Genomic DNA, 44320 nt, shown 5'->3' with positions numbered 1-44320 from the left:
CTGTTACCGTTCGACTTGCATGTGTTAAGCCTGCCGCCAGCGTTCAATCTGAGCCATGATCAAACTCTTCAATTTAAAGTTTAATTTGTAGCTTGCGCTACGACTCAATATAACTGACTAAAACTAATTACTCTTCATTTTAATACCTAAGTATAAAAACAATGAATAACTTATTATTCTGAATAAATAAATTTATTCGTGTGTCACTTTTATTGATGAGTAATCTATTCACGAAGTGAAAAGTTACTGCCTTGTGCTATATAAATAACAAAAGGACTTTGATTTTTTTGAAATCACATCAACAATAAGTGTCCACACAGATTGTTTGATTAAATTGTTAAAGAGCGTGCCTTTCGGCGAGGTGCGTATATTACGCCACCTGCAAACGATGTCAATGGTTGTTTTTAATTTTTTCAATCAACGTGATACGTCATTAAAAACTCAACCTCTTTCGTTCTGAGCAACCGGACTGACTTGCGTATTTCCCGTTTCCGTGGATGCGCATTATAGAGATTTTGTGAACCTTGGCAAGGGTTTTATAAGCAAAAACGGCAACTAATCAAAACCTTTATATTTGCGCTCACAAAACCAACAAAAACTACTTTTATTTGATATTACATTGTCATTCACACCAGCGTTTACCAATGTTATGCGCTATTTTCAAATGATCTAATACTCTCGCGACCATAAATTCCTGTAAATCAGAAATAGTTTTGGGCTGATGGTAAAAACCTGGCGCTAATGGCATGACTGTTACACCCAGTTCAGACAATGTCAGCATGTTTCGTAAATGAATAGTGGAAAAAGGTGTTTCTCTTGGCATGATGATCAATTCTCCGCGTTCTTTTAAAATAACATCGGCGGAACGTTCGATTAAATTATTAGATAGACCATGGGCAATAGAGGCCAATGTTCCACAACTGCAGGGACAAACAATCATTTTACTCGGCGCTGATGAGCCGGAGGCGACGGGTGAAAACCAATCTTTTGCAGCCAGCACCACTATTTGCTGTTGTTTACTCTGGTATTTATCCTGTAAAAAAATATTAAGCTCCGTGATATCTGCAGGCCAATCTTCATTTTCTTCTGTTTTTAAGACAATTTTAGCCGCATCGGACAGTAATAAATATATTTGTGTATCGGTATCAACCAATGCCTGTAATAACCTTAAGAAGTAACCGCTACCCGATGCGCCTGTTACTGCTAAGGTAATTCTATCTTTAAACAAATTTTTCTTAGACATTATTAAACCTTCTTTTTTAGGGCGAGTTGTTCCAATAATTTTTGGTGAATATTGCCAAAACCACCATTACTCATGATCAGTACATGATCATTAGGCTCTGCTATTGAGACTAACTTACTACACAACTCATCAATATCATGGGATATATTGACCTCTTTTCCCTGTGCATCAAACAATTCTTGAATGGACCAACTGATATCATCACTTGCAAAAAAATAGACGCTGTCGGCTGCCGACAATGCATCCACTAAGGTCTCTTTATGGACACCTAATTTCATGGTATTTGAACGCGGCTCCAGCACAGCAATAATTTTTTCATTGCCTACTTTTGCACGTAACCCCGCTAAGGTTGTTTTAATTGCAGTGGGATGATGCGCAAAATCATCATAAACAGTGATACTGTTAACTTTGCCTTTAACTTCCATTCGCCGTTTGATATTTTTAAATTCAGCCAGTGCTTCAATGGCGACCGCCGGGGTAACACCAACGTGGCGGGCAGCCGCTATTGCAGCAAGTGCATTATTAGCATTATGATCGCCAATCAATGACCAATCCACCTGCCCCTGCTTTTGCTGATCCAGATAGACTTCAAAAAGTGATGCATCTTCTTTTATTTTTTTGCAGGACCAGTTTTTACCAAGGTATTCAACCTCACTCCAGCAGCCCATGCGCTCAACATCCATCAAGGCAGGATCTTGATCAGGTATAAAAATACGTCCGCTGCCGGGAACGGTACGCAGCAGATGATGAAATTGTTTTTTAATGGCATTCAGATCTTCAAAAATATCCGCATGGTCAAACTCTAAGTTATTTAAAACCAGCGTTCTGGGGTGGTAATGCACAAATTTGGAACGTTTATCAAAAAAAGCACTGTCGTACTCATCGGCCTCGATCACAAAAAACGGGGTTTCACCTAACCTTGCCGACAGACCAAAGTTTTCAGGTACGCCGCCAATTAAAAAACCAGGCTGCATATGTGCGTATTCTAAAATCCAAGCCAACATACTGGCGGTGGACGTTTTACCGTGAGTTCCGGCAACAGCTAATACCCAGCGGTCTTTTAGAACATGCTCTAATAGCCACTGCGGGCCTGAAGTATAAGGAATTTGCTTATCAAGCACGGCTTCTACGCAGGGATTTCCGCGACTCATCGCATTACCAATGACCACAAGATCAGGATTTGAATCTAATTGGCTTGGATCAAAACCTTGAATTAATTCTATGCCCTGCTCTTCTAATTGGGTGCTCATCGGCGGATAAACGTTATTATCTGATCCGGTGACTTTATAGCCCAAAGATTTGGCGAGAATTGCAAGGCCTCCCATAAATGTACCGCAGATGCCAAGAATATGAATATGCATAAAACCTCAATAGGAAAGATAAAAAAGATAAGAAAGTGTATTTTATTGTTAACCCTAAATTACCTGAACACGAAAGATAAGAAAGTGTCGTTAATTGTTATACCCAAATTACCTGAATCTTCAATCATTGCCAATAAAAAAGGTGAGTACCTTTATATGTTTGTCTTTATAGCATTCAAATTGTTATATAAAAAAAGTTTTCAGTTAGGCTTCGAAGGTTTTCTACAGGAATAGAATAATTTTTTACTTTGTGGTTTAAGTTATTCATTTGATAAATAGACTGTTATAAAAAAAGGAAGCCGCAGCTTCCTTTTTTTGAGTGAATGACCGCAGTCATTACTTTATTTATTACCCATCAAGGTATTATTCAGCCGTTGTTTTTTCAGCAGCTTCTTTGATGCTTAAGCGCACACGGCCCTGGCGATCAACTTCTAATACTTTAACTTTCACTTCCTGACCTTCTTTAAGGTGATCAGATACTTTCTGTACACGCTCTTCACAAATTTGCGAAATATGTACCAGACCATCTTTACCCGGAAGGATGTTAACAAACGCACCGAAATCGGCTAAACGTACCACTTTACCTGAGTAGATAGTACCTACTTCAACTTCAGCAGTCAGTGCTTTAATGCGGTTAATTGCATCTTCTGCTTGTTCACCAGAAGTCGCTGCAATTTTAACAGTACCGTCATCTTCGATTTCAATCGTAGTACCCGTTTCTTCACATAGAGCACGGATAACAGCGCCGCCTTTACCAATAACATCACGGATTTTATCTGTGTTGATTTTGATAGTATGAATACGTGGAGCAAATTGAGAAATATCGGCACGACCTTGTGGAAGTGCTTTATCCATTACGGTTAAAATGTGTAAACGTGCAGCTTTTGCCTGATTTAAAGCAATCTGCATGATTTCACGAGTGATACCTTCAATTTTGATATCCATCTGTAATGCAGTAATACCTTCAGTAGTACCGGCAACTTTAAAGTCCATATCACCAAGATGATCTTCATCACCTAGAATATCAGAAAGAACAACGAACTCTTCGCCTTCTTTAACAAGACCCATCGCGATTCCCGCAACAGAAGCTTTAAGAGGAACACCTGCGTCCATTAGTGCAAGCGATGCACCACAAACAGAAGCCATTGAAGATGAACCGTTAGATTCAGTAATTTCTGATACAACACGAACTGTGTACGGGAATTCTTCAAGTGTTGGCATAACGGCTAAAACACCACGTTTAGCAAGACGGCCATGACCAATCTCACGACGCTTAGGTGAACCAACAAAACCGGTTTCGCCTACACAGTATGGAGGGAAGTTATAATGTAATAAGAAGTAATCTTTCTTCTCGCCCATCAGGCTGTCGATGATTTGCGCATCACGTTGTGTGCCAAGCGTAGCAGTCACTAACGCCTGAGTTTCACCACGGGTAAACAATGCACTACCGTGAGTACGCGGTAAGACACCGGTACGGACATCTAAGGCACGAATGCTTTCAGGATCACGTCCATCGATACGCGGCTCACCTTTAATGATGCGCGTACGTACGACTGTTTTTTCTAAATCGTGTAGGTATTCGCCTACTTGCTTAGCTGCTAATGTTTCGTCAGCCGCTAATAACTTAGCTTTAACTTCAGAAGTGATCGCTTTGATTGCATCGTAACGAACACCTTTATCGCTGATTTGGTAAGCTTGTTCAAAACGCGCTTGCGCTTCAGTAGCAATTGCAGCATCTAATGCTTCGTTACGAGCTGGAGCAGCCCAGTTCCATGCTGGACGAGCAACGTCGCTTGCGAATTCTTTGATCGCTTCAATAACAATTTGTTGCTGATCGTGACCAAATACAACCGCGCCTAACATGACGTCTTCGCTTAAGATAGCAGCTTCAGATTCAACCATTAATACTGCGTTGTCTGTACCAGATACAACAAGGTTAAGATCACTTGTTTCTAATTCAGTTTTAGTCGGGTTAAGAAGGTATTGACCGTCTGCATAACCAACACGAGCACAACCGATAGGACCGTTAAAAGGCATACCAGAGATAGAAAGTGCCGCAGATGTTGCAATCATAGCAACGATATCTGGGTTAACTTCTGGGTTGATTGAAACAACAGTTGCAATCACTTGTACTTCGTTTTTAAAGCCAGCAGGGAAAAGAGGACGAATTGGACGGTCAATAAGACGACAAATTAACGTTTCTTCTTCAGATGGACGGCCTTCACGTTTGAAGAAACCACCTGGAATTTTACCAGCTGCGTATGTTTTTTCTTGGTAGTTAACAGTAAGAGGGAAGAAATCACGCTCTTGATCATCTGCATTTTTACCAACAACAGAAACGAATACACAGGTATCGTCCATACTACACATTACAGCGGCAGTTGCTTGACGAGCCATTACGCCCGTTTCTAGCGTGACAGTATGTTCGCCATACTGAAAACTTTTAACAATAGGAGTCATTTTTTTTCCTTTAATAAATTTATATTCTTGTGCTTTTTATCGCGGGGACAGTATACGTCAACCTCTCATTTTTAAAACATTTTTAGTCTGGTTTTTAAAAAAATTTTAAAACATTTTTAAAACATCTAACATTTGTATTTAGCGCATACCTACCCGGTCCATAAAATTTAAAATCACCGGGAAGATTATATTTTATTTTTTGCTAAAAGAGAGCGTCCTACCCAAACTACTTGAAAATATAGATTCATGTAGTTTGGGTATATACTCTTTTGCGTTAAGAACAGTGACTGCCTACACAATTAAATTTCTCGCATTAATAGATGAACAAATGACTGAAGCACATAATACTCTGCCTATTCTTTATTCCCTGCGCCATTGCCCCTATGCGATGCGTGCGCGTATGGCAATTTTCAGTTCCACCCAACCAGTATTATTACGCGCGATTAAATTGTCCAACAAACCACCGGAAATGCTTGAATTATCAAGCAAAGGCACGGTGCCTATGTTAGTGATATCAGCCGAGGAAGTGCTTGAAGAAAGCTTGGATATTATGCTAAAAATCTTATCGGCACAGGATCCTCATGATTTACTCCACCAACAACAGCCGCAAACACTGCCAGATATGTTGATATTAATTCGGCGTTTTGATGTTCAGTTTAAAGCCGCGTTAAATAACTACAAATGCGCAAAACGGTACCGGGAGAGCAACCTTACGGAGTGCCGGCAAGCTTGTGAAGTTTATATTCAGGAATTAGAGCTGCAATTAAACAAACATCAATTTTTAATGTCAGAGAAGGAAAGTCTGGTTGATATCGCGTTACTGCCCTTCATTCGCCAGTTTTCCAAGGTAGAAAGACAATGGTATCAACAATCGCCTTACCCTTTACTCAGAGCTTGGCTGACCAAATACGTTCAAAGCCCCATGTTTACTAAAGTAATGGCACCACACCCGCTCTGGGTTGAATGCCGTCAAAGCATTATTTTTGGCGATCTCTAGTCGCCGAATATCAAGCGCTGAAAATATAACAAAAAAATCACGTTCAATTAACAATAAAGTCACATAGAATCATTGCGCTAATCTGTATTTAACCTTATATTCAAAACATTTATTTACTAATATACGAGAGCCTTAAATGACCGTTTATGCAACTCTATGTTTTCTAGCCGCAGCGGCGATGTTAATTACATTCTTAAACAGTAAAATAGGTAATATGCAAAGCACCATTGCAATTACCGCAGGCTCCTTAATCTTATCTTTACTTATTCTTATTGCCGGTAAAAATGGCTTTTCTCCATTGCAGGAGATTGCCTCGGATCAACTTGCTAAAATTGATTTTCACAGTTTTTTGCTCAATGGGATTTTGGGTTTTTTATTATTTGCAGGCGGCTTAGGCATTAAGCTTGGGAATATCAAAGATCAAAAATGGGAAATCGCGGTACTCGCATTAGGGGCGACTTTATTTTCGACCTTTTTTATCGGTTATGTGCTGTTTTATATCTGTCAATATTTAGACTTTCAATTCAACCTTGTTTACTGCCTGTTATTTGGTGCTCTCATCTCCCCCACCGACCCTATTGCAGTACTCGCAATTGTTAAAAAGCTTGATGCTCCCAAACGTATTTCGACCCAAATCGAAGGCGAGTCATTATTCAATGATGGTTTCGGCTTAGTTATTTTTGTGACGCTTTACAGCATCGCATTTTCAGGTACCCAACCGACCGCTTTAAGCATTACCGAGTTATTTTTACATGAAGCCATTGGCGGGATTATATACGGGCTTTTATTAGGTTTAATGTTCCATTATTTAATCAGCGCAACCGATGATCATTCCATGGAATTATTACTCACTATCGGTATCCCCAGCGCAGGTTATGTTTTTGCTGCTATTATCGGCGTTTCGGGTCCGCTTGCGATGGTTGTCTCTGGCATCATCATTGGCAACTGGACGCGTATTAATGGTTTTTCCAAAGAGAGTATAAAACTGCTCGATCATTTTTGGGAACTGATTGATGAGTTTTTAAACGGCATTCTTTTTCTACTGATAGGTTTAAGCATGTTGGGATACAGCTTCCATCAGGAAGATTGGATTTTAATGGTGATTGCTATTCCATTAACATTAATAGCCCGCTACCTGAGCGTTCAATTATCTTATTTGGCTTTCAACCGATTTCGTGAATATAACCCCTACTCAGTGGCGGTATTAACCTGGGGAGGTTTGCGTGGAGGATTGGCCTTAGCAATGGCGATGGCGATCCCCGCCGGTGTTATGATTATTCCGAGTAAACAGATAGATGTGCGCGAAATCATTCTAGTGATGACCTACTCTGCGGTATTCTTCTCAATTTTAGTGCAGGGATCAACCATTACTCCATTGATTAATAAAGCGAAAGCATGGCAGGAAAAACAAAAATAGAAATCAATAAGCAGCAGGGTCTTTGATTTGATCATATTAGGGTCTGTGGGCTTTTGAAAAAGAGTAACGGTGACTTTAAAAAGGTGAAATTGTTTAGATATTTAGTTATTTAGCTGATTGTTATAACAGAAAATGTGCTATCAACTTTATGACTAATATAAATTATGACAGATACAAAAAAAGAGCCATAGGGCTCTTTTTTTTAAATTATGTTTAAGTCGAAATTAACGACGTAGACCTAATTCAGCGATTAATGCTGTGTAAGCAGCAACATCTTTACGCTTTAAGTAGTCAAGTAATTTACGACGTTGACTTACCATGCGCAATAGACCACGACGGCTGTGGTGATCATGGATGTGCTCTTTAAAGTGGCCTTGAAGGTGGTTGATTTGTACTGTGTATAAAGCAACTTGTACTTCTGAAGAACCAGTATCGCCTTCTGAACGACCAAATTTAGCTACAATCTCAGCTTTCTGTTCTGCACTTAGTGACATAACATACTCCGATATTTTATGGTTATGTATATAACCGATTTAAATTAGTACCGCCAATCACTAATTCAGCGATACAGTGAACGGCGGATTTTACGGAGGATCGCCCCATTAAGCAATACTTATTGCGTGTAAATTTAATTAAAAATGATTATGCGCCTAACAACAACTTATCGTCGTCTAACTCTTCACCATCGGTGCGTGCTTTAGCAAATAGATCAAGCAGATCTTTAACTTGATATTTAGCCCGCTCAGCACCCTCTAAATCAAAAATAATCTTACCTTCATGAAGCATAATGGTGCGTGAGCCATGGTCTAACGCCTGGCGCATGGAATGGGTCACCATCATCACGGTTAATTTTTTTTCTTTAATAATTTGTGATGAGATATCCATAATTAATGCCGCTGTTTTTGGATCTAGCGCAGCGGTATGTTCATCCAATAACAAAATACTACTTGGCTGCAGTGCCGACATCAGTAAGCTTACCGATTGGCGTTGCCCGCCCGACAAAAGCCCCATTTCACTGTCCAGACGATCTTCCAAGCCCAGATTTAGTCGACTTAACTGCTCGCGAAACACCTTGCGTAATTTATTGTTTAGGGCAAACGCCAGCGTGCCGCGCTTTCCGCGACCATAGGCAAGTGACATATTCTCTTCAACGGTTAGATTGCCACAGGTTCCCGCTAGAGGATCCTGAAAGACTCGGGCAATATCCTTAGTACGGCCGGTGGCAGGCAACTTGGTGACATCCCGCTCGCCAAAGTAAATTTTACCTTGAGTTGATTTGATATCACCGGCGATGGTATTGAGTAAGGTAGATTTACCCGCGCCATTAGAGCCAATCACGGTAACAAATTCACCCGAGGGGATGGTCAGTTCAATCCCGCATAAAGCCAGCTTTTCTGTCGGCAACCCGTGATTAAAGGTCACGTGTAAGTTTTCACAGCGGATCATATTTGCTCCTTGATGGCGCGTTTCGCTTTCCATTCATTACGTAATTTAGGAAATACTAATGCAAGAGCCACCAGTACCGCGGTAATCAAGTTTAAATCTGATGCTTGGAAACCCAGAAAATCGGCATTTAAAGCCATTGATACGGCAAAACGATATAAAACAGACCCCACAATACAACTCATTACAATCACCAGCATCGAACGACTCGACAACAGAGATTCACCGATAATAACAGCCGCTAAGCCAACCACTATAGTCCCGATTCCCATGGTTGAATCGGCAAAACCATTGGTTTGTGCAAACAGCGCGCCGGCAAGTCCGACCAAACCGTTAGAAAGCGCTAAACCAACATAAACTTTTTCAGTGACAACGATCCCGTTAGCTTGCGCCATGCGTTTATTAGAACCGACTGCACGCGTCGCCAAACCATATTCGGTATGCAGGAACCAGGCGACCAATAATCCGCCAACAACAGCGCAGACGCCCACAAAGATAACCTTCATATACATGTCCGGCAAACCTAAGCCCTCAAAAGGAGAAAGGACAGTGGGTTCCATGATTAAGGCAACATTAGGTTTACCCATCACCCGCAAATTGATGGTATACAGAGCTGTCATGGTCAGAATACTGGCTAGCAAATGGAGAATATTAAAGCGCAGATTTAACCATGCGGTAACCAAACCCGCACAGGCCGCCGCGAGCGTCCCGAGCAAGGTTGCTAAATACGGGTTTTGGCCGGCAACGATTAAGGTTGCCGTAACAGCAGCACCAAGGGTGAAGCTGCCATCAACGGTAAGGTCTGGAAAGTCTAAAATCCGAAAAGTAAGATAGACCCCGATAGCAACTAAGCCATAGATAAGGCCTATTTCTAATGTGCCTAAAAAAGCATAAAGTGACATATTAATAACTACTCATTATTTAATTATTTGGGTTGCTCGTTTAAGCACATCAGCAGGTACTGCTACACCCATGTTAGCGGCCATAGTGGTATTAACAAAAAGGCTGGTACCCTCGGCCATTTTGACATCAATCGAGCCGGGTTTTTCACCTTTTAGAATACGTACAACGATGTCGCCCGTTTGACGGCCAAGATCGCCATAATCATAACCAACGGCCGCGACAGCACCACGTTCGACCGAACCTGTATCAGCGGCAAAGACCGGCACTTGAGCATCGATACCAACTTTTACAACCGCTTCAAAAGCGCTAATAATAGTATTATCTGTCGGGCAGTAAATAGCATCGACTTTCCCTATCAGTTGCTTGCTGGCAATCATTACATCGGATGATTTGGGCGCAGCGGATTCAACAATCGTAATCCCCATCTCTGAAGCGGCTTCTTTTAAAGCATTAACGATGGCTACCGAGTTAGCTTCACCGGGATTATACGGCACGCCAACTGTTTTTAAGTTGGGAATAAATTCTTTAATTAAAGCAAGATGCTGTCTCACGTTAACCATATCTGACAAGCCGGTGACATTTCCACCAGGTTGAATTAAGCGCGGCACAAGCTTGGCACCGACTGGATCAGTTACAGCAGAAAACACCACCGGAATACCACGACTGGCGCTTACCGCAGCCTGAGCAGAAGGCGTCGCAATAGCAACAATAACATCGGGTGCATCACCGACCATTTTACGCGCAATTTGAGCCGCGATAGCAGGTTGCCCTTGCGCGCTCTCGTAGGTAAATTTCAGTTGATCGCCTGTGTAGCCATTTTCATTGAGTACCTCTTTAATACCATCACGAACAGCATCAAGTGCAGGGTGCTCGACAATGGCAGTAGTAGCAACATAAACGGTTTTAGCCTGCAGGCTAGTACACAAAACTACGGTTGATAAGGCGATTGCTTTTAATACCGAATTTAGATTCATTTTATGATCCTTTTTAATGAATTTATCATTGTTATTATTTTCATAGTGCAACGATTTGCGGGTGCTGAGACGGTCTATAGTGGGTACTAAAACAGTCTATCTTAGATAATACTTAACTTTATCAGCTAAATCGAATAATGTAAAAACACTATTTCTAAAATGTATTACCGACAACTTGTTGCCGGCAAAGCATATTTTGCGTGGTGATTATCGGTGTTTTATAGGGGAGTGACGGCTTGCAGTAACTATTAATAATTGTCATTTTATTTTTTGTATTCAGACGTTAGACATGGTTTACAGAGCCGCTTTTTAATTTTAGTTGTGTATCCAAATCAGTTAAAAACAGAGGAATCAGTCATTTTTTTCAATATTTTCAAATGTCGATTAGATCTCTAATTCCAGTGCTATATTTGTACAACCTTTTTCACAACTAAGGCCACTTGTATTTAATGCCGAAACACTTAATTTAAGAGGCAGCCGGCAGGTCGAGCAAAGCACCGTTCCGCCTTTGCCTATTTTTTTGATAACATTGCGCTGCTCATTGAATGAGTTGGCTGCATTTTTATTTATCTGAGAAAAGTCTAATTTAGTCATGATGTCCATCATTGGCTGTTTACATGTAGATCCGGTTAGGTAAAAAACCTTAATCACTTAAGGTATAGGATCATAAAACTTAAAGGTTATAAATTAGCTAAACGGGTTGGGGCAATTAAACCTGCATCGTTCATTTTACCAACACCAATAAAGGTATGTGCCTCACCAACGGTGATCCTCAGGATAGTATTATCGGGAGCACCAAAAACCTGTACAGGTTGACCGTGCAGTACATAATCACCCATCTCTTCTGAGACATTAACTTCCGGGTATTTTTTTACCGCACTGTCCATATCAAGCAACAGCGGATCTAATAAGTCATAGGGGCTGACATCAGACTCTTTCGCCTGCTCAATCAATGACTCTAATTGGTCGATAGTGACCATTTTATCGTATGGATAATCGGCGACCTGCGTACGGCGTAATACAGACACGTGGGCACCACAGCCCAATAGTTCACCAAGGTCATCAACTATAGTACGGATATAAGTCCCTTTACTAACGTGAATATCTAAATCCACTTCATTACCTTCAAAACGTAATTGGTTAATTTCATAAACGCTAATGGGTCGCGCTTCACGCTCAATAGTAATACCTTCGCGCGCATATTTATAAAGAGGCTGGCCTTTATGTTTTAAGGCAGAAAACATCGACGGCACCTGCATAATATCACCGCGGAAAGTGTCTAATGCATCATCAAGCTGCGCCTGAGTAACGTTAACCGGACGCTCGCTAACGACATCACCCTGAGAGTCACTGGTGGTGGTGCGCACACCTAAGGTAGCGGTGACAATATAACGTTTATCGGAATCGAGTAAAAACTGAGAAAATTTGGTTGCTTCACCTAAACAAACGGGCAGCATTCCCGTAGCAAGTGGATCTAACGCGCCCGTATGTCCCGCTTTATTAGCAAAGAAAATACGCTTAACACGTTGTAATGCATGGTTTGAGCTGATGTCTGTGGGTTTATCCAATAAAATAATACCATTTATCGAACGCCCTTTTCCCCGTCTTGCCATTATTCGTCGTCCTCTTCCGTTCTATCTGACGCAGCTAATTTAGTCTGATCAATTTTTACTGCACCACTGACTAACTCTGAAATACGTAAACCTTCGGTCAGTGTACTGTCAAAGGTAAAGCGAACTTCAGGCACGATACGTAAACGCATGGCTTTGCCTAATAAGCGGCGAATATATCCCGCTGCGGCGTTCAGGCCTTCAAGAGACTCATCATTGGTTTGGTCACCAATGGTTAAAAAGGTCACAAATACTGTTGCGTAGGCAAGGTCACGAGTGACATCTACACCGGAGATGGTAACCATTCCAATGCGTGGATCCTTAACTTCCTGCTGTAATATACGCGCAAGTTCTTTTTGAACCTGTTGAGATACTCGTGAAGTTCGGCTGTATTCTTTTGGCATTTTTTACTCCTTCATCAGCACGCTGATGATTATTCTTTTTAAATAAGAATGGAGGCCTTAAGCCTCCATTCTTTACGTTAAGGCAACTTTAAACTTATAAAGTTCTTTTAATTTCTATGGTTTCAAATACTTCTATTTGATCGCCTACACGTACATCATTATAGTTCTTAACACCGATACCACATTCCATGCCATTACGCACTTCGCTGAGGTCATCTTTGAAACGGCGTAGGGACTCAAGTACACCTTCGTAAATTACGATATTTTCACGTAAAACACGGATTGGATTATTACGTTTGATAGTACCTTCGGTCACCATACAACCGGCGATTGCGCCAATTTTAGGAGATTTAAAGACTTCACGAACGTCTGCAATACCGGTGATCTGTTGTCTAAATTCAGGTGCTAATAAACCGCTCATTGCGGCACGTACTTCATCGATCAGACCGTAAATGATGCTGTAGTAATGAAGATCAACGCCCTCATTCTCGATAAGTTTACGGGCAGATGCATCAGCACGTACGTTAAAGCCGATAACAATGGCACCGGAAGCAGAAGCTAAAGAAGCATCTGTTTCAGTAATACCACCAACACCACGACCGATGATATTAACTTTAACTTCATCGGTAGATAGTTTGTTTAATGACTCACAGATAGCTTCAAGTGAACCTTGAACATCCGCTTTAAGCACGATATTAAGTTCAGAAACTTCGCCGGCTTCCATATTGGCAAACATGTTATCAAGTTTCGCTTTTTGTTGACGAGCAAGTTTGATATCACGGAATTTACCTTGACGATATAACGCAACTTCACGCGCTTTTTTCTCATCTTTAACAACAGTCGCTTCATCACCTGCCATTGGCACGCCCGATAGACCTAATACTTCAACAGGAATAGAAGGACCCGCTGTTTCAATCGCTTTACCGTTCTCATCGCGCATCGCACGAACACGGCCGTATTCAAGACCACAAAGGACGATATCACCGAGCTTCAATTCACCCTGCTGAACAAGGATAGAAGCAACCGGACCACGACCTTTATCAAGACGAGATTCGATCACGACACCCGCTGCAGGACCGCTTGCGACTGCTGATAAATCTAACATTTCAGCTTGTAGAAGAATACTGTCTAGCAGACCATCAACACCGGTACCCACTTTTGCTGAAACGTAAGCGAAGATATTCTCACCGCCCCATTCTTCAGAAATAATATTATGCTGAGAAAGTTCACTTTTAACCCGCTCAAAATCGGCACCTTCTTTGTCGATTTTATTGATCGCAACAATCAGCGGAACTTTAGCCGCTTTAGCATGTTGAATTGCTTCAATCGTTTGTGGCATAACACCATCATCGGCAGCAACCACTAAGATAACGATATCTGTCGACTTAGCACCACGAGAACGCATTGACGTAAAGGCCGCATGTCCTGGTGTGTCTAAAAATGAGATAATACCTTTCTCAGTTTCTACATGGTAAGCACCGATATGCTGGGTAATACCACCCGCTTCTCCGTCAGCAACTTTTGCACGACGAATGTAATCCAGCAGTGATGTTTTACCGTGGTCAACGTGACCCATGATAGTTACAACAGGTGCGCGAGAAGTTCTTACGCCGCCTTGTTGCGCCTCAGCCATTACCGATTCTTCTAACTCATTTTCTTTGGTTAGAATAACTTTATGACCCATCTCTTCAGCAACAATGGTTGCTGTTTCCTGGTCAATGACTTGGTTAATGGTGGCCATAGCCCCCATTTTCATCATCACCTTGATAACTTCAGTGGCTTTAACCGCCATTTTATTAGCAAGTTCTGCAACCGTAATGGTTTCACCAATTTTTACATCACGCTCAACAGGAGCAGCTGGTTTTTCAAATGCCTGTTGTAAAGCTGAAGGTGTTGATGGACGTTGTTTTTTACCACGACGTGAACGACGACCTTGAGATTTCTCTTCTACGGGTGCTTTTTTCTTCTTCTTGCGACGAGAAGGTCCCTCAGCTTTAGAGTCCAGTGCATCTTCCGCTGCCTGTGCCTCTTTTGATGAGGTTATATGATAATTTCCACCTTCAGCTGCTTTTTTACGTGCAACTTCTTCTTCAGCCCAGCGTGCGGAGTTTTCTTCAACGAGTTTTTTCGCTTCTTCAGCTTGACGTGCAGCTTCAAGCTCTGCTTTAGCCGATGCTTCTTGATCTGCTTTTTTCAATAATGCTGCAGCTTCTTTTTCTAACGCTATTTGCTCTGCTGTTTTTTCAGATTTAGCGGCAGTTTGTTTTTCTTTATTAGCAGCTGCTGCCTTTTTAGCTTTTTCATCAGCTTCTTTTTTAGCAGCCAGTTTTTCTGCTTGTGCTTTTTCTACAAGTAACTTTTTAACTTCAATTTCTGCTTGTAGTTTAGCATTTTCAGCTTGTTGCTCTGCTAATTCTGCTGTTTGAGTTTCTTGAATTTCGCTTTCGCTCCGTTTCACGTAAGTACGTTTTTTACGCACTTCAACCTGGACGGCTTTAGCCTGTCCCGTAGAACCTTTCACATTTAAGGTACTTTTTGTCTTACGTTGTAAGGTCATTTTTATTTTTGATTCACCACCATGCTGCTTTTGCAGAAAAGTAGTTAACGTTTGTTTTTCTTCCAGGCTCACCTTATCTGACGCTGATTTTTTGATACCGGCATCTGCGAACTGTTTAACTAAAACTTCTTCTGATTTGTTTAAATCTTTAGCAAGCTCTTTAAGTAACATATCTGACATTATTATTTCTCCTATCTGATGCTTATTCAGCGTCGTCACTGAACCAACAGATGTTACGAGCAGCCATGATCAGCTCCCCTGCTTTTGCTTCGTTTAGTTCTTCAATTTCAAGCAAATCATCAACAGCTTGCTCGGCAAGATTTTCAAGAGTAATAATACCTTTGCTTGCCATCACATATGCTAAATGACCCTCTAAACCCTCAAGCGCTAAAAGATCATCTGCTGGTTTAGCATCTTCTAGGCCTTCTTCTTCTGCTAGTGCTTTAGTGGCTAAATAGTCTTTCGCACGAGAGCGTAACTCTTCAATAAGCGCTTCATCTAAGCCGTCAATCTCTAACAATTCATTGATTGGTACATAAGCGATTTCTTCTAATGAACTGAAACCCTCTTCTACCAGAACAGCAGCGAAATCTTCATCAATCTCAAGTGCTTCAGTGAATACACCGATCACGCTAGCAGCTTCTGCTTGATGTTTTTCGCGCAATTGTACTACTGTCATGACATTAAGTTCCCAACCCGTAAGTTGAGATGCCAGACGTACATTTTGACCGTTGCGTCCGATAGCTTGAGCTAAATTATCTTCTTCAACAGCAATATCCATGCTGTGAGAGTCTTCATCAACCACAACTGAAACAACGTCGGCGGGCGACATTGCGTTAATTGCAAATTGCGCAGGATTGTCATCCCACAAAATGATATCAACACGCTCGCCACCTAATTCGCTGGAAACAGCTTGTACACGCGCACCGCGCATACCAACACAAGCACCAATAGGGTCAATGCGTTTATCATTTGATTTCACGGCAATTTTTGCACGCGAACCTGGATCCCGAGCAGCACCCATCAGATCAATCATCTCTTCAGCGATTTCAGGCACTTCCAAACGGAAAAGCTCAATCAGCATTTCCGGTTGCGTACGGGTCATGAAAAGTTGTGCGCCTCGCGCTTCAGGTCGAACGGCAAATAAAAGACCGCGCAGACGATCTCCCGGACGGAAATTTTCGCGAGGTAACATCTCATCACGAAAGATAACGGCTTCAGCGTTGCCGCCTAAGTCCAGTAAAATGTTATCGCGGTTCATGCGCTTCACAATACCGGTAATTAGCTCACCTTCCTGTTCAGCATACTGCGCGACAACTTGAGCACGTTCAGCTTCGCGTACTTTTTGCACAATCACTTGTTTAGCTGTTTGCGTGGTAATTCGGTCAAATGTTACTGACTCAATTTCATCTTCTATATAGTCGCCAACTTCAATCTCAGGGCTATCATATTCAGCAGCCTCAAAGGTCATTTCGCGACATGGATTTTCCATCTTCGCTTCAGATTCAAGCACTAACCAACGACGAAAAGTTTCAAACTGACCCGTTTCACGGTCAATCTCAACACGCACTTCTATATCGTTTTCATATTTCTTTTTGGTTGCAATCGCTAGGGCGCTTTCTAATGCTTGGAAAATCGCTTCACGTGGAAGCCCTTTTTCATTAGAGACCGCTTCTACGACCAGTAAAATTTCTTTATTCATCTGTAATCGCCTTAATTATCAAATTTTGGAACAATATTCGCTTTTTGAATATTGCTCAATGCAAAACGCTCTTCTCTGCCGTCTACATTGAGACAAATGATTTCATCCTCGGCAGAAACAATGACACCTTTCCACCTACGACGGTTTTGAATCGGCATTCTTAATTGTATTTTCACCACTTCTCCGACAAAAGTTTGATAATGTTCCGCCTTAAAGAGCGGACGATTCAGACCGGGAGATGAAACTTCAAGCGTATATTCATTAGTAATGGGATCTTCTACATCCATAATTGCGCTAACCTGCCGACTTACTGCGGCACAGTCATCAACCAAAATACCCTGTTCTTGATCAATATAAACACGCAAAGTTGAATGTTTACCTGCACGAATATATTCGATACCCACTAATTCGTAACCAAGATCTTCAACACTTGGAGCTAACATTTCAGTTATACGTTCTTCTAAACTTGCCAAACTTATCCCCTTTCAGAAACAAAAAAAGGGCATACAGCCCTAATTAATTAACAACTTATGTTTGTTAAAAACAAGCATAAGTTGTCACTTCACGATAGATAAAATTAAATTTCAACTTCGTAAATAACAAAAAAGCCCCAATAAATTGGAGCTTCATTCATGTTGTTCAATAAATTGAACAAGATATTGTTATTAGAAATACAATATCGAATGTAATGCTATTTTAGGATTTACCTAAAATATTGCCTATCTCTACAGAACATAAATCCATCACTAGTCAAATTTTCTTATGTCTGTATTTAGGTGCGCCATTATAGCGAAACCCTTATTTATAAGCAATCACTTTACACTATACTCGAACTACTTAAATATACAGATTGAGCATTTTAAAATAATTTGAGTATATAATTGGTGCGGATAGAGAGACTTGAACTCTCACGACCTAAGTCATAGCCCCCTCAAGGCTACGTGTCTACCAATTTCACCATATCCGCTTATTTTTTATTCTGGGATATCGCCCGATGTATCTATTTCAACAGGGGTATCAACAACTTGTTCAATTTCTAGATTTGAGAATTCTTGGTCTGCAGTTACTTTATTAGTTGAAAGATTACCTAACACTAAGCTTAAAGCAAAAAACAAAACCGCCAGTACCGCAGTTGTACGCGTCATAAAATTACCCGCACCACTTGCACCAAATACTGTATTTGAAGCGCCAGAGCCAAATGAAGCCCCCATTCCCGCGCCTTTACCTTGTTGAATCAATACAAATCCAATTAAGATTATTGCAACAATTAAATAAACAACTAACAGCATCTCATACATAAACACATACCTAATTTCACTATAAAAATATCATTGAACTCGTTCGCAGAAGCGGACGAATATTACCGAAAAGCGTCACTAATCACAAGAGAATAAAGAGACTATTTTATGATTTTAAACGGATAAACGCTTGACCGCTTAAAATTCAGACAAAAACGTATCCTGACTTTATCTAATTTTTTAGACTAAACCTTTACTTTATCGGCAATAGATTGCGCATAACTGCGTACAACTTTTTCACTTTCATCCGCTTCAACCATAATACGAAATACCGGTTCAGTGCCCGATTTACGCAGTAAAACGCGCCCTTTATCACCAAGTAATGTTTCAATACGTTTGGCTTCTGTCAACACATCTTTGTCCTGCAGAGGATCGACTTTATTATCAAAACGTAAATTGAGTAAAATTTGCGGATATTTTTTTATCCCCTGGCGCAGGTCATATAATTTCATACGACTGCTCTGCATCGCACTGATGACCTGCAGTCCGGATACAATACCATCCCCCGTCGGAAGGTGATCTGCACAGATTACATGGCCTGAATTTTCCGCGCCAATGCACCAATTATTCTTAATCATCAGTTCCATGACATGACGGTCTCCCACATCGGAACGCTCAAAGGGAATGCCTAAGGTTTTTAGTGCCTGCTCCAGCCCGAGATTAGACATTTTAGTGCCAACAGCCCCTCCCCTTAACGTACCTGAGCGTAATTTATCACGCGCAATGATATACAGCAGTTCATCACCATCCAAAATGTAGCCCGTATGGTCAACCATCATCACCCGGTCACCATCACCATCAAAGGCAATACCAAAGTCCGCTTGTTCTTTAACAACCCGTTCTGAAATGGCCTGCATGCTCGTAGCACCGCAGTTTAAATTAATATTCAGACCATTCGGTTCAACCCCCATTGCGATGACATCGGCGCCCAGTTCACTAATGACCAGAGGCGCAATATGGTAGGTAGCCCCATTTGCACAGTCTACAACTACTTTTAAGCCATTTAAGTCGTATTTTGACGGAAACGTACTTTTACAAAACTCAATGTATCGCCCTGCGGCATCTTCGATTCGGTATGCTTTACCTAACTCACTTGAATCAACACATTTTAATTCTTTGTCAATTTCCGCTTCGATTTCCAGTTCAATCTCTTCTGACAATTTAGTACCTTGATCGGAAAAGAATTTAATACCGTTATCATAGTATGGATTATGCGAAGCACTGATAACGATGCCTGCGGTCGCACGAAAAGTATGGGTTAAATAGGCAACGGCGGGTGTTGGCATAGGTCCCATTAATACCGGGCGTAAACCTGCCGCAGCAAGTCCGGCCTGCAAAGCGGCCTCCAGCATATATCCGGATATACGCGGATCTTTACCGATTAACACTTTTTTTGAACCCGATTTTCCAAGAACGCGCCCTGCAGCCCAACCGAGTTTTAAAGCAAATTCAGGTGTAATTAATGAAGCACCTACTTTGCCGCGAATGCCATCGGTACCAAAATATTTTTTTTTCATGGTTATCTCATCTTCTTAATAAGTTTATTTTTTAAAAGAATTTAATGCTTTTAATACGTTAATGACATCGACGGTTTCTTCAACATCATGCACACGAATAATTTGCGAGCCCTGCTGCAGAGCGATTAAAGCCCCGGCAAGACTGCCTGCGAGGCGGTGATTTGGATCACGATTGAGCAGTTGTCCGAACATGGATTTTCTAGAAAGACCGGTTAAAATAGGATAATTCAATTTAACAAACTGCTTAGTTGCCGCTAATAGCTCATAATTATCGCAGAGCTGCTTACCAAAACCAAAGCCTAAATCTAAAATAATATTTTCTTTCTTGATACCGGCATTAATACAAATTTCAGCACGTTGTAACAAAAAAGTTTTTACCTCTTCGATCACATCTTTATATTCAGGCGCACTTTGCATGCTTCTCGGCTGCCCCTGCATATGCATCAGGCATACCGGGACATTCGCTTTAACGGCAACGTCCAATGCGTTCTCTTCGCGCAGTGCGCGAATATCATTAATCAGATTGGCGCCCGCATTAACGGCCGCCTGCATCACCTTAGCTTTACTGGTATCAATCGAAATCCAACAATCAAACTGCTGATTTATTTTTTCAATAACCGGTATAACACGGTCTAACTCTTGCTGCTCACTAACCTCGAATGCCCCGGGGCGAGTCGACTCACCACCGATATCCAAAATGCTGGCACCCTGTGCAAGCATTTTTTGAGCTTGCTTAAGGGCATTATCGATATTCGAAAAACGACCGCCATCTGAGAAAGAATCCGGTGTTACATTTAAAATCCCCATTACCTTAGGTTCGCTCAAGTCGAGGATTTTAGAACCGCTTATTAACTGCATAATGCTCCGTAATAAAAAAACCTAAGCAAGCTTAGGTTTTTTAGTAGTCATTTATAAAATAAATCAGCTTTGATTACTATTTATCTTTTTCGTCCTGCGAGGTTTTTTCAGCGCTGCTTTCTTCTTTGCTTAGATCAACTTCTGATTGTTTATCCTTTGAGTCGGTAGAAGCTTCCTCAACAACTGCTTTTTCTGCCACAACCTCAGCTTCGTCAGTCCAATCCGATGGCGGACGAACCTCAATACGCGCCATCAAATCATCAACCTGAGCCGTATCAATCGTTTCATATTTCATTAGTGCATCTTTCATTGCATGTAATATATCGATATTGTCGGTTAATATTTTTTCTGCCCGCTGATAATTTTTCTCAATGAAGAATTTCACTTCGTCATCGATAACTCTTCCGGTTTCCGGAGAAAGAAGATTAGAGCGTAACGTATTGGAATCTACCGCTAATAGAATAGGACCCAATTTTTCTGAGAAGCCCCACTCTGTGACCATCGCACGGGCAATCGCAGAAGCTTGTTTAATATCCTGTGATGCGCCGGTTGACACTTTATCAAGACCGTAAATAAGTTCTTCAGCGATTCGGCCGCCGTAAGCCACTGAAATACTACTTTCAAGCTCAGTACGATTTTGACTGATCTGATCACCTTCAGGTAAAAACTGCGTTACCCCTAATGACCGTCCGCGGGGGATGATAGTCACTTTATGAATAGGATGATGCTGTGGTACTAATTTGGCCACAATCGCATGACCCGCTTCATGATAAGCAGTTGATTCTTTGTCTTTTTCCGTCATCACTAAGCTGCGACGCTCGGCACCCATTAAAATCTTGTCGCGGGCCTGTTCGAAATCATCGGCATTGACGGTACGCTTATTACTGCGTGCCGCAAACAGTGCCGCTTCATTCACTAAATTGGCCAAATCCGCACCAGAAAATCCCGGTGTACCGCGTGCTAAAACACTTGCTTTAACATCATCAGACAGAGGGACTTTACGCATATGAACATTTAAAATCTGCTCTCTGCCACGTACGTCCGGTAAAGAAACAACAACCTGGCGATCGAAACGGCCGGGTCTTAATAACGCGGGGTCAAGCACATCGGGTCTGTTGGTTGCAGCAACAACAATGATACCTTCATTACCTTCAAAACCATCCATCTCAACTAACATTTGGTTTAAGGTTTGCTCACGCTCATCATTACCGCCACCCATACCTGCGCCACGCTGGCGACCTACGGCATCAATCTCATCAATAAAGATGATACAAGGAGATGATTTTTTAGCTTGCTCAAACATATCACGTACACGGGATGCACCAACACCAACAAACATTTCCACAAAATCGGAACCGGAAATGGCGAAAAATGGCACTTTAGCTTCACCAGCGATGGCTTTTGCAAGCAGAGTTTTACCTGTCCCCGGAGGTCCGACAAGTAATACACCCGTTGGAATACGGCCACCTAACTTTTGAAATTTGGTTGAATCTTTTAAGTAATCAACTAATTCTTTAACATCTTCTTTGGCTTCATCACAACCGGCCACATCGGCGAAGGTTGTTTTGATTTGGTCTTCACCCATCAACTTGGCTTTACTTTTACCAAATGACATTGCGCCGCCTTTACCGCCGCCCTGCATATTACGCATGAAGAAAACCCAGACGCCAATTAATAATAACATCGGGAACCAGGAAACAAATATAGAGGTTAAAAAGCTTGTTTCTTCCGGAGGAGTACCTTCAACGAGTACATTATTCTTAATTAGATCATTTAAAAGATCCAGATCCGGCGATGGAATATAAGTAACAAAAGGCGTTTGATTATTTCTAATCCCTTTGACAACTTCTCCATCAATTTGAACTTGCTGAATTTGTCCCCCGCTAATTTCTTTTACGAATGTTGTGTAGTCTATTTGAGACCGTTTTGCATCGTCTTTTCCAAAGCCTTGGAATAAAGACATCAATACTACTGCGATGACTAACCACAATATCAGGTTTTTTGCCATATCGTTCAAGATGTAAACCTCTTGTTAAGAAACATAAATATTATAATAGATTACTACAGTTTAAAAAGTGTCGCTAGTAAATATACTTAGCGCATTCTCTTACTGAGTCTAACCACGCAAAATCATTGTTAATAATTAGTGACAGTGACTTTCAATCCAAGTCGAACTCATTGTTAATACTAATTAGAGTGGCCCTAAAATCCAAGCCGTAATCATTGTTAATATATAGGGACAGTGGCTCTACAATTCAAGCCGCAATCATTGTTAATATAGGGACAGTGGCTCTACAATTCAAGCCGCAATCATTATTGCTCTTTATAACCCGTTGCAACAACATACACTTCTCGTGACCTTGAACGAGAGGAGTCAGGTTTGCGGGTTTTTACCGATTTAAAGCATTTACGCGCTTCACTCATAAATAGATCAAATTCACTCCCCATAAATACTTTAACGACAAAACTGCCGTCTTTAACTAATACTTCCCGACACATTTCCAAAGCAAGCTCAACAAGGTACATTGATTTAGGCTGATCGATACCCACTGTGCCGGTCATATTAGGCGCCATATCAGAGAGAACTACATCGACTTTATTACCTGCAATTCGTCCCAACAACGCATTTACAACCGCTTCTTCCCGAAAATCTCCCTGCAAAAAATCAACGCCTGCAATCGAATCCATGGGTAGAATATCACAGGCAATCACTTTGCCCTTTAAACCGACAGTATCCACAGCCCACTGTGACCAGCTTCCAGGTGCAGCCCCTAAATCAACAACGGTCATGCCGGGACGAATTAATTTGTCCTTTTTATTGATCTCTTCCAGTTTAAATACAGCGCGGGAACGTAATCCCTTTTTAGTGGCCTCTTTTACATAAAAGTCATTTACATGCTCATGCATCCAACGCTTGGAGCTTGCCGACGCACTTTTTTTAGGTCCGTTCGGATGGTCTTTTTGTGCCATCAATTTATTCCTTAATGTTGTCATCTCCGGTATTTAAAACAATAAACAGGGATAAATAAAAATCAAAATAGTAAAGGTTATTATTTAAGGGTAGAATGCTTTATTTTCAACCCTTAAACGAAAGAAATATGCATGAATTTATCAAATAAACAAAAGCAATACTTAAAAGGCCTTGCCCATAGCTTAAAACCAGTTGTTCTATTAGGGCAAAATGGCTTAACGGAAGGCGTATTAGCTGAAATAGAAAATGCACTTAGCCACCATGAACTCATCAAAATTAAAGTTGCAACCGATGATCGTGAAATGAAACAGCTTATCATTGATGCTATTGTGCGTGAAACTGAAGCACTTAATGTCACTAAAATCGGCCACATTGTGGTTTTATACCGACCAAGTGAAGATAAAAAAATAGAGCTACCACGTAAATAATTAGCGTAAGCATTATTAAAAAAGCCCAGTTTCACTGGGCTTTTTTGTACTTTTTTATAAAACTATGCAATATATTGAACACTGATAATTTCATATTCTATAGTGCCACCGGGGGTGACTATTGAAATCTCATCATTGAGCATTTTTCCAATCAAACCACGTGCAATCGGCGAGCTGACTGAAATTAAATTTATCTTTATATTCGCTTCGTCATCACCAACAATCTTATAACTCACTTCTGCATCGGTATCGATATTAACAATAGTGACAGTCGTACCAAAAATAACCCTGCCGTTATTGGGTATATTAGTGATATCAATAATTTGCGAATTGGATAATTTAGCTTCAATATCTTGAATACGTCCTTCACAAAAACCTTGTTGTTCACGTGCTGCGTGGTATTCCGCATTTTCTTTTAAATCACCGTGCTCACGAGCTTCCGCAATTGCCTTGACAATCTGAGGACGAGTGACGTTTTTTAACTGCTCCAATTCGCTACGTAATTTAGCAGCGCCATTAGCTGTCATTGGATATTTAACCATTAAAAATTACCTTTTTTGACACAATTTTTGTGTTTGTACTATCGGGATAAGCGCTCATTTTACGGTAATTTTCAGCTTTAGTCATTGCCTAAAGAAAATAATGAACGAGTATTTGCATAAAGTTGCGAGGCTAAACATTTTTTTGATTCGCTCCGTAAGCTAGCTAACGCTTCAAAGATATGCAACAAATTAAGCGGTGTATTATTAGCTTGCTGTTGCTGGTAGAGAGGCATATCGGGCGCATCTGTCTCTAAAACTAATGACTCAAGCGGCAATCGTGAGATAGTTTCTCGCGTGGTCAGTGAATTTGGATAGGTTATCACCCCGCCAACCCCAATTTTAAAGCCTAATTTAATAAAATCTAAAGCCACCTCGTAACTACCTGAAAAGGCATGATAAACCCCTCCCTGAGTAAAGTTTAACTGGCGTAAGATCTCCAACACCCGGCCCTGTTTTTTAACAACGTGTAAAATAACCGGTAAACCAAGTTGATCCGCTATTTTTAACTGCTCTGTGAAAATAGGCTCTTGAATCTGGATCGCTGTTTTAGAAAATTTGTCTAAGCCAATTTCTCCCAGTGCAACACACTGCGCATTTTTGTTCTCAAGCAGTGTTTGTAAATATTGCAAATCACCAGGCTTAAAATGATCGAGAAAATGCGGATGATACCCTAATGCATAATACAAATTAGGGTGGCTTTCACACAATTCATTTATCTGCCGCCATTGCGCCCTATGGGTCGCCGGAATAATCAGTTTTGTAATATTATTTTGTTGTAATTGTTGCAGCAACATTTCGCGTTCAATATCAAAACAGGCAAAGTTCAGATGGCAGTGACTATCTATAAACATGGAGTCTCATCGATGAAAATAAATTCATATTATAGGCAGTAAATTAAATAAGGGAAAGGAAGACATAAACGCAGCGCTTAGGCTTATGTCTGTAGTATCAAAACTATCTTCAGATGCTTTGTAAAGGCAGATTCAAATAACCCTGCCCCTGAGAAGCGAAGTGAATTAATGCTCGCGGGTTTTTCTAAAGCGAACAGACGGATAGCGTTCGATAGCGAGATTGAGATTAACCATAGTCGGCGCAATATAAGTCAGATTATTACTGCCGTCTAAGGCTAAATTATCGTAAGCTTTTTGCTCAAATTCAGCCATTTTAAGCGGGTTGTCACTTTCAACCCACAGGGCCGTTGCAACATGAATAGCCTCATAAATAGCATCGACTTTGTATTCAGATTTTAAACGTTGTACGACCACTTCAAATTGAAGCACACCAACAGCACCGACGATTAAATCATTACTGCGCAGTGGCCTGAAAACTTGTACTGCACCTTCTTCAGAAAGTTGCATCAAGCCTTTCAGCAGCTGTTTTTGTTTGAGCGGATCGGTCAAACGAATACGACGGAACATTTCTGGTGCAAAGTTAGGAATACCGGAGAATTTAAGCGTTTCGCCGCTAGTGAATGTATCACCAATTTGAATGGTACCGTGGTTGTGTAAACCGATAATATCACCGGAATATGCCTCTTCGGTCGCGGTTCTATCACCCGCCATAAAAGTAACCGCATCGGAAATGCTAACCATTTTACCGGTACGGACATGATGCATTTTCATGCCTTTTTCATATTTTCCTGAACAAACACGCATAAAAGCAATCCTATCACGATGTTTAGGATCCATATTTGCTTGAATTTTAAAAATAAACCCGGAAAAATCATTTTCAATGGGCTCAACAATACGCTGTTTTGCTTCACGATATAATGGTTTTGGCGCCCACTCAACAAGGCCATCAAGAAAATGGTCAACACCAAAGTTACCCAGTGCAGTACCAAAATAAACGGGAGTTAATTCACCCTTTAAAAACAGCTCATGGTCAAATTTATTAGAAGCACCTAAAACCAATTCCAACTCTTCACGCAGGTCGTGAATATGATTAGGTAAAATACTTTCAAGCTCTGGATTATCCAGCCCTTTAATAGTACGCACCTCTTGAATAGTGTGCCCCTGACCCGATGAATAAAGTATAACTTCATCATTTAACAGGTTATAAATGCCTTTAAATTCTTTGCCCATGCCAATAGGCCAGGTAATAGGCGCACAGGCAATATTTAAGACAGCTTCAACTTCATCCATCAAATCAACCGGATCGCGTGTTTCACGGTCACACTTATTCATAAATGTAATAATCGGTGTATCACGTAAACGGGTGACTTCCATTAATTTAATAGTACGCTGCTCAACACCTTTTGCTGCATCAATAACCATTAAACAGGAATCAACAGCAGTTAAAGTACGGTAAGTATCTTCCGAGAAATCTTCATGCCCCGGAGTATCTAATAAATTAACTAATCTGTCTTTATAGGGGAATTGCATTACCGAGGTAGTGATAGAGATACCGCGATCTTTTTCCATCTCCATCCAATCGGATTTTGCATGCTGACCTGATTTTTTCCCCTTAACGGTACCCGCTTTTTGTAACGCGTTGCCGAATAATAAGACTTTTTCAGTGATCGTTGTTTTACCCGCATCGGGGTGAGAGATGATTGCAAATGTTCTTCTCTTTTGTACATTCTCTATAATGTCTTTACTTGTCATTCTTTAGTATCTCTAATTTTGTGCACAAGCCTGCACACAATAATTTTTAAAAGGATTCATAAATATATTTTCGCGATTATAGCAAATTCAACTAAGTAATTCATTTAATATCAGCAATCGCAACCTATAGAATATAAGCGTTTTTCATTTTAGACCGAAGCCTGTTTCCCATCCGCTTCGAATCTCACTTTCGTTCCTATCAACAACGCTCAATTGAAATTAGTCTTCCCATAAATAGGGTCGAAAAAGGATGTGCTAATATATTAATAGGCAATTTGTAATCACCTCAATTGTAATCGATGCACTATGAAACAAGTCATTGCATTTTTTATTTTTCTGCTGATCTCTTTAAATACTCAGGCACAGGGAAATTCAAGCTTTAACAGTGAAATTGGGCATTTTGCCGGCGGTGCTGTTTCCGCCGGTATTACCGTGGTTATAGTCGATAGATATGTTCCTGAGCAAAATAGCGCCTGGGTGGAATTCGCAATCAATAGCGCGGTATATTCATTAATTGAATACCGTCAGTATCAGTTAGGTGACAATTCGGCAAGTGATGCTGGATGCCTCATCACATATGTTGGTGCTGCCATAGGTGCTTATTCCACGGGTAAATACATTGTTAGCCCCACTGTCGCATTAGAAGCGAATAACAGTGTACTCTGGAATTAATATTGCAATGAATGTTTAAATTCAGCCCCAGATAATGATAGATATTGCTTTTATGCTGTCTGGCAAAACCTGTTTTTTATTGAGAATAATCTAACCACTGCAAGCTGCAAAACAGTCTCGCCTGAAATGTATAAAATTTTTCCGTCAATTATCGAAATTTCCGTCAATTATCAAAAGAGAGCAAGGCTTTTAATCACCCACAATAGGCCGATCAATAGAATCCTTTAAAATCTGTTTTTATTCACTCGGTGAATAACAGGCAGAAATAAAGATAAATACCTGCTAAAATAACCTACTCAAAATTATTTAATGCAAAAATGGTGAACCATGAAAATATTAGTACGTAACCTTGCTACGGCAACCACTGAAGAAAAACTAAAAAGCTTATTTGTAGAATATGGCACCGTGCAGTCTTGCAGCTTAGTACTTGATAAAGCGACAGGAAAATCAAAAGGTTTTGGTTTTGTCGAGATGCCTAAAGTTGGCGAAGCAAAAGCTGCGATGAAAACATTAAACGGTTATAAATTAGCGGGTAATTTTATTCGCGTAAAAAAAGCAGAGCCTAAAACAGAAGCGGTTGAAGATACTACAGCAGCAGAGCAGAATACGGTACCTACTGCCGCCACAGCGGAAAAGACCCAAAAAGACGAAAGCAATAAAACCAATTATTATGGCAAAATAAAAAAATCAGACGATTAATTTTAACTTGCACAAATAAATAATAAATCGTCTGCGCTAAAAGACGGTAAGGCACGAAGGCGTCAAGGCGCTTTCCAGCTTTAAGGCATTTCAGCCCTCCGACCTTGTTTCAACTTTCCAGCCTGTTTTATCCTTGCAGTCCTTCAGCCTTGTTTTCAACGTTAAAGTTGATAAAAACTTTCAACGCTATCAATAAATGAGTTCAATTTATCCTTAGGCAGTTTATTAATCCCAGCGGCAGCAGCACGTCCGCCTCCGGTGACAAATTGACTGCAGAGTTCACCCGCCCCCTGTTTATTGCTCAGCGGTGCGCGTAATGAAAGCAAATAACTGCCATCGGCATTTTCGGTTAATACGGCATGAGCAGAATCGGGATCTTGATTTGCAAGTAAATTGCCATATACCCCACCAATACGGCGCGCCCATGCGGCATTAGGCAAAAGATAAACAGACAGCAGCGCACTGCTATGTTTTGCCTTTATTGCCAATGCCTCGGTCATATCCGATTGATAGGCCTGCTGCAATTGTTTAAAGGGTGAGGCCTTATCGGCAATAACATCCAGCGGAGACGGGTATTTCAGCAGTGACCGATACAAACTTGCCGGATCAAAATGAAGATCATCGATCTTCGCACCATAACCGTTGTAATTAATTAGAGTACCAAGCTCTTTAAGCAGCTCAGCCTGAACTTTAGTCAATCCTGCATTCGCCGCTAACTGATTAGCCTTGCTTATTAAGTTATCCCCGTAAGCGGCTGTAATCGCCCACGCGTGAAACTGTCCATCAAGTAATTTATCAATAATCAAAGCGGTACAGGTATCAGCGTCTAAATCGATATTGGCCTGTAAGTTTTCATGCACAGGAATTTCACCCGAGCGATGATGATCGGCATAAAAAACTCGAGCGCCATTCGATAAAGCGCGCTTTACCCCCTCGATATTTTTTTCCATCGAGATATCAAGCACGGTTAACTGTTCACCGGCAGCAGGATCAACCTGCGCAACAAGATTTATATCGCGCTTAACCCCGGTTATTAACTTATTTTCCTGCGGAAAGGCCAGACGCAATTGTAATAAAGCGATAATGCCATCCGCATCACCATTAAAAACATCGTAATTCATAATAATCCTTAAAAACAAGCTATCAGTTATCAGCTGACGACTAACGACTGACAGCTGGCGACTGACGGCCGCTCTCAAATATACTGCTGCTGTTTTAGATACTGTACAACTTGTTGTGCACATTCTTCTATAGATAGATCAGCGGTTTTAACAATCACTTCTGCTGATATTGGTGCCTCATAAGCCGAGTCTATGCCGGTGAAATTTTTAATTTCGCCAGCGCGCGCTTTTTGATACAGCCCTTTCGGATCACGCTGTTCGCAAACGGCTAGCGGGGTATCGATAAACACTTCAATAAACTCCCCTTCCGCCAGCAGATCACGCACCATTTGCCGATCCGCATTAAAAGGCGAAATAAAAGCACTGGACACCAGTAAACCGGCATCCACAAATAATTTAGAAACCTCTCCAATACGGCGGATATTTTCGACACGCCCCTCATCGGAGAAACCCAAATCACCATTTAAACCATGACGAATATTATCACCGTCTAACACATAGGTTTTAGCACCCAATTCATGGAGCATATAATCCACCGCATTGGCAACGGTCGATTTACCCGACCCGCTTAACCCGGTAAACCATAAGACCGCTGGTTTATGACCGTTTAATTTAACACGCGCATCATGCGAAACCGCGGTCTGATGCCAAACAACATCCGATGACTTATCGCCATCCACTTCTTTATTAATATAGGGGGTAGACATAAAATTCCTTAAAATATTAGCATTCGGCTGACGGCTATCGGCTGACAGCTGAAAGCCGATAACTGACAGCTATTTCTTCATAATCCAAAAACCAGAGTAATCGCTGTGACAGCAACAACCCCATAAATAATACTAATAGGTAAGCCAATCTTTACAAAATCACTTAACTTGTATTGCCCGGCATTAAATACCATCAGGTTAGTCTGATAACCGTAGGGGCTGACAAAACTGCCGCTGGCACCAAAGGCGACGGCCATAATAAAGGCCATCGGGTTAGCATCCAGAGTGACCGCCAGTCCATAGGCGATGGGAAATATCAGCGCGGCTGCGGCATTATTGGTGACCAGTTCAGTTAACCACCAGGTTAATATATAGATAATAACCAGCGCATAAAAGGGTGATAGGGTAAGCGCATAACTGTCCACCAAAAGAGCAAATCCCTCCAGTAAACCACTATTATTGAATGAATAAGAAAGTACTAAAGCAGAAGAGATAATTAACCACAGCTCAACGGGCAACCTGCGCAATAACTCACCTGGCGTAACACTGTTGGTCAGCAGCAATAATCCGAGTAAAACGATCAAACCTTTAAACAGCGTAAAAAGACCTAATGCCGAGCCGAGAATAGCAACAAAAAAACCTAAGGTGGCCAGTAGTGCCTTGCCTCCGCTAAGCATTGAATCAAGTTCAACACCGCTGACGACAATAAAGTTTTTACTGATATTACGCCGTGATTTAAAATCTTCACCAACCGCTAAGACCAGATAATCCCCGGATCTTAAAGCAACCTCACCGAGCTTGCCGGATAAATTTTCACCATCGCGCTTAATGGCCACCACGGCCGCATCAAACAAAGCACGAAATCCGGCTTTTTTTAAGGATTTTCCCAGTAAAACGCTTTCAGGACGGATCACCACTTCAGTGAGATTATCCAGTAATAACCCCTGATGATTGGCAAAAATAGACAAACCATCAAATTGCTCTAATTGCTTAACTTTGGTCACATCACCACTAAAAATTAAACGGTCATTTGCCTGCAGTACTTCGCTCGGCGACACCGGGCTAAGCAGATGTTGTCCGCGCGCAATCTCAACCAAAAATAACGATTGCAACTGGCGTAAACCATTTTCCTCAATAGTTTTACCCGTTAAGGTCGATTTTTCACTTACTTTCGCATCGATAAAGTAAGTTTGTATTACTTCAGAATTAACATGATGATCAGGTAAAAAGCGCGATAAAAACCATAACGCCAAGCCACAGGTAATCACCAGACAGGATCCGACCAGGGTAAAATCAAAGAAAGAAAGGGAAGGTAATCCGGCGCCCAACACCAAACTATTAACAATTAAGTTAGTAGAAGTACCAACCAGCGTCAGCGTGCCGCCCAAAATAGCCGCATAGGAAAGCGGCAGCAGTAGTTTACTGCCGGCATGGTAAGGATTATTGCGGATCGGCGCCAACATAGTAGAGACGACCGCGGTATTATTTAATAAGGCAGAAGATAAAACCGTAAAACTGAACAGATGGAGAAAGGTCTTGCCGTAGCTTTTATGAATGACCTTAGTGGCAATCATCCTTAAAAACCGGGTTTTTTCAAGGGCAAGCGAACATACCAGCAACAGTATTAAGGTCAGCAATCCCTGATTAGAAAAGCTCGACACAACCTGCTCAGTACTCACCATATTTGAGACAAATAAAATCAACAGCGAAATACCAAAAACAAGCGCAGGTCGCTGCTGAAATTTAATCAAGCCAATAATCGTTCCGATAAAAACAGATAAAACGAAATAAGAGTCAATAGTCATAAAAATCAGCCATCAGCTATCGGTCATCAGCCGACAGCACAAAGCCGACAACTGATGGCATTTAAAAATATCTTTAACTTCCCAATGAGGCTAATGCTTTCAGACTAGGTCATTAAACTCGAAAATCAGCTAACAGCTGACGGCTGAAAACAGACAGCTGACAGCCGACGACTGAAAGCCATACAATCAGCCTTTCAGAATATCCTTCGCTTCCCAATGAGGGTAATGTTTTCGAACAAGGGCATTAAATTCAACTTCAAAGGGGCTGAATGTCTGCTCTTTTTTAGCAAGTGCCTCAACCGAGCCGCGAATCATGCCTGCGCCGACTGTTGCATTGGTGAGCCGATCAATCATAATAAAGGCACCCGTGGCACGATTTTCACTGTAACTGTCAAAATGTACTGCTTCAGCAACCTCAAAATTACAGCTGCCGATTTCATTTAATGCCAGCTGATTTGCCTCACACTTCTCCATGGTATTCACATCAACTTTATTATTGATAGCAACGACTGAACCAAAAGTAGAGTGCGTGCCCGCTTTAATAATATATTCACGGTCAACGTTTAATACTTCTTCAGTCATCCACACCACATCGGCGACAAAGTGTTTGCTCGACTCTGGTTTTTCATGCGGACGAACAATCATATCACCGCGGCTGATATCAATTTCATCTTCCAACGTCAGGGTAATAGCCATGCCCGAAAAGGCACTTTGCAGATCCCCGTCAAACGTAACAATAGATTTAACTTTACTCTGTTTACCCGAGGGTAATGCCTGAATCGTATCACCAACACGAATTTCACCAGAAGCTACCGTACCGCAGAAACCGCGAAAATCTAAATTCGGACGATTAACATATTGCACCGCCATGCGGAATTTATCGTTGGTATCGGTCTCAATTTTAATTGTATTAAGCAGACGTAATAAAGGTGAACCCGGGTACCAGGACATGTGCTCACTTTCATTAACAACATTGTCGCCTTTTAATGCCGAGATAGGCACAAAACGGATATCAGCAATATTTAACTGCTTAGCAAATTCACGGTAATCCGCTTTAATTTGTTTATAAACAGCCTGATCGTAATCAACGGCATCCATTTTATTGACCGCAACCACCACATGTTTAATACCTAACAGAGAGCAGATATAAGAGTGACGACGCGTTTGCACCTGCACACCATGTCGCGCATCAATCAAAATAATGGCTAAATCACAGGTCGACGCACCCGTTGCCATATTACGTGTATACTGCTCATGCCCTGGGGTATCAGCAATAATAAATTTACGCTGATCCGTGGCAAAGTAACGATAAGCAACATCAATGGTAATGCCCTGCTCACGTTCAGACTGCAGACCATCAACCAATAATGCTAAATCGAAATCTTCATTGGTGGTATTAAACTTTTTAGAATCTTTTTCAATGGCCGCCATCTGATCATCAAAAATCATTTTGCTATCAAATAACAAGCGACCGATCAAAGTAGATTTACCATCATCCACGCTACCACAGGTGATAAAACGCATAAGATCTTTGTTTTCATGAACGCGCAGATATTCTTCGATATCAGTCGCAAGTAAGTTTGAATCGTTTGACATAACAAATCCTTTAAGCTTTTAGCTGTCAGCGCTCAGCTGTCAGATAAAGCTATTCGTTTGACTCTACTGCTTTAATTAAACCGGTTATCATCATCGAAATGTGATGTGTTTGTTCTAACCAATTTTTACCTTCAGTAGAGGATAAATAACCAATATCAATACCAATATAAATTTGAGTTCTCGCTTCAGCCATTGACGAGCGAGCAATCTCCAAAAAACGGCATTTTTCTTTTTTACTACTACGCGTCATGCCTTCAGCTATATTACTTGGTACAGATAAACCTGAACGAGTAAGCTGTTCTCTAAAACCATAATCTTTTAAACCTGCGGTACCTTTATATAATTCGGCAGATAAACGTGCTGACTTTTTCCAAACTTCTAGTTTTTCAAAATTCATAATCATTCCTAAATTAAAAAATCATTTCAAAATAAGGAGCAAAATCTACGTGTGACTATTGTTTTACAGACCGCAGAAAGCTGAAGACCGACAGCTATTTCTAAGCGCGGAGCGCTTAGAAATATCCCTCCATCTTTTTCTTTTCCATCGAACCGGCGGAGTCATTATCAATCACTCGGCCCTGGCGCTCGGAGGTTGTGGTTAACAGCATTTCCTGAATGATTTCAGGGAGCGTTGTTGCTTGAGATTCAATCGCACCGGTTAACGGGTAACAACCGAGTGTACGGAAACGGACCATCTTCATTTCCGGTACTTCACCTTCTTTTAACGGCATACGTTCATCATCGACCATAATAAGCGCGCCATCGCGTTCAACAACCGGGCGTTTTGCGGCAAAGTACAAAGGCACCATCTCGATATCTTCCTGGTAGATATACTGCCAGATATCCAGCTCAGTCCAGTTTGACAGAGGGAAAACACGAATACTTTCACCGCGGTCCACTTTAGCGTTAAAAATGTTCCATAATTCAGGACGTTGATTTTTTGGATCCCAGCGATGATTTTTATCACGGAAAGAATAAACACGCTCTTTGGCGCGAGATTTCTCTTCGTCACGGCGTGCGCCACCAAAGGCCGCATCAAAACCGTATTTATCCAGAGCCTGCTTTAAGCCTTCGGTTTTCATGATATCCGTATGTTTAGCACTGCCGTGCTCAAAAGGACTGATCCCCATTGCCATGCCGCGCGGATTTTTATGAATCAGTAAATCAAAATCATATTTTTTTGCTAGGTTATCACGAAATTCAATCATCTCTTTGAATTTCCAGTTGGTATCAACATGCATTAACGGAAATGGAATTTTACCAGGGTAAAAGGCTTTACGCGCTAAGTGCAGTAATACTGAAGAATCTTTACCGACAGAATACAGCATCACCGGATTATCAAATTCAGCCGCAACTTCACGCATAATTTGAATTGATTCAGCCTCAAGCGCCTTGAGGTGAGTTAATCTATTTTTGTTCATGATATTCCTTCGGGTTAACACTATGTGATTTTATGCATGACACATTATGCATCAATGCATTCCGATAATTAAGAGATAAAAAGTTATAAGTAATAAGTGAACATTCTGGATGGCTACCGGCCGGGGACTTACGTCTCCCCCCCCCTCTGAATGAAGTCAAATTGAAGCTGCAGCAGGCATAAATTACATTTTAGTCGTATTTTTTTCTGCTGCCATTTTCTGCTCCTGCATTTTTCTCGATAAACCATCAAAACGGCTTAGGCAGAGTAGGGTTATGCTGTCTTTATCTATTTGATCAAGCTTAATGGCCGTTTTTTGCTGCTCAGTAAATATAACTTGCACGCCCCCTATATAAAGCAGTTTACCGGCACGCAAACTATCGTTATACATGTCGTTGTAATAATGAAACATAGCCGGATCATTACGGTCTTCTGCAACATCGCTACATAGCTGGTAGTTAGCTAGCGCACGACCGGTTAGTTTTAACTGCTGATCACTGAGCGGTTTTGCATTGACCGACAAAGAAATCAACAAAAAAACAGTTAAGGTCAGTATTTTCATCCTACCCCCTGAAGAAAAAAAGACCGGGTCTTTACGGTCAGTTGTAAAACGAATTGATATTTTTAAATGCAGAAACGCGCCATAGCACGGCGCGCTTGAAGTGGTTGTTTAAAAAAAGATCGTAATTTTAATCAGATGACGGTTAAGCCAGTGCCTGCTCGAAATCGGCTATTAAGTCGGCGGTGTTTTCGATACCGATGGAACAACGAACCATGGTTTCACTGATGCCCATTTTCTGACGGATCGCAAGTCCCATCTCATGAAAAATTGTCGGAGCAACCGGTAAAGCGAGGGTACGGTTATCACCAAGGTGGGTTGCGCTAATCACCAGTTTTAGTTTATTTAATAATTCACAACAGTCTTCGCCTGCAATAAGATCAAAACTTAACATTGCACCAAAATCTTTAAATAAACGTTTCGCTACTTGGTGCTGAGGGTGATTTTTTAAACCCGGATAATAGACCTTGGCAACCTTAGGGTGCTGTTCTAAAAATTCAGCTAATACGGCTGCATTTTCACACTGGCGCTGCATACGCAGCTCCATTGTTTCACTGCCGACGGAAATAAGGTGTGCGGTTTGTGAACTGATACAAGCCCCCATATCTCTTAAGCCTTTTTTCTTTATTTGGCTCATGCCCCACATTTTGCTGTCACCCGTGCGGTAAGCTTCGAAAATATTCGGGTAAGTTGCCCAATCAAATAATCCGGTGTCGGTGACCGAGCCACCCAAGGCATTACCATGTCCGGCAACATATTTAGAAAGAGAAGTAATAATCAGGCTTGCTTTGACTTTTGTCGCATCAAAGAGGTAACTTGAGGTCAATGTATTATCTACAACATACACTAAATTTTCTGTTTCACAAAAATCACCAATCTCATCCAAGGCACTAATTTGAGTCGCCGGATTAGCGATGGTTTCGACAAAAACCATCCGTGTATTGGGTTGCTGTGCGGCTTTTACTTGTTCAATATCAGTTGCGTCTACAAAAGTAACTTCAATGCCATAACCTTCAAGCGTGCCAATCATGCTCTTGGTATTGCCAAATAGATAATGGCTGCAAATAAGGTGATCACCGTTTTTTAACAGGGTTAAAAACGCGGTAACTATCGCGGACATGCCGCATGAAAAAACCAGCGTTGCTATGCCATTATCCATCTGTTTGATTTTATGCTGCAAGGCATCAATAGTAGGTGTAGATGAGCGCGAGTAAGCATGACCCGGCTTTATACCTTGGAAAACATCAATTAAACCCTGCACATCGGCGAAACCATAGGGAACAGAATTATGGATGGGAGCATGTATCGCACCATGCTCTAACTCCAGCAGATGGTCCGAATGCACTATTTTTGTTGTAAATCCTTGCTCTGACATCAAAATTCCTTGGTGATATGATTAAATTCAACGGTGTGGGTATTATACAGAGATAGGCAACTAAGTTAAAATCCATCTATAGAGCATTTTGGTCTTTTTTAGTCAATTATACCCAAATCGTTTGAAGGTGCAGCAATCAGCAAGACAATAAAGGTGATACTGCGGACAGAAAGTGGATGATCTGATGATTTTAAATCACAGCCTTTGAGCAGCGCTGAGCCTGGTTTATCGCTTTGCCCTTCGCAAAAAACCGATTAATAAATTAATCGGTTTTTTGTGAGATAACGTTATTAAACGGACGGGTATCATACCAAATGCATTAAATATGTGAGCTTGTATTGCGCAGGAAAAATCAACACTAGCAAGGCATGAGTTGCAGGAAGTAGTTATTCTTCTTTCACAAAATCGTATGGAACGATTTTGAACAGCTTTAGCTGGCCACGAAGTGGTGAAGAACTGGACCTTCTGAATAAGGCTCATAACGCCGATAGGGTAGATTTTAACCAGCAAGGCTGATCACTTATTTGATGCGTTTGGTATTAGCTATCCTGATTAATTCGGCTGGCGACGGGCCCCTGCTGAACTTGGTATTTAGCATCAACCCGTTTGTTATAGGGTCTGGCTGCAGGCGCTGATAACACTTCAAAATTTAAAGCGCCAATGGTCATTTCAGGCCGTAATGCCAGAGGTAATTTCCCACTGTTATAAAACTCTAAAACAATTTTCCCTGACCAGCCCGGATCAATTCGATGAGCCGTAACATGTACCATCAGCCCCAGACGCGCCAATGAAGAACGGCCATCCAACCAGCCAACAACGTCGGCCGGTAAAGTCACATTTTCATAGGTCACTGCTAATGCAAGCTCTCCCGGATGCAGGAAAAACGCTTCGTTTTCTGCAATGATAATGGGTTCACTCATCACTTTTTCAAGTGCGCAAGTCACTTCTTCTTTTGGGCCCGAAAGATCAATATATGGTGTTGTATGTTCTCTAAAGACTCTGAATTCATTACCCAAACGGATATCGACGCTAACACCTGAAATTGCAGATTGCGGTGGCCGTGGAGTGATCACAATTTTTCCGGCATCTAAATATTCTTCAATATGAGTATCACACAAACGCATTTAATTTATTCCTTAGCGGGTCAGTATTGTAGAAGCGATTATACACACTTCAGTAAACAGATTATATTTTCTTACGGGCATAAAAAAAGGCAAGTCAATGACTCACCTTATTATTCAAATAGAAGGAACTAATTAAAGTTCGATCGAAGCAATATTAAAGAGCTACGATGTTTTCTGCTTGAGGGCCTTTTTGACCTTGAGTAACAGTAAACTGTACTTTTTGGCCTTCAGTTAAAGTTTTGAAGCCTGTGCTTGAGATAGCGCTGAAATGAGCGAATACGTCAGGACCATTTTCTTGCTCGATGAAACCAAAACCTTTAGATTCGTTGAACCATTTTACTGTACCAGTAGTTGTAGACATAATTGTAACCTATTTAATTTAGAGTAATTCAACCTTGTGTTCAAGGCAGTTTGCTAGAAGTGTTGCTATTACTTATGAAGTATAGGATTCGGTACATAATACGGAACATCGAACATAAATATAAAACGAACTTACAAGCTGCACTAATTATATATGTCTTCTAATGGTAGTCAACTGCTATTTAGCAAAAAACTAACATGAATTCAGAATCAACTTTAAATCAATATCGATACATTATATTACTTGTTTTTTTATCAATGTAGTCTACGAGAAGTTTTTTGTTATAGTAGCATTATTTTTAATAAGGATTATTAATGACCATATGGATTGATGCAGATGCTTGCCCGGTACCGGTAAGAGAGATGGTATTGCGAGCTGGTCAGCGAACGGCCACTGAATTGGTTTTTGTTGCTAATTCACCTTTACCTATTCCTAGACGGAATTTGGTCAAAACCGTGCAGGTCCCTCAGGGATTTGATGTGGCAGATAACTATATTAGCAAATATGCTCTGGTGAATGATCTGGTGATCACACAGGATATACCGCTGGCTGCTGAAATTGTTGAGAAAGGGATAACAGCACTTAATCCCAGAGGAGAGCTTTATACGCAGGCAAACATTCGCCAGCGTCTGGCAATGCGTAATTTATCGGAAGAGTTAAGAAGCATGGGGCAGATCAGCGGCGGTCACGGTAAGTTTGGAGACAAAGAAAAGCAAAACTTTGCTAACGCTTTGGACAGTTGGTTGCAAAAATCTAAAAACAAACAATCAAACTGCTAAGTTCGGCTGTTTGTTCAGTAAGAGGGGCAAACTGCCCCGCTCTTATTATTGCCGGTTATGGTTAAAGCCAAACGCTATATGATACGCAGCTCTGCTGTTAATTTATCAGTTCGAAGCTGCTGTGCATCTTTCTCTTTGCGATTATCACAAGGCTCCGGGCAGTCGCACTCTTTGTCGATTCCAACGGTGGCGAGTCCACCACAACTTCCGCCAATGGTTTTTTTATCAAAAATGTAACCTATTGCCATGCCCATCACAACCAGTAAAAAAACCGTAAAGGTTGCCAAAAAATAAATCATTTTTTCTCCTCAATAAAAAAAGGTACAAACTCAGAACTATAAGATTCGGTAACATTATCACCTTCTTTAACCAGCAAATAAACGGCTAAATTGTATTTTTCCGCAAAAGCTAATCCAGACTCTGGCCCAAGTACCGTTATTGCGGTCGCTAAACCATCTGCTATCATACTGCTTTTGTTTATAACAGTCACCGATACCAGCTTGTGGCTAATTGGTTTGCCGGTCTTTGGATCGATAGTGTGCGAGTAACGTATGCCATCAGACTCAAAATAGTTACGGTAATCACCCGAGGTTGCTATCGCATTATCCCCAACATTTATTATCCGTTGTACACTTTGACCCGCGACGGGTCGCTCAATAGCGACTATCCAGGGTTTATTTTGAGGTTTTTCCCCTTTCAAGCTTAATTCACCACCAATATCAACCAGGTAATTATTAAGACCAATTTCCCGCAGATACTCGGCAATAACATCCACACCATAACCTTTAGCGATGGCTGATAAGTCCACGTACAACTCGGGAATTGCTTTATAAAGTGTATTGCCTTTAACACTCAAATAGCGGCTGCCGACTATTTTTTGTTTTTCGGCAATCAATTGTGCTGAGGGAATTTTATCGGCTTTTTTGTCCGGACCAAAGCCCCACAAATTAACCAGTGGTCCGACGGTCACATCAAAGGCCCCATTGCTCTGCTTAAATAATGTTAACGATGCTTCAATCACCTTGCGCGTTGCCGCAGACACCTCTAAGGATTTTTCCGCTTTATTAAAACGGGATAATTCAGAATTCGGACGATAGGTCGACATTTGATCGTTAACTAATTCCAATCGTCGATCAATTTCAGATTTTATCGTTTTAAGCAAAAATCGACTGTCGTCCTGCTGCTTCGCATTTAACACATATTTGACCTGATAATATGTGCCCATGGTATTACCCTGTACCTCTACAAGTACAAGCTGCGGGCCAACTTTAGCGCATGACGAAAGAAAAAAGGCCAGCCCGATTAAGGCCAGCCAGTGTGATAAAGATTTAACCATTAAAATTAACCGCCAAAATCATCAAGTAAGATATTTTCGTCTTCAACGCCTAAATCCTTAAGCATCGCAATAACAGCTGCATTCATCACTGGTGGACCACACATGTAGTACTCACAATCTTCCGGTGCTTCATGGTCTTTTAAGTAGTTTTCAAACAACACATTATGAATAAAACCAGTATAACCGTCCCAGTTGTCTTCTTTTTGCGGATCACTTAAGGCCACATGCCACTGGAAATTCTCATTTTCAGCTGCAATGCTATCAAAATCTTCTACGTAGAACATTTCTCGTTTAGAACGTGCACCGTACCAGAAACTGACTTTACGCTTGGTTTTTAGACGACCGAACTGATCGAAAATATGTGAACGCATGGGTGCCATTCCGGCACCGCCACCGATAAAGACCATTTCATTTTCACTCTCTTTAGCAAAAAACTCACCAAATGGGCCGGAAATAGTGACCTTATCACCCGCTTTTAAGCTGAAAATGTACGATGACATTTTACCGCAAGGTAATGATAAATCTCTTGGTGGTGGTGTTGCTATGCGAACATTGAGCATGATTATGCCGGCTTCATCGGGATAGTTTGCCATCGAATAAGCACGAATGGTCTCATCATCAACCTTTGATTCCAGTTTAAAGAAACCAAAATGCTCCCAGTCGCCGCGATATTGTTCTTCTATATCAAAATCACTGAATTTCACATGATGAGCAGGTGCTTCAATCTGAATATAACCACCCGCTTTAAATGGAACAGTCTCACCGTCAGGTATTTGTAATTTAAGCTCTTTGATAAAAGTGGCCTGATTATCATTAGAGATAACAGTACATTCCCATTTCTTCACACCAAAAATTTCTTCGGGTAATTCAATGTTCATGTTTTCTTTAACACTGACCTGACAAGCTAAACGTTCACCTTCTTTTGCCTGCAATTTATTAATATGATTTAACTCAGTGGGAAGGATATCTCCTCCGCCTGAGTTAACTTTAACGCGACATTGACCACATGTACCACCACCACCACAGGCAGAAGAGATAAAGATTCCTGAATTTGCCAGAGCCCCCAGCAGTTTCCCGCCAGCTTCAGTAATAACCGTTTTATCCGTGTCATCATTAATAGATATTTCAATATCGCCTGTGCTTACCAACTTTGCTTTAGCCGCCAAAATAATCACGACTAAGGCTAAAACAATAATGGTAAACATGGCTACGCCGAGAAATATTTCCATCGACTTTTTCCTTGTTTTAAGAGGGGCGAACCCCTCGATATGTTAAACGATTACAGCTGGATACCGGAGAAAGACATAAAAGCTATTGCCATTAGTCCAGCCGTTATGAAAGTGATACCCAATCCTCGTAACCCTGCTGGTACGTCTGAATATTTCATTTTTTCACGGATAGCCGCTAACAAAACAATAGCCAACATCCAACCAACACCACTACCAATACCGTAAACAACTGATTCTATCAGGTCATATTCGCGTTGTACCATAAAGGCTACACCACCAAAAATGGCACAGTTAACGGTAATAAGCGGCAGGTAAATACCGAGCGCCTGATACAAAGCCGGAAAGTATTTATCTAATACCATTTCCAGAATTTGTACCAATGCCGCGATCACACCGATAAAGGTAATGAAACCTAAAAAGCTAAGATCAGCGGCGGGTAAACCGGCCCAGGCGAGAGCACCTGGCGCGAGTAGTTTAAAGTAGATAATCTGGTTAACTGGTACTGAAATACCCAGCACAACAATAACCGCGACACCTAAGCCCATCGAGGTTTTAACTTTCTTGGAAACCGCAAGGAAGGTACACATGCCTAAAAAGAAAGCCAGTGCCATATTTTCCATGAAAATAGAACGCACAAATATACTAAGATAATGTTCCATTTAAGTTACTCCTTAGGCTCGACTTGGTCTGGTCTGACAGTACGGACAGCCCAGATAATTCCACCAACAATAAAGAAAGCACTGGGCGCTAATAGCAACAAACCATTACTTTGATACCAACCGCCATTCGAGGTTAGCGGTAAGATTTCGATGCCATATAAAGAACCGGAACCAAACAACTCACGAAAAGCGCCAACAAGAACAAGAATCAAGCCATAACCCAAACCATTTCCTACGCCATCCATAAAGCTTGCGATGGGTTTATTCTTCATCGCGAACGCTTCTGCCCGCCCCATTACAATACAGTTAGTAATGATTAAACCCACATAAACCGATAATTGTTTAGAGACCGAAAATGCATATGCTCTTAAGAATTGGTCAACAACAATTACTAAAGACGCAATAATGGTCATCTGCACAATAATACGTACACTATTGGGAATATGATTACGAATCATAGAGATAAAAAAGTTAGAAAATGCAGTTACAAAAAGCACTGCAAGCGTCATTACCACGGCGTTTTCTAATTTACTTGTTACGGCCAACGCCGAGCAAATCCCAAGAACCTGTAAGGTAATGGGGTTATTACTTATTATTGGCGAGGTTAAAACCGCCTTTATTTCATTAGATTTAGCCATTTGTTAGCGCTCCTTGGCGAAATTTATTAAGAAATGGACCAAAACCCTGCTCTCCGAACCAAAAAGTAAAAGTATTTTGAACACCGGCACTGGTTAATGTCGCCCCTGACAAAGCATCGATTTCATGCTTGGAATCTGCTGCAACTTCTCCTTTTACCACTTTAATTGCAGGGTTCCACTGAGCATCAAATAGCTCTTTCCCCGGCCAAAGTTTGACCCAGCGCGGATTTTCAACTTCTCCACCTAATCCCGGTGTTTCCCCCTGTTCATAATAAGTTATGGCTTCAATAGTATTACCATCTGTTTTTAGAGCAACAAAAGCATACATAGTTGACCATAAACCTGCTCCATGGACAGGCAGAATAAGACGCTGCAATTTACCCTGGTCATCGGAAACAAGGTAAACAGTGGCTAAATCAGCCACGCGGCCAATGCTTGCAACATTTTCTTCAGGACTGAGTTTGCTACTTCGCTTAGGATCCTTCGCCGCTTTGCGCTGATCATAATCAGTGATCTCAGCAGCAGTGACATCTTGAGCAAAGTTACCTGTACTTAAATCAACTAAACGCGTCTCTATGTTAGAAGAAAATATTTCTTTATTTGACTTATCCGTTTGTAAACCAGCGACAGCAAGAATATTATTCTGTTTATCTTTCGCTTTATTCGCTAATTGCGTTTCGCGAAGACCAACAGCAGATCCTGCAACAATGATTGAACAAACCAAACAGACCGCCAGCACAACCCCTATCGTTTTACCGAATGTTTCTTTATTAGACATTACGCGCTAACCTCCGTTTGATATTCCCTTGCACCACAAAATAATCGAATAGTGGCGCAAATAAATTGGCGAATAAAATTGCCAGCATAATACCTTCAGGGAAAGCTGGATTGACGACACGAATTAAAACTGTCATCAAACCTATCAATATGCCGTACAACCATTTACCTTTAT

Annotated in this window: 44 protein-coding genes, 1 tRNA gene and 1 rRNA gene; 6 read left to right on the top strand and 40 right to left on the bottom strand. The window is 41.2% G+C overall.

Annotated features, from left to right (window positions below; genetic code table 11):
* From ACJAZP_RS14915 to pnp, 4 genes are all read right to left on the bottom strand, one after another.
* Nucleotides 1-75: ribosomal RNA gene (locus tag ACJAZP_RS14915) — 16S ribosomal RNA — on the bottom strand; the annotation flags it as partial.
* 547 nt (nucleotides 76-622) lie between these two features.
* Nucleotides 623-1243 (bottom strand): flavin prenyltransferase UbiX, encoded by a 621-nt coding sequence (locus ACJAZP_RS14910; protein ID WP_415231536.1) that lies wholly within the window; start codon nucleotides 1241-1243, stop codon nucleotides 623-625.
* Nucleotides 1244-1245: 2 nt separating this feature from the next.
* A complete protein-coding gene (mpl, locus tag ACJAZP_RS14905; protein WP_415231535.1) occupies nucleotides 1246-2604 on the bottom strand; it encodes a UDP-N-acetylmuramate:L-alanyl-gamma-D-glutamyl-meso-diaminopimelate ligase in 1359 nt (452 codons plus the stop codon).
* Nucleotides 2605-2967: 363 nt separating this feature from the next.
* Nucleotides 2968-5064 carry a polyribonucleotide nucleotidyltransferase gene (gene pnp, locus ACJAZP_RS14900; RefSeq protein WP_415231534.1) on the bottom strand — a complete coding sequence of 699 codons (2097 nt, stop codon included), beginning with the start codon at nucleotides 5062-5064 and terminating at the stop codon, nucleotides 2968-2970.
* A gap of 328 nt (nucleotides 5065-5392) precedes the next feature.
* On the opposite strand from pnp, the gene ACJAZP_RS14895 reads away from it, so the two are divergent.
* Nucleotides 5393-6061, top strand: coding sequence for a glutathione S-transferase (locus ACJAZP_RS14895; protein ID WP_415231533.1), 669 nt, complete (start codon nucleotides 5393-5395; stop codon nucleotides 6059-6061).
* Nucleotides 6062-6197: 136 nt separating this feature from the next.
* A complete protein-coding gene (locus ACJAZP_RS14890) occupies nucleotides 6198-7478 on the top strand; it encodes a cation:proton antiporter (protein ID WP_415231532.1) in 1281 nt (426 codons plus the stop codon).
* Between the two features lie 224 nt (nucleotides 7479-7702).
* On the opposite strand, the gene rpsO is transcribed toward ACJAZP_RS14890, so the two are convergent.
* From rpsO to rlmE, 16 genes are all read right to left on the bottom strand, one after another.
* Nucleotides 7703-7972, bottom strand: coding sequence for a 30S ribosomal protein S15 (rpsO, locus tag ACJAZP_RS14885; protein WP_025563525.1), 270 nt, complete (start codon nucleotides 7970-7972; stop codon nucleotides 7703-7705).
* 148 nt (nucleotides 7973-8120) lie between these two features.
* Nucleotides 8121-8924: an ABC transporter ATP-binding protein gene (locus ACJAZP_RS14880; RefSeq protein ID WP_415231531.1), complete on the bottom strand. Its 804-nt coding sequence runs from the start codon at nucleotides 8922-8924 to the stop codon at nucleotides 8121-8123.
* Nucleotides 8921-9823 (bottom strand): ABC transporter permease, encoded by a 903-nt coding sequence (locus ACJAZP_RS14875; RefSeq protein ID WP_415231530.1) that lies wholly within the window; start codon nucleotides 9821-9823, stop codon nucleotides 8921-8923. The genes ACJAZP_RS14880 and ACJAZP_RS14875 overlap by 4 nt, the downstream gene beginning before the upstream one ends.
* Nucleotides 9824-9838: 15 nt before the next feature.
* Nucleotides 9839-10798: an ABC transporter substrate-binding protein gene (locus ACJAZP_RS14870; RefSeq protein ID WP_415231529.1), complete on the bottom strand. Its 960-nt coding sequence runs from the start codon at nucleotides 10796-10798 to the stop codon at nucleotides 9839-9841.
* 384 nt (nucleotides 10799-11182) lie between these two features.
* Entirely contained in the window at nucleotides 11183-11392 is a 210-nt protein-coding gene (locus ACJAZP_RS14865; protein WP_415231528.1) for a hypothetical protein, read from the bottom strand.
* An 86-nt stretch (nucleotides 11393-11478) separates the two neighbouring features.
* Nucleotides 11479-12411, bottom strand: coding sequence for a tRNA pseudouridine(55) synthase TruB (gene truB / locus ACJAZP_RS14860; RefSeq protein WP_415231527.1), 933 nt, complete (start codon nucleotides 12409-12411; stop codon nucleotides 11479-11481).
* Nucleotides 12411-12812 (bottom strand): 30S ribosome-binding factor RbfA, encoded by a 402-nt coding sequence (rbfA, locus tag ACJAZP_RS14855; RefSeq protein ID WP_415231526.1) that lies wholly within the window; start codon nucleotides 12810-12812, stop codon nucleotides 12411-12413. Before rbfA ends, truB begins: the two co-directional genes overlap by 1 nt.
* Before the next feature lie 94 nt (nucleotides 12813-12906).
* Complete coding sequence (gene infB, locus ACJAZP_RS14850) at nucleotides 12907-15549, bottom strand: translation initiation factor IF-2 (RefSeq protein ID WP_415231525.1); 2643 nt, start codon at nucleotides 15547-15549, stop codon at nucleotides 12907-12909.
* A gap of 22 nt (nucleotides 15550-15571) precedes the next feature.
* Entirely contained in the window at nucleotides 15572-17071 is a 1500-nt protein-coding gene (gene nusA, locus ACJAZP_RS14845; protein ID WP_415231524.1) for a transcription termination factor NusA, read from the bottom strand.
* Between the two features lie 11 nt (nucleotides 17072-17082).
* Nucleotides 17083-17544, bottom strand: a complete 462-nt coding sequence (gene rimP, locus ACJAZP_RS14840) for a ribosome maturation factor RimP (RefSeq protein ID WP_415231523.1) — start codon at nucleotides 17542-17544, stop codon at nucleotides 17083-17085.
* A gap of 409 nt (nucleotides 17545-17953) precedes the next feature.
* A tRNA-Leu gene (locus ACJAZP_RS14835) sits at nucleotides 17954-18038 on the bottom strand.
* Between the two features lie 7 nt (nucleotides 18039-18045).
* A complete protein-coding gene (gene secG, locus ACJAZP_RS14830) occupies nucleotides 18046-18369 on the bottom strand; it encodes a preprotein translocase subunit SecG (protein WP_415231522.1) in 324 nt (107 codons plus the stop codon).
* Nucleotides 18370-18554: 185 nt separating this feature from the next.
* Nucleotides 18555-19886: a phosphoglucosamine mutase gene (gene glmM, locus ACJAZP_RS14825; protein WP_415231521.1), complete on the bottom strand. Its 1332-nt coding sequence runs from the start codon at nucleotides 19884-19886 to the stop codon at nucleotides 18555-18557.
* Nucleotides 19887-19910: 24 nt separating this feature from the next.
* A complete protein-coding gene (gene folP, locus ACJAZP_RS14820) occupies nucleotides 19911-20744 on the bottom strand; it encodes a dihydropteroate synthase (RefSeq protein WP_415231520.1) in 834 nt (277 codons plus the stop codon).
* Nucleotides 20745-20820: 76 nt separating this feature from the next.
* Nucleotides 20821-22761: an ATP-dependent zinc metalloprotease FtsH gene (ftsH, locus tag ACJAZP_RS14815; RefSeq protein ID WP_415231519.1), complete on the bottom strand. Its 1941-nt coding sequence runs from the start codon at nucleotides 22759-22761 to the stop codon at nucleotides 20821-20823.
* 296 nt (nucleotides 22762-23057) lie between these two features.
* Nucleotides 23058-23714: a 23S rRNA (uridine(2552)-2'-O)-methyltransferase RlmE gene (rlmE, locus tag ACJAZP_RS14810; RefSeq protein WP_415231518.1), complete on the bottom strand. Its 657-nt coding sequence runs from the start codon at nucleotides 23712-23714 to the stop codon at nucleotides 23058-23060.
* 132 nt (nucleotides 23715-23846) lie between these two features.
* Here rlmE and yhbY point away from each other — a divergent pair, with 132 nt between their 5' ends.
* Nucleotides 23847-24143 (top strand): ribosome assembly RNA-binding protein YhbY, encoded by a 297-nt coding sequence (gene yhbY / locus ACJAZP_RS14805; protein WP_415231517.1) that lies wholly within the window; start codon nucleotides 23847-23849, stop codon nucleotides 24141-24143.
* Nucleotides 24144-24205: 62 nt separating this feature from the next.
* Here the strand turns inward: yhbY and greA are convergent, their stop codons facing one another.
* From greA to prfC, 3 genes are all read right to left on the bottom strand, one after another.
* Nucleotides 24206-24685, bottom strand: a complete 480-nt coding sequence (gene greA, locus ACJAZP_RS14800) for a transcription elongation factor GreA (RefSeq protein WP_415231516.1) — start codon at nucleotides 24683-24685, stop codon at nucleotides 24206-24208.
* Nucleotides 24686-24762: 77 nt separating this feature from the next.
* Nucleotides 24763-25536, bottom strand: coding sequence for a TatD family hydrolase (locus ACJAZP_RS14795; protein WP_415231515.1), 774 nt, complete (start codon nucleotides 25534-25536; stop codon nucleotides 24763-24765).
* A gap of 165 nt (nucleotides 25537-25701) precedes the next feature.
* Entirely contained in the window at nucleotides 25702-27288 is a 1587-nt protein-coding gene (gene prfC / locus ACJAZP_RS14790; protein ID WP_415231514.1) for a peptide chain release factor 3, read from the bottom strand.
* Nucleotides 27289-27594: 306 nt separating this feature from the next.
* On the opposite strand from prfC, the gene ACJAZP_RS14785 reads away from it, so the two are divergent.
* Together ACJAZP_RS14785 and ACJAZP_RS14780 are read left to right on the top strand one after the other, a co-directional pair.
* Nucleotides 27595-27960 carry a hypothetical protein gene (locus ACJAZP_RS14785; protein WP_415231513.1) on the top strand — a complete coding sequence of 122 codons (366 nt, stop codon included), beginning with the start codon at nucleotides 27595-27597 and terminating at the stop codon, nucleotides 27958-27960.
* A gap of 327 nt (nucleotides 27961-28287) precedes the next feature.
* Complete coding sequence (locus ACJAZP_RS14780; protein ID WP_415231512.1) at nucleotides 28288-28659, top strand: RNA recognition motif domain-containing protein; 372 nt, start codon at nucleotides 28288-28290, stop codon at nucleotides 28657-28659.
* Between the two features lie 161 nt (nucleotides 28660-28820).
* On the opposite strand, the gene ACJAZP_RS14775 is transcribed toward ACJAZP_RS14780, so the two are convergent.
* The 10 genes from ACJAZP_RS14775 to ACJAZP_RS14730 form a co-directional block, all read right to left on the bottom strand.
* On the bottom strand, nucleotides 28821-29780 hold the full coding sequence (locus ACJAZP_RS14775; RefSeq protein ID WP_415231511.1) for a DHH family phosphoesterase: 960 nt from the start codon (nucleotides 29778-29780) through the stop codon (nucleotides 28821-28823).
* A 74-nt stretch (nucleotides 29781-29854) separates the two neighbouring features.
* On the bottom strand, nucleotides 29855-30487 hold the full coding sequence (gene cysC, locus ACJAZP_RS14770; RefSeq protein ID WP_415231510.1) for an adenylyl-sulfate kinase: 633 nt from the start codon (nucleotides 30485-30487) through the stop codon (nucleotides 29855-29857).
* A gap of 77 nt (nucleotides 30488-30564) precedes the next feature.
* Entirely contained in the window at nucleotides 30565-32292 is a 1728-nt protein-coding gene (locus tag ACJAZP_RS14765; protein ID WP_415231509.1) for an SLC13 family permease, read from the bottom strand.
* 186 nt (nucleotides 32293-32478) lie between these two features.
* Nucleotides 32479-33888, bottom strand: a complete 1410-nt coding sequence (gene cysN / locus ACJAZP_RS14760) for a sulfate adenylyltransferase subunit CysN (protein ID WP_415231508.1) — start codon at nucleotides 33886-33888, stop codon at nucleotides 32479-32481.
* A 49-nt stretch (nucleotides 33889-33937) separates the two neighbouring features.
* Nucleotides 33938-34285, bottom strand: coding sequence for a four helix bundle protein (locus ACJAZP_RS14755; RefSeq protein WP_415231507.1), 348 nt, complete (start codon nucleotides 34283-34285; stop codon nucleotides 33938-33940).
* A gap of 115 nt (nucleotides 34286-34400) precedes the next feature.
* The gene (gene cysD, locus ACJAZP_RS14750) at nucleotides 34401-35309 is read right to left on the bottom strand and encodes a sulfate adenylyltransferase subunit CysD (RefSeq protein WP_415231506.1); all 909 of its coding nucleotides are present in this window, start codon (nucleotides 35307-35309) and stop codon (nucleotides 34401-34403) included.
* A 183-nt stretch (nucleotides 35310-35492) separates the two neighbouring features.
* Nucleotides 35493-35870: a hypothetical protein gene (locus tag ACJAZP_RS14745; RefSeq protein WP_415231505.1), complete on the bottom strand. Its 378-nt coding sequence runs from the start codon at nucleotides 35868-35870 to the stop codon at nucleotides 35493-35495.
* Between the two features lie 142 nt (nucleotides 35871-36012).
* Entirely contained in the window at nucleotides 36013-37242 is a 1230-nt protein-coding gene (locus ACJAZP_RS14740) for a cystathionine gamma-synthase family protein (RefSeq protein ID WP_415231504.1), read from the bottom strand.
* Between the two features lie 539 nt (nucleotides 37243-37781).
* Nucleotides 37782-38366 carry a dCTP deaminase gene (gene dcd, locus ACJAZP_RS14735; protein WP_415231503.1) on the bottom strand — a complete coding sequence of 195 codons (585 nt, stop codon included), beginning with the start codon at nucleotides 38364-38366 and terminating at the stop codon, nucleotides 37782-37784.
* Between the two features lie 154 nt (nucleotides 38367-38520).
* On the bottom strand, nucleotides 38521-38727 hold the full coding sequence (locus tag ACJAZP_RS14730; protein ID WP_372881855.1) for a cold-shock protein: 207 nt from the start codon (nucleotides 38725-38727) through the stop codon (nucleotides 38521-38523).
* A gap of 314 nt (nucleotides 38728-39041) precedes the next feature.
* Between ACJAZP_RS14730 and ACJAZP_RS14725 the strand changes: the two genes are divergently transcribed.
* Nucleotides 39042-39506 carry a YaiI/YqxD family protein gene (locus ACJAZP_RS14725; protein WP_415231502.1) on the top strand — a complete coding sequence of 155 codons (465 nt, stop codon included), beginning with the start codon at nucleotides 39042-39044 and terminating at the stop codon, nucleotides 39504-39506.
* 74 nt (nucleotides 39507-39580) lie between these two features.
* Here ACJAZP_RS14725 and nqrM read toward each other — a convergent pair whose 3' ends face one another.
* The 7 genes from nqrM to ACJAZP_RS14690 all read right to left on the bottom strand — a co-directional run.
* Complete coding sequence (gene nqrM / locus ACJAZP_RS14720) at nucleotides 39581-39805, bottom strand: (Na+)-NQR maturation NqrM (RefSeq protein ID WP_415231501.1); 225 nt, start codon at nucleotides 39803-39805, stop codon at nucleotides 39581-39583.
* A complete protein-coding gene (locus tag ACJAZP_RS14715) occupies nucleotides 39802-40842 on the bottom strand; it encodes an FAD:protein FMN transferase (RefSeq protein WP_415231500.1) in 1041 nt (346 codons plus the stop codon). The genes nqrM and ACJAZP_RS14715 overlap by 4 nt, the downstream gene beginning before the upstream one ends.
* Nucleotides 40843-40847: 5 nt before the next feature.
* Nucleotides 40848-42071, bottom strand: a complete 1224-nt coding sequence (gene nqrF, locus ACJAZP_RS14710; RefSeq protein WP_415231499.1) for an NADH:ubiquinone reductase (Na(+)-transporting) subunit F — start codon at nucleotides 42069-42071, stop codon at nucleotides 40848-40850.
* A gap of 50 nt (nucleotides 42072-42121) precedes the next feature.
* The gene (gene nqrE, locus ACJAZP_RS14705) at nucleotides 42122-42730 is read right to left on the bottom strand and encodes an NADH:ubiquinone reductase (Na(+)-transporting) subunit E (protein WP_415231498.1); all 609 of its coding nucleotides are present in this window, start codon (nucleotides 42728-42730) and stop codon (nucleotides 42122-42124) included.
* A 5-nt stretch (nucleotides 42731-42735) separates the two neighbouring features.
* A complete protein-coding gene (locus ACJAZP_RS14700; protein WP_415231497.1) occupies nucleotides 42736-43368 on the bottom strand; it encodes an NADH:ubiquinone reductase (Na(+)-transporting) subunit D in 633 nt (210 codons plus the stop codon).
* Complete coding sequence (locus ACJAZP_RS14695; RefSeq protein WP_415231496.1) at nucleotides 43361-44146, bottom strand: Na(+)-translocating NADH-quinone reductase subunit C; 786 nt, start codon at nucleotides 44144-44146, stop codon at nucleotides 43361-43363. The genes ACJAZP_RS14700 and ACJAZP_RS14695 overlap by 8 nt, the downstream gene beginning before the upstream one ends.
* Nucleotides 44139-44320: RnfABCDGE type electron transport complex subunit D (locus ACJAZP_RS14690; RefSeq protein WP_415231495.1), on the bottom strand; the 182-nt coding region annotated here is incomplete at its 5' end. The genes ACJAZP_RS14695 and ACJAZP_RS14690, both read right to left, overlap by 8 nt.

Source organism: Psychromonas sp., from assembly GCF_047632955.1.
Classification (GTDB): domain Bacteria; phylum Pseudomonadota; class Gammaproteobacteria; order Enterobacterales; family Psychromonadaceae; genus Psychromonas.
This window is presented reverse-complemented; position numbering and strand designations above follow the sequence as displayed.

Bases quoted from the DNA above. Each gene is read 5' to 3' on its own strand.
- ACJAZP_RS14910 (WP_415231536.1), bottom strand. From the start codon at position 1,243: ATGTCTAAGAAAAATTTGTTTAAAGATAGAATTACCTTAGCAGTAACA.
- mpl (WP_415231535.1), bottom strand. From the start codon at position 2,604: ATGCATATTCATATTCTTGGCATCTGCGGTACATTTATGGGAGGCCTT.
- pnp (WP_415231534.1), bottom strand. From the start codon at position 5,064: ATGACTCCTATTGTTAAAAGTTTTCAGTATGGCGAACATACTGTCACG.
- ACJAZP_RS14895 (WP_415231533.1), top strand. From the start codon at position 5,393: ATGACTGAAGCACATAATACTCTGCCTATTCTTTATTCCCTGCGCCAT.
- ACJAZP_RS14890 (WP_415231532.1), top strand. From the start codon at position 6,198: ATGACCGTTTATGCAACTCTATGTTTTCTAGCCGCAGCGGCGATGTTA.
- rpsO (WP_025563525.1), bottom strand. From the start codon at position 7,972: ATGTCACTAAGTGCAGAACAGAAAGCTGAGATTGTAGCTAAATTTGGT.
- ACJAZP_RS14880 (WP_415231531.1), bottom strand. From the start codon at position 8,924: ATGATCCGCTGTGAAAACTTACACGTGACCTTTAATCACGGGTTGCCG.
- ACJAZP_RS14875 (WP_415231530.1), bottom strand. From the start codon at position 9,823: ATGTCACTTTATGCTTTTTTAGGCACATTAGAAATAGGCCTTATCTAT.
- ACJAZP_RS14870 (WP_415231529.1), bottom strand. From the start codon at position 10,798: ATGAATCTAAATTCGGTATTAAAAGCAATCGCCTTATCAACCGTAGTT.
- ACJAZP_RS14865 (WP_415231528.1), bottom strand. From the start codon at position 11,392: ATGACTAAATTAGACTTTTCTCAGATAAATAAAAATGCAGCCAACTCA.
- truB (WP_415231527.1), bottom strand. From the start codon at position 12,411: ATGGCAAGACGGGGAAAAGGGCGTTCGATAAATGGTATTATTTTATTG.
- rbfA (WP_415231526.1), bottom strand. From the start codon at position 12,812: ATGCCAAAAGAATACAGCCGAACTTCACGAGTATCTCAACAGGTTCAA.
- infB (WP_415231525.1), bottom strand. From the start codon at position 15,549: ATGTCAGATATGTTACTTAAAGAGCTTGCTAAAGATTTAAACAAATCA.
- nusA (WP_415231524.1), bottom strand. From the start codon at position 17,071: ATGAATAAAGAAATTTTACTGGTCGTAGAAGCGGTCTCTAATGAAAAA.
- secG (WP_415231522.1), bottom strand. From the start codon at position 18,369: ATGTATGAGATGCTGTTAGTTGTTTATTTAATTGTTGCAATAATCTTA.
- glmM (WP_415231521.1), bottom strand. From the start codon at position 19,886: ATGAAAAAAAAATATTTTGGTACCGATGGCATTCGCGGCAAAGTAGGT.
- folP (WP_415231520.1), bottom strand. From the start codon at position 20,744: ATGCAGTTAATAAGCGGTTCTAAAATCCTCGACTTGAGCGAACCTAAG.
- rlmE (WP_415231518.1), bottom strand. From the start codon at position 23,714: ATGGCACAAAAAGACCATCCGAACGGACCTAAAAAAAGTGCGTCGGCA.
- yhbY (WP_415231517.1), top strand. From the start codon at position 23,847: ATGAATTTATCAAATAAACAAAAGCAATACTTAAAAGGCCTTGCCCAT.
- greA (WP_415231516.1), bottom strand. From the start codon at position 24,685: ATGGTTAAATATCCAATGACAGCTAATGGCGCTGCTAAATTACGTAGC.
- ACJAZP_RS14795 (WP_415231515.1), bottom strand. From the start codon at position 25,536: ATGTTTATAGATAGTCACTGCCATCTGAACTTTGCCTGTTTTGATATT.
- prfC (WP_415231514.1), bottom strand. From the start codon at position 27,288: ATGACAAGTAAAGACATTATAGAGAATGTACAAAAGAGAAGAACATTT.
- ACJAZP_RS14785 (WP_415231513.1), top strand. From the start codon at position 27,595: ATGAAACAAGTCATTGCATTTTTTATTTTTCTGCTGATCTCTTTAAAT.
- ACJAZP_RS14780 (WP_415231512.1), top strand. From the start codon at position 28,288: ATGAAAATATTAGTACGTAACCTTGCTACGGCAACCACTGAAGAAAAA.
- ACJAZP_RS14775 (WP_415231511.1), bottom strand. From the start codon at position 29,780: ATGAATTACGATGTTTTTAATGGTGATGCGGATGGCATTATCGCTTTA.
- cysC (WP_415231510.1), bottom strand. From the start codon at position 30,487: ATGTCTACCCCCTATATTAATAAAGAAGTGGATGGCGATAAGTCATCG.
- ACJAZP_RS14765 (WP_415231509.1), bottom strand. From the start codon at position 32,292: ATGACTATTGACTCTTATTTCGTTTTATCTGTTTTTATCGGAACGATT.
- cysN (WP_415231508.1), bottom strand. From the start codon at position 33,888: ATGTCAAACGATTCAAACTTACTTGCGACTGATATCGAAGAATATCTG.
- ACJAZP_RS14755 (WP_415231507.1), bottom strand. From the start codon at position 34,285: ATGAATTTTGAAAAACTAGAAGTTTGGAAAAAGTCAGCACGTTTATCT.
- cysD (WP_415231506.1), bottom strand. From the start codon at position 35,309: ATGAACAAAAATAGATTAACTCACCTCAAGGCGCTTGAGGCTGAATCA.
- ACJAZP_RS14745 (WP_415231505.1), bottom strand. From the start codon at position 35,870: ATGAAAATACTGACCTTAACTGTTTTTTTGTTGATTTCTTTGTCGGTC.
- ACJAZP_RS14740 (WP_415231504.1), bottom strand. From the start codon at position 37,242: ATGTCAGAGCAAGGATTTACAACAAAAATAGTGCATTCGGACCATCTG.
- dcd (WP_415231503.1), bottom strand. From the start codon at position 38,366: ATGCGTTTGTGTGATACTCATATTGAAGAATATTTAGATGCCGGAAAA.
- ACJAZP_RS14730 (WP_372881855.1), bottom strand. From the start codon at position 38,727: ATGTCTACAACTACTGGTACAGTAAAATGGTTCAACGAATCTAAAGGT.
- ACJAZP_RS14725 (WP_415231502.1), top strand. From the start codon at position 39,042: ATGACCATATGGATTGATGCAGATGCTTGCCCGGTACCGGTAAGAGAG.
- nqrM (WP_415231501.1), bottom strand. From the start codon at position 39,805: ATGATTTATTTTTTGGCAACCTTTACGGTTTTTTTACTGGTTGTGATG.
- ACJAZP_RS14715 (WP_415231500.1), bottom strand. From the start codon at position 40,842: ATGGTTAAATCTTTATCACACTGGCTGGCCTTAATCGGGCTGGCCTTT.
- nqrF (WP_415231499.1), bottom strand. From the start codon at position 42,071: ATGGAAATATTTCTCGGCGTAGCCATGTTTACCATTATTGTTTTAGCC.
- nqrE (WP_415231498.1), bottom strand. From the start codon at position 42,730: ATGGAACATTATCTTAGTATATTTGTGCGTTCTATTTTCATGGAAAAT.
- ACJAZP_RS14700 (WP_415231497.1), bottom strand. From the start codon at position 43,368: ATGGCTAAATCTAATGAAATAAAGGCGGTTTTAACCTCGCCAATAATA.
- ACJAZP_RS14695 (WP_415231496.1), bottom strand. From the start codon at position 44,146: ATGTCTAATAAAGAAACATTCGGTAAAACGATAGGGGTTGTGCTGGCG.